Source organism: Kitasatospora sp. NPDC093102 (genome assembly GCF_040683915.1).
Taxonomy (GTDB): domain Bacteria; phylum Actinomycetota; class Actinomycetes; order Streptomycetales; family Streptomycetaceae; genus Kitasatospora.
Genome location: NZ_JBFBFA010000051.1, coordinates 1 through 43,899, shown reverse-complemented (window position 1 = coordinate 43,899; position 43,899 = coordinate 1). Strand labels below are relative to the sequence as shown.

The following is a 43,899-nucleotide window of genomic DNA, read 5'->3' as shown; positions in this document are numbered from 1 at the left end:
CCTTCGGACCGCCTTCCAGCGGACCCTCCGGGCTTCGTTCTTTCGTGTTTCCAGCTTATCAGATGTTTTCCGCTCCGTTTTCCGGAGTTTCATTCGTCCGATTCCCGCTGGTGGGATTTCCTGCGAACTTCGTCCCGAAGCCTATCAAAGGCTTCAGAGTGTTCAGTCCGCGGGATTTGCTTCGTCGGAGGGTGCACATTTCGTGAAATGCGCTCGCCTCGATTCGGCGGTGTCGTAGACACTAACGCCCGGGTCCGACCGTTGTCCAGTCAGTCCTAACCGTTCAAACCTACTAGCCCACCCTCACCACGTCAATGGTTTGGCCGGGACGAGTAGAAGAGTAGCAGGTCAGAAGCCTGTTGATCACGCCGGCTCAGGCTGCGACGGGCTGGAGGTCCGCCCGGTCGGCCGCGTCCAGATCGCCGAACTCTCCGGCCTCGGCGGCCCTTCGGCCCAGCACCAGGGCGTAGAGGAGGAAGGCCACCTCGGCCAGCACTCCGATGGAGATGCGGGCCCAGGTCGGCAGGCCGGACGGGGTCACGAAGGCTTCGAGCACACCGGAGACCGCCAGTACCGTCGCCAGGCCGATCGACATCCCGATGATCGCGCGGCCCTGTTCCGCCAGTGCCACCGAGCGGGTGCGCGGGCCGGGGTCGATGACGGTCCAGCCGAGGCGCAGGCCGAGACCGCCTGCCACGAAGACCGCGGTCAGCTCCAGCAGGCCATGCGGAATGAGCAGGCCGAGGAAGACGTCGAGGCGCCCGGCGGAGGCCATCAGTCCGACGCCGATGCCGAGGTTGACCACGTTGGTCCACATCACGTAGAGCACCGGAATACCCAGCGCGATCCCGAACAGCAGGCACTGCACGGCGATCCAGGCGTTGTTCGTCCAGACCTGGGCCGCGAAGGAGCTGGCCGGCCTGTCCGAGTAGTAGGTCTCGTACTGGCCGCCGGGGCGGGTCAGCTCCTGGAGGTGCTCGGGCGCGACCAGGCTGTTGCGGACCTCGGGGTGGGTGGCCATCCACCACGCGAGCAGTGCGGTGGCGGCCATCGAGACGATCGCCACCGGCACCCACCAGCGGCGGGCGCGGTAGAGCGCGGCCGGGAAGCTCACCGTGTAGTAGCGGGCGACGTCCTGCCAGCCGTTGGTCCGGGCGCCGGTCACCGCGCTGCGGGCACGGGAGACCAGGCCGGTCAGCCGGCTCACCAGAGCCGGGTCCGGCGCGGCGGCCTGGACCTTGGAGAGGTGGCCGGTGGCGCGCTGGTAGAGCGTCACCAGCTCGTCGGCCTCCTCTCCGCTGAGCCGGCGCCGGCGGGCGAGGGCGTCCAGCCGGGCCCACTCCCCCTGGTGGGTGGCGACGAAGACGTCCAGGTCCATTTCGGCGGCTCCATGATCGGCGGCGGGCGCGGACGTGCATGCGCGGGCGGGCGGGTCCGGGCGGACACGTGCGGCCCAGCATGCCAGCAGCGGCCGCCACCGCGGCCGTCGGGATCTCACTTCCCGTGCGCCCGCCGGGCCCCGTATGTTTGCGGCTGCGGATCAGACTGCGGAGAGCGGGTCACGGGGAGCCGATCCGGGGTGATTCCCTCCCCCGGCACTGTCGCGCTCCCAGGAGCGAATCTTCATGGGCGAGCCGTACGGGCTCCAAGAGCGTGAACGGACAGGTGTCTTGAGCGACCTGGTGACGGGTGAGGCGGTCGTACTCGGCCTCCAGACGGCGAAGCTTCCGAGCAGGGCACTGGCGATCGTGATCGACCTGCTGGTGGAGTTCGCCGCCTTTCTGGTGTTCACGCTGCTGCTGGGCCTCGCCCTGATCGGCCTCGACGGCGCGGCGCTGGCCGCCACGATGATCGGCCTGATGGTGTTCTTCCTGGTGGCCGTGCCCGTGATGGTCGAGACCCTCACCCGCGGCCGCTCGCTCGGCAAGGCCGCACTCGGCCTGCGGGTGGTGCGCACCGACGGCGGGCCGGTGCGGTTCCGGCACTCGCTGGTACGCGGGCTGGTCGGCTTCTTCGAGATGATCGCGCTGACCGGTGCCCCGGCCGTGATCACCTCGGCGGTGCACTCGGAGGGCAAGCGGCTCGGCGACATCTTCGCCGGGACGGTGGTCGTCCGCGAGCGCACCCCGGGGGCGGGCGGCTCCGCCTCCCCGCTGCCGCCGGTGCACCCGCACCTGTTGCAGGCGATGGGCCACGAGCTGGTCGCGATGGACCTGTCCGCCGTGCCGGAGCCGCTCTGGCTGGCCATCCGCCAGCTTCTGGGCCGGATCGGCCAGTTGGACCCGGCAGTGATGCAGCAGATGTCCTCCCGGCTGGCCGAGGACCTGTCCGCCCTGATCGGCCACCCGATCGCACCGGGACTGCACCCGGCGGCGTACCTGGGCGCGGTGCTCACCGAGCGCCAGCGGCGGGAGTGGATGCGGGCCCAGGAACAGCTGCGGACGGCCGGGCCGGTACCTGCCCAGCCGGCCCCCGCCCAGGTGCCCGCTCCCCGTCGGGCCTCCGGTCCGCTCCCTGCGGCTCCGGCGGGCCCGGCCGACGGACGGCCCGTCCGGGTCCTCGGTCTGCCGGCACAGCCCGCGCCCGCGGCGCCGGCCGGCGCACCCGCCGCACCGCCGGTGCCCGTGCCGCCCGCCGCACCGGCCGCACCGGCCGCACCCACTGCACCCGCCGCCCCTGCGGCTCTTTCCCTCGACAAGTCCCCCCTCGACAAGCCCGCGGCCGACACCGGCTTCGCCCCGCCCGCCTGAGGCGGGCCGCCACGGCCGTACGGGCCCGCTACTCCTCCTCGGTCCCCACCCGCCAGGCGTTCGGCGGCGACTCCAGCTCCTCCAGCTCGATCCCCTCCGCCGCCAGCACCACGTCCCCGGCCAGGTGCACGACCTGCTGCTCCCCCGTCTCCAGGTCCGCCACCTGGTAGCGCTCGACCAGCAGCGGCCCGGAATCCGTCGGGTGCGTGTCGACGCCCTCCAGCAGCCACCCCTGGTCGAGGGTGCGCGGCGCCAGCACCGGCTCGGTGAAGGCCACCAGCCGCACCCGCGCGCTCGCCCCCTCCCGCAGCCGCAGCAGCCGGGCGGTGGCGACCAGGAAGCCGGGCGAGCGGCCGGTGAAGGCGTGCGCCCGGTCGTGGCCCTCGGTCGCGTGCTCGCCGCCCGGGTCGGCCGCGTCGGTACGGACCCAGGCCACCCCGTCCACCGCCCCGCCGCGCACCTGCCAGCCGCCGGCCCGCAGCTCCATCCGCAGCGGCCGGGCGCGCGAGTCCAGTGTGAGGTCGGTGCTGCCGAGCACCCGGCCGTCCGGTGCGTAGGTCTTGGAGACGTACCGCCACCCGGCCGCCCCGGGGGCGCAGCTGAAGCGCTCCTCACCGAGCAGGACGTGGTCGTGGCCAAAGGGAGTCGTGGCTGTGTGGAGCGAGTACCGGCCGTTGGGCATGCCGGAAAGCCTACGTGCGCACTCCGCATGCAACCTTCCGACCGGGTGCCCGCATTAGAGCGGCGGACGGCGCGGCAAGGCGCCGCCGCCACGACGAGAGGGGGTGCGGATGGCGAAGCAGACGCGCGACGTGGAGTTCACGGAGTACGTGGCCTCCCGGAGCGGCTGGCTGCGCAAGGTCGCCTATCTGCTGTGCGGGGACTGGCACCGGGCCGACGACCTGGTGCAGGAGTGCGCGACCAAGCTGTACGTGAACTGGTCACGGGCCGGCCGGGTCGAGAACCTGGACGGCTACGCCCGCAGGGTGCTGGTCAACACCTTCCTCGCCGAGCAGCGCTCGTCCTGGTGGCGGCGGACCTCGCGGACGACGGCGCCGCTGGACGTCGCGGCGGTGGCAGCCGACCTCGACGCCCAGCTCGACCTGCGCGAGGCACTGGCCGCGCTGCCGCCCAAGCAGCGGGCCACCGTGGTGCTCCGGTACTACTGCGACCTCACGGTCGATCAGACCGCTGACGCGATGAGCTGCTCTTCGGGCAATGTGAAGAGCCAGACCTCACGGGCTCTCGCCACCCTCCGGACGACGCTCACCACCCGCCCCGCCACCGCCGAGAGGACGTCATGAGGTCGCACGAGCAGCGTGATCTGACCGCCCGGCTGAGCGCCCTCGCCGAGGCCCCGGCGCCGCCCGCCGCACTCGACGCCTCGGCCGTGATCGCCCGCGGGCGGGGCCGGCTGCGCCGCCGCCGGCAGGCCCTGATCGGCGTGGTGGCCGGGTCGACCGCTGCCGTCCTGGCGGGCGTACTGCTGCTGCGCCCGTCCGGCGGACCGCCCGTACCGGCCGGCCCCGCGCCCACCGCCCCGTCCTCGCTCGCGCCGTCCCCGACCGCCGCGCCGACGCCGACGGCCGCCACCGGTCCGCTGAGCACGGAGGTCCGCTTCGGCTGGCTGCCGCCGTGGCTGGCCCGTCCGGCCGTCGGCTACGCGAACAGCGACGACCGGTCCGTCGTCACCGCGGCCACCACCACGGCCGTCCTCAACGCGGTCCCCGACCTGAAGCTCGAACTGCTGCACGGCCCCGGCGGGTCCCCCGCCCCCGGTACGCACACCGTCACCGCGCCCGCGGTCGCCGGCCGGGAGGCCCACTGGCTGGTCACCGATGAGTCGGGGACCACCACCGGCCTGCGCTGGATGACCGCCTCCGGCCGCTGGGCCGAACTGCGCGCCACCGTCTGGTACGGGGCGAAGATCCAGGACGACCTGCTCCGGGTCGCGGCCGGCGTCGAGTTCGGCAGCCGGGACGTCCCGTTCCCGGTGCGGCCGGCCGGCGTGCCCGCCGATCTCAAGCTGCGGAACGCCGAGATCCACCGGCCCACCAAGGACTCCGAGCCACCGTGGAGCGCCATCCTGTCGTACACCGTCGACGGCAAGTGGCTGAGCGTCACGGTCCAGCCGGAAGGCTTCGGGGTGTTCGCGGACGGCCGGCCGAACGGCGGCACCCCGGTGTGCCGGGTCGAGAAGGGCGTCCGGCTCTGCGCCAACGGCACCGCGGCAGGGATCCCGTCGGTCCAGGCGGTGGGCGGGCTCGCCGGTCTGCTCAAGCAGTTCGGCGTGCTCGGCGCGGACGAGGGGGCCTGGACCCGCTGACGCGCCCCGCGAACGCCGACGGCCGGCGCCCCCGGAGGGGAGGGCGCCGGCCGTCGGATCGTCAACCGATCAGTAGCGGTACTGCTCGGCCTTGTACGGGCCCTCGACCGGAACGCCGATGTAGTCGGCCTGCTCCTGGGTCAGGGTGGTCAGCTTCACGCCCAGCGCGTCGAGGTGCAGGCGGGCGACCTTCTCGTCCAGGTGCTTCGGCAGCACGTAGACGCCGATCGGGTACTGCTCGGTCTTCGTGAACAGCTCGATCTGGGCGATCGTCTGGTTGGCGAAGGAGTTGGACATCACGAAGGACGGGTGGCCGGTCGCGTTGCCCAGGTTCAGCAGGCGGCCCTCGGACAGCATGATGATGGTGTGGCCGTCGGCGAAGCGCCACTCGTGGACCTGCGGCTTGACCTCGGTCTTCACGATGCCGGGCAGCTTCGCCAGGCCCGCGATGTCGATCTCGTTGTCGAAGTGGCCGATGTTGCCGACGATCGCCTGGTGCTTCATCTTCTCCATGTGCGAGGCAAGGATGATGTCCTTGTTGCCCGTGGTGGTGATGAAGATGTCGGCGATCGAGACGACCTCCTCCAGGGTGGTGACCTGGTAGCCGTCCATCGCGGCCTGGAGCGCGCAGATCGGGTCGATCTCGGTGATGATCACGCGGGCGCCCTGGCCGCGCAGCGACTCGGCGCAGCCCTTGCCCACGTCGCCGTAGCCGGCGACGACCGCGACCTTGCCGCCGATCAGGACGTCGGTGGCGCGGTTGATGCCGTCGATCAGCGAGTGGCGGCAGCCGTACTTGTTGTCGAACTTCGACTTGGTGACGGCGTCGTTGACGTTGATGGCCGGGAACAGCAGCTTGCCGTCACGGTGCATCTCGTACAGGCGGTGGACACCGGTGGTGGTCTCCTCGGTCACGCCCTTGATGGTGGAGGCGACCTCGGTCCACTTGTTCGGGGTGTCCTTGAGGGTGCGGTTGAGCAGCTCCAGGATGATCCGGAACTCGTCGTTGTCCGCGGTGGCCGGGTCCGGCGCGGCACCGGCCTTCTCGAACTCGACGCCCTTGTGGATCAGCAGGGTGGCGTCGCCGCCGTCGTCCAGGATCATGTTCGGGGTCTTGCCGTCAGGCCAGGTCAGGGCCTGCTCGGTGCACCACCAGTACTCCTCCAGGGTCTCGCCCTTCCAGGCGAAGACCGGCACGCCCTGCGGGTTCTCCGGGGTGCCCTCCGGGCCGACGGCGATGGCGGCGGCCGCGTGGTCCTGGGTGGAGAAGATGTTGCAGGAGCACCAGCGGACCTCGGCACCGAGCGCCGTCAGGGTCTCGATCAGGACGGCGGTCTGCACGGTCATGTGCAGCGAGCCGGTGATGCGGGCGCCGGCCAGCGGCTGCGACTCGGCGTACTCGGCGCGGATCGCCATCAGACCGGGCATCTCGTGCTCGGCCAGCTGGATCTCCTTGCGGCCGAACGGCGCCAGGGAAAGGTCGGCGACCTTGAAGTCACCGGTGATGTCGGTCGACATGCGTCTGCTCCTCGCTGATGGGGTGGGGCCGAAGGTCCGGGCGTGCGTCGCGTGCGTCTGGCCGTACGGGTGCACGGCCACGCCGGGACGGCCGGGTCCGTGGTGGTGGACCGGCTTCCCGTTGCGCAGCACAAACCGTCGGAGGACCTCTCTCCCTCGACCGGCGCACACCCTACGGGCGCGGACCGCCGATCGACCGCCATCAGCAGCGACGTTCTGGCTCTGGTGACGAATCTACACTGACGGCCCCGTCGGCCGTCCGCCGATGACCGATTTCGGCCCCCGGTCCGAGCCGCTCTCAAGCCGGGCCCCAGGCTGGGGTCAGTGCTCTGCGCCGGGGCCGGGACCGCCGGGCGTGGCAGCCGGGTCGTCGCCCGCCGCGGCCTTCTCGGCGCTGTAGACGTCGGGCTCCAGGTAGATCGCCCGGGCGATCGGGACGGCCGCGCGGACCCGCTCCTCGGCGGCGTCGATCGCCTCCGCCACCCGGGCTGCGCTGTCCTCCGCATTGACGGCGATCTTGGCCGCGACCAGCAGCTCCTCCGGCCCGAGGTGCAGGGTCCGCATGTGGATCACGCGAATGACGGCCTCGCCGTCCACCAGCGCCTCCCGGATCCGGCGCACCGACTCCTTGGAGGCCGACTCGCCGAGCAGCAGCGACTTGGTCTCCAGGGCGAGCACCACGGCGATCACCACCAGCAGGACGCCGATGCACAGGGTGCCGACGCCGTCCCAGACGCCGTCGCCGGTGATCACGGTGAGCCCGACGCCGAACAGCGCGAGCACCAGGCCGATCAGCGCGCCGGTGTCCTCCAGCAGCACCACCGGCAGCTCCGGCGCCTTGGCGGTGCGGATGAACTGCACCCAGCTCTGCTTGCCCTTGGCCTTGTCCGACTCCCGCATCGCGGTCAGGAAGGACCAGCCCTCCATGACGATGGCGAAGAGCAGCACACCGACCGCCCAGCCCCAGGAGTCCAGCGCCTCCGGGTGGCTGATCTTGTGCCAGCCCTCGTAGATCGCGAACAGGCCACCGACGCTGAACAGCACGATGGCCACCAGGAAGCCGTACACGTAGCGCTCGCGGCCGTACCCGAAGGGGTGCTCCTCGTCGGCCGCCCGGCGCGCCCGCTTGCCGCCGATCAGCAGCAGCACCTGGTTGCCGGAGTCGGCCACCGAGTGCACGCCCTCGGCGAGCATCGAGGAGGAACCGGTGAAGCCGAAGGCGGTGAACTTGCCCGCCGCGATCGCCAGGTTCGCGGACAGTGCCGCGATCAGTGCCTTGGTGCCGCCTTCGGTACTCATGCGGCTACCGTACCCGGCCGGGAGGTTCCGCCCGGGCGGCCGTCTCAGGAATGCGCGGCGGCGAGGCCCAGGTAGACGGCGGCGAAGTCGGTCAGCGCGACCAGGTCGGCCAGTGCGTGCAGCGCGTCCGGCCGGGCGCTCGCGTACTCGGTCAGCCGGACGTCGTGCGCGGCGGCCAGCCGGTGCGCCCGGGTCACGCCGAAGCTGCGCGGCCCGGCGTCCTCCTCCGGGACCTCGGCCGGGCCGTCCTGCCCGTCCTCCGCCGCCGCGCCGGCCGCTCCCGGGGCGTGCCGCAGCAGCAGGACCTGCAAGTGCAGCGGATCCGGCTCCTCGACCCGGTCGCGGAAGAAGTCGTCCGGGTCGACGCCCGCGCCCAACTGCCCGGTGAACATGCCGCGGTGGGCGGTGAGCACCTGCGGCAGCGGCCCGGCCAGCGCCGGGCGCCCGGCCCGGTCGGCCAGCTGGGCGGCGAACCGGGTGGCGGCCGCCCCGGCGATCGGGCCCTCGGCCCACAGCAGCGGGACCGTCCCGGCCAGCCGGGCGGCCAGGCCCTTCGCCGGGTTGGTGTACGCGGCGGCGTCCGGGCGGCAGCGCACAGCGGTGGCGTCCAGCAGGTCGGCGACGGCCGGCAGCGCGTCGTACGGGAGCTGGGTGAGGCCGATCTTCTGGGCGAGCGCCAGCAGCGGGGTGAGGTGGGACCAGAGCGCCGCCGGGTCCTCGGCCGGCAGGTCCGGCTCGGCGGCCGGAACGGGTGTGAGGTCCTCGGCCGGCACCGAGGCCACGAACGGCAGCGGCAGCGCGCGCACCTGTAGCGCGGCCTCGGCCAGCGCGCTGCCGGCCGGGGCGGTGACGACGATCGCGCAGCCGCGCGCGTACGCCTGCTCGGCGAGGCCGACCAGGCCCTGCTCGCCGCCGTCGGCGGAGCTGATCACCAGCAGGTCCAGCGGGCCCGCCCAGCCGGGCAGCTGCCAGCCGAGGCCGGCGGTGAAGGCGGGCCGGGCGCCGGCCCGGTCGGTGCGCGGCGCGGCCGCCTCGGCCGGCGGCAGCGACGTGATCAGGGAGGCCGTGCCGGCCAGCGCGGACAGCATCTCTGCGGCGGTCAGCGCGCTGCCGTGTCCGGCGACCAGGACGGCGCGCGGGCGGCCGTCCGGACGCAGCCGGTCGAGGCCGGCCGCCTCGGCCTGCCGCAGCGCGGTGCGGACCCGCGCGCCGGCGCCGGCCAGGGCCAGCAGGGCGCGGTCCCGGTCGGCGCGCTGGAGGGCGGCCGGGTCGTCGAGCAGGGCGTCGTCGAGCATGCGGCGAACCTCCGGCTGCGGTCCTGGGCGCGCGCTCCGTTGCGCGCCGGGCGGTCGGGGTGGGGCTTCCTCCCCAGGATTAGGCCGGGCGGCGGGCCTCGTCCACCAGGAGGACCGGAATGCCCTCCCGGACCGGGTACGCGAGACCACAGTCCGCACCGGTGCAGACCAGCTCGGGCTGCTCCTCGGTGCCGCCCTCGGCGAGCGCGGCCCGGCACTGCGGGCAGACCAGGATCTCCAGCAGGAAGGATTCGAGCTTCATGGGGCTCTCCAAAGTTCGGTGGTGGCACGGAGGTGCCCCGGCCGATAGGAAACCCTACCGGCCGGGGCACCGGCGCCCGTGGTCAGGCGCTCTGCTCGGGCCCCCGGCGGCGTTCGCCGGGCCGGGCGCCGCTCAGCCGCGGACGACGGCGAGCACGCCGTCGCGCAGCTCGGCCATCTTCGCCGGGTCCTTGGCCTCGACGTTCAGGCGCAGCAGCGGCTCGGTGTTGGAGGCGCGCAGGTTGAACCACCAGTCCGGGCCGGCCACGGTCAGGCCGTCCAGCTCGTCCACCGTGGTGCCCTCCCCGCCGGCGTAGGCGGCGCGGACGGCGGCGGTGCTGGCGGCCTGGTCGGCCACGGTGCTGTTGATCTCGCCGGAGGCGGCGTAGCGGTCGTACTCGGCGGTGAGCTCGGACAGCGTGCCCGGCTGCCCGCCGAGCGCGGCCAGCACGTGCAGCGCGGCCAGCATGCCGGTGTCGGCCCGCCAGAAGTCGCGGAAGTAGTAGTGCGCGGAGTGCTCGCCGCCGAAGACGGCGTCGGTCTCGGCCATCTCCTGCTTGATGAAGGAGTGGCCGACCCGGGTGCGCACCGGCTTGGCGCCGAGCTCGCGGACCACCTCGGGGACGGTCCAGGAGGTGATCAGGTTGTGGATGATCGTCGGCTCGGTCTCGCCGGCCGCCCGGGCGCGGGCGATCTCGCGGGCGGCGACCAGGGCGGTGATCGCCGACGGGGAGACCGGCTCGCCGCGCTCGTCCACGACGAAGCAGCGGTCGGCGTCGCCGTCGAAGGCCAGGCCCAGGTCGGCGCCGACCTCGCGGACCTTGGCCTGGAGGTCGACCAGGTTCTTCGGGTCAAGCGGGTTGGCCTCGTGGTTCGGGAAGGTGCCGTCCAGCTCGAAGTACATCGGGACGAGCTCGATCGGCAGGCCGTCGAAGACGGTCGGCACGGTGTGGCCGCCCATGCCGTTGCCGGCGTCCACCGCGACCTTGAGCGGGCGGATCGCGGTGAGGTCGACCAGGCCCAGCAGGTGGTCGGCGTAGCCGCGCAGGGTGTCCTGGGCGGACAGCTCGCCCTGCTTCACGTCCTTGGCCGGGACGGTGACGGTGTCGTCCTCCGCGGTCCAGGACTCGACCAGCTCACGGATCTCGGCCAGGCCGGTGTCCTGGCCGACCGGGGCGGCGCCGGCCCGGCACAGCTTGATGCCGTTGTACTGGGCCGGGTTGTGGCTGGCGGTGAACATCGCGCCGGGCAGGTCGAGCTTGCCGCTGGCGTAGTACAGCTGGTCGGTGGAGCACAGCCCGATCTGCACCACGTCGGCGCCGTAGGCCGCGGCGCCCTCGGCGAAGGCGAGGCTCAGCGACGGGGAGGAGGGCCGCATGTCGTGCCCGACCACGATCGCGGACGCGCCGGTGACCTGCACGAACGCGGCGCCGAAGGCCCGGGAGAGGCTCTCGTCCCACTGGTCCGGGACGACGCCCCGGACGTCGTACGCCTTCACGAGCTGCTTGAGGTCGCGCACTGCGGCTCCACCCTGGTCTTAGGACTGATCACTGCATGTCGGGGCCACCGCGTGTCCGGTCGACGGGCGCGGTGACGGTAGACGGGCAGCGTACCCGGGCCGGGCGAACGTCCCGTGCCGGGTGAGGACTCAGTTGTCGGGCGAGCGCAGGACCCGGAGGTGGCCGCGGCGGCCGCTCTCGGTGGACTCGCCCTCGGGACCGCGGCCCTGACGGGTGGTCGGCGGGCGCGCGGCCTCGCGCACGGCGTTGGCCAGCGCCTCCAGGTCGTCGCTGCTGCGGCGCAGCGGACCGGCCTCGGCGGCGAGCCGGACGACCTCCCAGCCGCGCGGGGCGGTGAGGCGCTCGGCGTGCTCGGCGCACAGGTCGTAGCAGTGCGGCTCGGCGTAGGTGGCGAGCGGGCCGAGGACGGCGGTGGAGTCCGCGTAGACGTACGTCAGCGTTGCGACGGCCGGCCGGCCGCACGCGGTCCGCGAACAACGACGTACAGAGCTCACGAAGGTGGACGGTACCGCACTCCCCGCCGGGGAGCGAAGACCGCCTGCCCGGAGGGGGTGCCGTGTCGCCGTCCGGGCGCCGGGGCCGCGTATCCAACGCCCCGTGCGATTCCCGGTCGGAGTGGTCCACTTCCGACCCTCCAAGGACTACCCTCGGCAGTGATATGGACAGCTCCGCACCGCAGTCATCGACAGGCCCAGCGCGCCGCCCCCGGCACCGCGACCGGCACGGCAGGGGCCTGCGCGGCCCGCTGGCTCCACCCCAGGTGCCGATCTCGCTCACCCGCTCCGAACTGTTCGACGACTACGTGCGCGAGTCGGTGGAACGCCTCGAACGGCGTTGGCCACAGTTGATCGAGGTGGAGTTCGCCGTCCAGGAGGTCCCGCTGCACGAGCCGGACGGCGCCGACGCCGAGGACGGCGTGCCGCTGGGGCGGGTGTCGCCGGGCAAGCAGGGACGCAAGAGCCAGATCGTGGTGTACCGGCGGCCGGTGGAGATCCGGGCGAAGACCCGGGAGGACCGCGCGGCGCTGGTGCACGAGATCCTGATCGAGCAGGTCGCCGAGCTGCTGGGGCTGTCGCCGGACGCCATCGACCCGCGCTACGACGAGGACTGAGCACCCGGGAGCCGAGGGGCGCGCCCGGAGGCGGTGAGGGGTCACGGCCCGCGCCGGGGGCGGCCCCGGCGCGGGCTCCGGCTCAGCGCAGGACGACGCCCGGATCCTGGCCGGCCTGCGGGACCTTGACGGTGCTGCGGTCGTCGCGCAGCGCCTGGACGGTGAACATCGGCACGTCCTTGGCCGGCAGGGACAGCATCCGGGCGGCCACCACCGGGCCGCCGGAGACGGTCTCCACGGTGAGCGCGAAGACGCCGTTCAGCCCGGCGGGCTCGGGCGCCGGGAGGGCGACCGTGCCGCCGGCCGGGATCTGGACCTCCTTGGTGGCCGGGGTGCCGCCGCCGCTGCCGGCCGAGGCGGTGACCCGGACGGTGGCGGCCTCGCCGCTGGAGGTCAGGTAGAGGGTGGAGGCGCCGGCCCGGTTGTCGGCGACGGTGGCGCGGGCGCCGACCGGGTTGCTGCCGGCCAGCCAGGCCGCGTCGGTCTTGCCGTTGGCCGCCGCCCGGTCGATCCGCAGCCCGGCCACGACCGGGGTGCGGTGCTTGTCGTCGCTGGGCGACAGCCGCAGCCCGGCGACCTCGTCCCGGGTGACCTTGCCGAGGTCGACGGCGGCCACCATGCCCGCCTTGACGTGGATCGACTCGTTGCCGGCCGGGCTGAACCAGCCGTTCTTGCCGGACAGCTGGATCTTCAGGTCGGCGTCGTCCTCCGGCGGTGCCCAGACCACCAGGCGGGCGGAGGCGGTGTCGGCGGGCAGGCCGGGCAGCACCTGGGTGGGGGCCGGGTCGGCCGAGGCCGGGACCCAGTCGGCGCCCTTGGCGCCGTCGGCGGCGTGCAGCGCGGCGCCGACCCGCCCGGAGCGCACCACCACGTGCACCGCGAGGTCGGTGACCGCGCCCTTGCTGATGGTCGGCAGCAGGATGGCCTGGGAGCTGCCGGGCGAGACGGTGATCCCGTTGGCGGCGTCGTTGTCGATCAGGCCCTTGTCGCCGTACAGCTTGATGTCCACCACCGCGGCGGTGGACTCGGTGTTGACCAGGCTGAGGTAGTCGACCCGGTCGCCGGCGGTGCTGGCCCCGGCGAACCAGAAGCTGGTCCCGGCCGGGGTGCAGGTGAGGCCGGACAGGCCGAGGCCGCGCTGCTCGGTGACCACCGTGGTCTGGGTGACGGTGAAGCCGGGGGCGAGGGCGCCGGTGGCGACGGCCCCGGCGCCCGGTGCGGCGTCGCCGTTGGCGGCCGGGCCGGTGGCCGGGGTGCCGGGCTTGGACAGGGTCAGCCGGGCGTCGGCGGGCGCCGCGTTCTTGTCCTGGGCCGGGGCGCTCGGGGCACCCGAACCGGTCGGGGCCGGGGTGGCGGGTGCCGTCGGGGTGGCCGGGGCAGCGGTCGGCTGGGCGGCGGGCACGGCGGGTGCGGCCGCGTCGGAGAGCCAGCCGGCCCCGCCGGTGGCGGAGCCCGTCCCGGGCGGGGTGTAGGCGGTGAGCGTGGTCGAGCCGGTCAGACCCTGGATCGGCTGCGGGCAGACCGCCGCCGTCCGCTCGACCTGCGCGGTGGTCGGGGCGGCTCCGGCGGCCGCCTTGGCCGGGACGGCCGGCGGGCGCAGCTCGGCGATCCCGAACACCGCCGCGAGCACCACGGCCGCGGCGAGCAGGGACTGGGTGGTCCTGGCCGCACCGCCGGCGGCTCCGGCCCCCCCGGCGAACCGGCTGCGGCCGGGGCGGGCGGCCGGGGCCGGCCCGGACGGCTCCGCCGCGAAGGCGGGCCCGGCCGGCTCGGCAGCCTCGCCGGCGCCGGACTTCTTCCTGAATGCGGGCTTCTTCATCGCGGGTCAGCTCCCCGATCCGTGCTGGTGCGGGTACCGGCCGGGGCCGTTGGGGTCGTTCGGGTCGTAGTAGGGCTCGCCCTGCTGCTGGCCGGGCAGCCAGGGCTGCTGGTCCGGCTGCTGCTGACGGCCGTCGTACCCGTGGGCGTCGTAGCCGTACGGCTGCTGCTCGGGCTGGTACGGCTGCTCGTAGCCCTGCTGCTGGCCGTCGTACCCGTGGGCGTCGTAGCCGTGGGCGTCGTACCCCTGGCCGCCGTACGGCGCGGCGACCGGCTGCTGGGCCGCGTACTGGTCGTAGCTGTACGGGTCGGCCTGCTGGTACGCCTGGTACGGGTCGGCGTACTGCTCGGTGTCCTGGACGGCGGCGGCCGCCTGGACGGCTCCGGTCACCGGCTCGCCGGTCGGCTGCGCCGGGATCGCGCCCGGCTTGTCGTACACCCCGGACTCCTCGGCACCGCCCTCGGCGCCCTCGCCGCCCTCGCCGCGCTCGGCCATCCGGCGGGCCCGGCGGCTGCCGGGGGCCGGGGCCTGCGCCTGGGCGGCGGCGGCCAGCGCGGCGGCGGCCACCACCTCCTCGGGCAGGTCGTCGTCCTTGTGGCTGCGGCGGCCGGGCAGGGCCAGCACCAGGATGGTGAGGCCGAGCAGCACCTGGGCCCAGATCCAGCCGGTGTGGGCGGCGCCGCCCTCCCGGGTGACGGTCAGCTTGCCGCCGGCGGCCGGGAGCTTGAAGCCCTGGGCCCAGCCGTCGACCTTGGTGGACTCCAGCGCGGTGCCGTCCACGGTGGCCTTCCACTCCGGGGCGGCGGACTCGGCGAGCCGCAGCACCCGGCCGTCCGGGCCGGCCGGGACGGTGGCGGACAGGTCCCGGGTCCCGGACGGGACGACCACCGGGTTCGCGCCCGGGGTGGTGATCACCGCGCGGACCGCGGGGGTGCCGTTGACCTGCCAGAGCGCGGCGGCGCCGTCCTGGTTGGCCTTGACCAGACCGGGGGTGGTGTCCAGGACGTCCTTGAAGACGTCGATCACCGGCTGCTGGACCAGCACGTAGGCGATGCCGTAGCCGGCCAGGGCACTCGCCTGGTCGGCGCCGGAGCCGGCCAGCAGGCTGCCGACCACCTTGTTCAGGCCGTCCTGGGTGCCGGTCGCCGGGTCGACGGTGGACTCGGCCTGGCCGAGCGTCAGACCCGCGCCGCGCAGCATGGTGTAGCGGACCGCGCCGCCGTTCTTCTCCCCGGTGACAACCAGGGTGCGGGCCCGGTCGGTGGTGCCGGCCTCCTCCGCGATGAACGCGGGGACCTGGTCGGCCTGGCCGCGGTGCAGCGGACCGCCGGCGCCGGTCAGCGCCCACCACAGTCCGGTGCCCAGCGGAGCCAGCACGGCCGCGGCCACCACCAGGGCGGCCACCGGCTGGCGCCAGCCGAAGGCGATCCCGGCCACGCGGGCGTTGGCGCCGTCGGCGCCGATCGCGGCGGCGGCCAGCAGGGCGATTCCGGCGATCAGGGTGGCCGGGCCGGCCCAGGCGGGCACCGCCGGGCCTCCGGAGGCCGGGGTGACGGAGGTGCCCGCCACCGCGACCGCGAAGACCAGGCCGGCGCCGGCCGCGCCCCAGGCGGCGAGCACCGCGCGCCGGCGGTCGGCCCGCAGCAGCGCGGCCAGCGCGGCCAGCACGACACCCGCCGAGAGCCAGATCGGCGGCACCCCGGCGCCGCCCGGATTGACCAGCAGCAGGCCGGCCGCGCTCGCACCGGTGCCGTGCAGGCCGGGCAGCCCGGCCTCCAGCAGCAGCCACTGCGGGTGCGACAGCACCTCGAGCGACCACGGGGCCAGCACCGCGACCGGCACGGCCAGGATCACCAGGACGCGCAGGCCGAGCAGCCGCAGCGCCGCGCCGCCGGAGCCGAAGGCGCCGCCGCGCAGCACCGCGACGACCAGCATCGCCAGGCAGAGCGGCACCGCGAGCGCCCACGTTATCGGGACGAAGGCGGTGGCCAGGGTGAGCAGCAGGACGGTCATCCAGACCGGGCGCCAGCCCGGGCGGGCGCCCTTGGCGGCGCTCTCCTCGCGGATGCCGAGGCCGGCCGCGACGGCGGCCGCGCGGGCCAGCGGCGGCAGCAGCACGGCGAGCACGGCGGTGCCGATCCGGCCCTGGGCGAGCGCGCCGGTCGCGGCGGGCAGCAGCGCGTAGGTGGCGCTGGCCCAGGCGCGGACCAGCTTGGAGTCCAGCAGCGGCCGGGACACCAGGTAGGCGCTGACCGCGGACAGCGGGACGGCGAGCACCACGATCAGGGTGAGCGCGAGGTCGGCGTGGTCGAACAGCAGCCAGGAAAGCACCGCGAGCACACCGAGGTACGGCGGTGCGGCGGCGGTGGAGCCGGTGCCGACCGGGTGCCAGGCGTCCGCGTACATCGACCAGAGTCCGCCGGCGCCGTCGGCCGCGGGCAGCAGGGCGCCGCCGAACAGCTCCCCGCTGCCGAGCAGGCTGCGACAGGCGACCAGGGCGAACACCAGCAGGGCCGCGAACAGCACCGGTGCCGGGCGCCGGGCGAGCTTCTTGACGAGCGCGAACTGCTCGACGACCAGGTCCTCGGCGTCCTCGTCGCCGCCGGCCTCGGCCGAGCCGTGCCGGCCGCCGGTGTCGTCGCCGCCCCCTATCCCGAGCGAGCCGATGACGCCCTCGACCGCCAGCCGGGTGGTGGCGCCGGGGGCCGGGAAGAGCGTGCGGTCGTCCAGGGCGTCCGCCGCCCTGGACCGGGCGCGGCGTTTGCGCGAGGCCAGCAGCCTCGGGAAGCGGACGAGTTCGTGGCCGAGGCCGGCGAGTTCGTCGAACGCCTGGCGCGGGTCCTTGCCGAGCAGGTTGGTCACGGCCCGCACCAGGGTGCCGAGCACCAGCCGCAGCAGGACGTAGGGGAAGAGCGCGCCCTTGCAGTTGGCGAGCAGGGTGTAGACCGCACCGGCCTTGTCCACCCGGTGCGGGTGGGAGGGACCGCAGTCGATCGCGCGGCGCTCGCGGCTGGCCGCCTCGGCGTGCCGCAGCACGGCGTCGGGGGCGACCACCACCCGGTGGCCGGCGGCGTTGACCCGCCAGCAGAAGTCCGTGTCGTCCCGCATCAGCGGGAGGGCCTTGTCGAAGCCGCCGAGCTCCTCGAAGACGTCCCGGCGCACCAGCATGCCGGCGCTGGAGACGGCGAGCACCGGGCGGACCTGGTCGTGCTGGCCCTGGTCCTGCTCACGGCGGTCGAGGCCGGTCCAGCGGCGGCCGGAGCGGGCGATGGTGACGCCGACCTCCAGCAGCTGGCGGCGGTCGTACCAGCTGCGCAGCTTGGGGCCGACCACGGCGGCGCTGGGGGTGGAGTCGGCGACCTGGAGCAGTCGGCGCAGCGCGTCGGTCTGCGGCTCGCAGTCGTCGTGCAGCAGCCAGAGCCACTCGACCGGCCGGGTCTCGCGCGGGCCGCCGCGGCCGAGGTCGTCCTCCTGGGCGAGCGGGTCGCCGAAGTCGTCCCAGCCGCCGGTGACCGGGTCGTAGCCGGAGGGGTCGAGCCGGTACGGCAGGTCCTCGGGGCGCAGCGGCGGGCTGTTGAACACTGCCTCGGCGACGGCGGTGCCGAAGCCGGCCCGGCGGCCGAGGACCAGCGGGCCGCTGTCGGGCAGCCAGTCGGCGAGAGTGTCCGTGAGCAGTTGCGGAGAGTTGTCGGTGGATCCGGTGTCGACCGCGAGGATCCGCTGGACCTGGCGGTCCTGACCCAGCAGGCCGGCCAGGGCCTGCGGGAGCCAGCGGGCGCCGTCGTGCGAGACGATCACGGCGGTGACCAGGTGGCGCGGGTAGGCGGGCGGCCGGGAAGCGGTGAAGCCGCTCTGGTGGCTGTAGACGGTCATCGAGTGCGCGGGCCCCAGTTCTCGGTGGACACAGCCGGTGAACGGCAACCGGATGGCGCACCACACTAACGGCTCCGGGTGACCGCCTCGTCCGGGGTGTGCGTGCGGAGACGGTGAAGGGGGCTCCGGGAACACGAAAGCGCCCCACCATCGCGGTGAGGCGCCCGTACGGCTGTGCGGCTGTCCGTCGCTGTCGAAGGGTCAGCGGGGCCGGGGGCCGTCCCGGTCAGACCGCGCTCTTCTTGAGCCGGCGGCGCTCGCGCTCGGAGAGGCCGCCCCAGATGCCGAAGCGCTCGTCATTGGCGAGGGCGTACTCCAGGCACTCCGAGCGGACCTCGCAGGCGAGGCAGACCTTCTTGGCCTCGCGGGTCGAGCCGCCCTTCTCGGGGAAGAAGGACTCGGGGTCGGTCTGGGCGCACAACGCGCGCTCCTGCCAACCGAGTTCCTCCTCGTCCTCCGCGATGCCGTCCCCGATCAACAGCTCAAAGAGCTCGCTCATGTGGCGCGCCTCCTCTGCCCCTACTTGGCGTCCCCGTGGTTGCCGTTGCCTCCTGCGGCTGACGACACGAGTGAAATTACAGTTGCGTCACTCTGGCCCAGTCAAGCCGAGCTCTGGTATTGGGGCCGGGATTCACTCCCTGGCACCAAGCCGTTACAAATAGTGTACATATCCGGACACACCGGACCTTCTGCCCCAAGGTCCCGAACAGTGCCGAATCATCCGCAGCCATTCACCAAGTGACGCCCGGTCACCGCCACAGGCCGGTCATCGGCCTGCCTTCCCGACGATCTTCCCATCGAAACATAGAGAGTGATGAATCACCCCATCAGGGAAAGATCCGGACCTAACCCACTCGAATGCCGCACCCTTCGGTTTGACACCCGCCCTGCGAATGCGGTGTCCTTACGTCCATGTCAGAGTTCGCCAGCCCCCGGAGCGGTTCCACCCTCCGCCGTGCCGTGAACTCTTGTTGTCGCCTCTGTTCCTGCTGTATCTAGGCGCCCGCGTCCCACCGCGCGCCGCCCCCAGGAAGCACAGAGGCCGCCCGCGATTCCCGCCCCAGGACATCCCGGATCCGGCTGATCCCGACGAACCAGCCGACACTTCCGAGGACGACTCCCGTGCGCATGATCCGCATCCGCAAGCGGAACCGCGATCGCAACAAGCTCGCCCGCCGCAGCCCCGCCACCGCCCGTACCGGCGGCCCCACCGACGCCCGGACCCTCCGGTGGGCCGACGGCCTCAGCGACGTCTCCATCGCGGGCGACCCGCTCGCCTTCCCGCACCTGGCCCGCACCGACCTGCCGGCCCACCCCACCACCGTCGCCGAGTACGCCCGGCTGGTGCGCGAGATCGCCGCCGACCGCGCCCGCTGGGAGCCGCTGGTCCGCTACGACGCACTGACCCGCTGGTACGCCCGGCTGGAGACCGGCCCCGGCTACGAGGTCTGGCTGCTCAGCTGGCTGCCCGGCCAGTCCAGCGGCTTCCACGACCACGGCGAGTCCTCCGGCGTGATGAGCGTCGTCAAGGGCGAGCTGATCGAGCGCTCCCTCACCCACACGGGCGAGTCCTCTCGTATCCTGCGGCCCGGCGGAATGGGGGTCCCCCCGGCCGGAGGCTGGGGGAGGGTGTTCTCCTCCGGCTATCTGCACGAGGTCGTCAACGGCGCGCTCGAACCCGCCGTCTCCATCCACCTCTACACCCCGGGCCTGACCGAGATGAACCAGTACGGCGCCACCGCCGTCCCCGAGCGGCACCCGGAGCAGCAGACGCAGGCCGAGTCGCACTGATCACGGGCTGACGGAAAGTCGGACCGTGGCAGGATGAACCCATGCGCATCGTGGCACTGGCAGGCGGAATCGGCGGAGCGCGCTTCCTGCGCGGACTCCGCGCAGCGGTCGGACCGCAGGACGAGATCACCGTCATCGGCAACACCGGCGACGACATCCACCTCTACGGCCTCAAGGTCTGCCCCGACCTCGACACCGTGATGTACACCCTCGGCGGCGGCATCAACGAGGAGCAGGGCTGGGGCCGGACCGACGAGACCTGGTCCATCAAGGCCGAGATGAAGGAGTACGGCGTCGGCCCCGAGTGGTTCGGGCTCGGCGACCGGGACTTCGCCACCCACCTCGTGCGCAGCCAGATGCTCACCGCCGGGTACAGCCTCAGCCAGGTCACCGAAGCGCTGTGCGTGCGCTGGAAGCCGGGCGTGCGGCTGCTGCCGATGAGCGACGACCGGGTCGAGACCCACGTGCGGATCACCGACGAGCAGGGCACCCGGGCGATCCACTTCCAGGAGTACTGGGTCAAGCTGCACGCCGCGGTGGACGCCGAGGCGATCGTCCCGGTCGGCGCGGACACCGCCAAGCCCGCGCCCGGCGTGCTGGAGGCGATCGCCGAAGCGGACGTCATCCTCTTCCCGCCGTCCAACCCGGTGGTCTCGATCGGCACCATCCTCGCCGTCCCCGGCATCCGGGAGGCGGTCGCCGCCGCACCCGCGCCGGTGGTCGGGCTCTCCCCGATCATCGGCGGGGCGCCGGTGCGCGGCATGGCCGACAAGGTGCTCGCCGCCGTCGGCGTCGAGGCCACGGCCGAGGCGGTCGCGCTGAACTACGGCAGCCGGGCAGCGCTGCGGAGCAGCTCGGGCGAGGGTGGCGACGGGCGACCGGCAGGCCTGCTCGACGGGTGGCTGGTGGACACCGCCGACGAGGCCTCGGTGGCCGCCGTCGAGGCCGCCGGGATCGCCTGCCGGGCCGTCCCGCTGCTGATGACCGACGTCGAGGCCACCGCCGAGATGGCGCGCACGGCGCTGGCTCTGGCGGAGCAGGTGCGGAAGTGACCCTGGAAATCCTCGGCGTCGAGGGACTGCCCGAGATCGAGGCCGGGGCGGACCTGGGCGAACTCATCGCCAAGGCGGGAACGTACCAGGACGGCGACATCCTGCTGGTCACCTCGAAGATCGTCAGCAAGGCCGAGGGCCGGCTGCTGCACGCCGCCGACCGCGAGGCCGCGATCGACGCAGAGTCCGTCCGGGTGGTCGCCCGGCGCGGGCCGGCCCGGATCGTGGAGAACCGCAACGGCTTCGTCATGGCCGCCGCCGGCGTCGACGCCTCCAACACCGCCCCCGGCACCGTGCTGCTGCTGCCCGAGGACCCGGACGCCTCCGCCCGGGCGCTGCGGGCCCGGCTCCAGCAGCTCACCGGCCGCCGGCTCGCCGTCGTCGTCACCGACACCTTCGGACGGCCCTGGCGCAACGGGCTGACCGACGTCGCGATCGGCGCCGCCGGGATCGCCGTCCTGGAGGACCACCGGGGGCGAACCGACAATCACGGCAACCAGCTGGAGCTGACCGTCACCGCGACCGCCGACGAGCTCGCCGCCGCCGCCGACCTGGTGAAGGGCAAGGCCACCGGCGTTCCGGTGGCGGTCGTGCGCGGACTCGGGCACCTGGTCACCGCCGAGGACGGCGCCGGCACCCGGCCGCTGGTACGGCCCGCCGTGGACGACATGTTCCGGCTCGGCACCTCCGAGGCACTGCGGCAGGCCGTCACCCTGCGGCGCACCGTCCGCTCCTTCACCGCCGAGCCGGTCGACCCGGCCGCCGTCCGCCGAGCCGTCGCCGCCGCCGTCACCGCACCCGCCCCGCACCACACCACGCCGTGGCGGTTCGTGCTGCTGGAGTCGCCCGACACCCGGGTACGGCTGCTCGACGCGATGCTCGCCGCCTGGCAGCGCGACCTGCGCGAACTCGACGGCTGGGACGAGGCGAAGATCGCCCGGCGCACCGCCCGCGGCAACGTCCTGCGCGACGCGCCGTACCTGGTGGTGCCCTGCCTGGTGATGGACGGCTCCCACGACTACCCCGACCCGCGCCGGGCCACCGCCGAACGGGAGATGTTCACCGTCGCCGCCGGCGCCGCCGTGCAGAACCTGCTGGTCGCCCTCACCGGCGAGGGCTACGGCTCCGCATGGGTCTCGTCCACCATGTTCTGCCGCGACACCGTACGGGCCGCGCTGGACCTCCCGGACAGCTGGGACCCGATGGGCGCCGTCGCCGTCGGCCGCCCGGCGGAGCCGCCGAAGGCCCGCCCCGAACGCGGGGCCGACGCCTTCATCGAGGTGCGGTAGGAATCAGAGGCTTCGGCAGATCTCGCGGCGGTTGCCCACCTTCACGACGAGGATCACCAACACGTCGTCGTGGATCTCGTACGCCACGCGGTAGATGCCGACGCGGAGACGGTAGAGGCCCGCATGGCCCGTCAGCTTCTTGACATCCGGTCCGTCAGCATACGGATCGTCGCCGAGCAGGGTGAGCGCGGCGAGAATCTGCATGGCATCAGCCTGGCCGATGCCGCGTAGATTCCGCCGGGCGTGCGAGGTGAATCGGAACGCGTACTTCACGCAGCGCTCCCGGCGGCGCCCGGAGGCTCTTCGAAGAGGTCCGCCAGGAGTTCGGCCATGCTCACCGTGGGTTCGTTCCGGTGCTTCTCCGCCTCACGGGCAAGGAGCTCGTCTTCCGCGTCCTCTATGGCGTCGAGAATCTCGATCGGCACGACCGCGCCGACGCGCTCTCCCTTGCGCGTGATCACGGTGATCTCTCCGGCCTCGGCCTGGGTGACCACCTCGGCGAGGCGTGCGCGCAGTTCCCGGATGTTCAGTGCGTCGGTCATGACTCAAGCGTACACATCCGGGTGTACACCAGGCGGTGCTTTCCGCTCAGCGGTGGCGGTGGTCGTTGGGGGTCAGGCGGGGGCCGTAGCGGGGGGCGCGGGCGCCGGTGGACAGCAGGAGGCGGCAGACCCGGTGGCGCTGGGGGCGGTAGGGCTCCAGCAGGGCGAGCATCTGGGCGTCGTCGCTGCGGGGGCGGCCGGCCAGCGCCCAGCCGACCAGGTTGGGCAGGTGGAAGTCCCCGACCGAGACCGCGTCCGCATCACCGTTGCTCCGCTGCAGGGTCTCGGCGGCCGTCCAGACTCCGATGCCCGGAACCGTGGTGAGGCGGGCGAAGGCCTCCTCGTGGCCCATCGCCGAGGCCGCCTCCAGTCGCGGCGCCAGCCGGACCGCGCGCATGATCGTCGCGGAGCGCTTGGGGTCCACGCCCGCCCGGTGCCACTCCCAGCTCGGCACCATGGCCCACTCGCGGGCCGACGGCGCCACCCGCATGCCCTCGGCCGGGCCCGGCGCCGGGGTGCCGAAGTCCCGCAGCAGGGTGCGCCACGCGCGGTAGGCCTCGTCGGTGGTGACCTTCTGCTCCAGGATCGCCGGGACCAGCGACTCCAGCACCAGGCCGGTCCTGGTCAGCCGGACTCCGGCGGTACGGCGCTGGGCGTCCCGCAGCGGGCCGGGCGGCAGGACCAGGGCCTCCGGGACGTCCTCGGCGCCGAGCAGGGCGGGGAGCCGGTCGAGGAGCCAGTCCGCGCCCGGACCCCAGGCGCTCGCCTCCACCTCGCCGGCGGCCGGACGCGGCAGCACGCGCAGGGTGCCGATGCCGGCCGGGGTGCGGGAGGCGCGCCAGACGGCGCCGTCGCCGGTGCTGCGGTACGCCGGGTCCGCGGGGCCGCGGCGCAGCGGGAGCAGGGTGCGGGCGACGTCCAGCGGGAAGGCCGGGCGCCAGCGCCGTACTGCTTCCACTGTGCTGTCGCCTCCCGTGTTGCCTCCGGATATGAACGATACGCGGGGGGTCGGACGGACCAGGAGGGGCGGCGGCCGGGCACCGGGATCGGGCGGCCCGAGTCGCCTTCCGCCACGCGCAGTTCCCCGCGGCCCTGTCGGGACGCGGGGAAGGAGGGAGGTGGGGAGGAAGGAGCGGACGCGTCGGGGTCAGGAGGCCTGGAGGCCGGCCGCCGTGGCGCGCAGGTCGGGGAGTCGGGCGTAGAGGGCACTGCCCGGGCATTCGGTGGCGACGGCGTCGCGGTGGCCGGAGATGGCGTCGAAGTCGACGACGGTGCCCTTGGGGTAGCGGCTGGAGGAGGAGCCGGAGGTGAGCTTGGTGCGGCCGTCGGCGGGTTGGGCGGTGAGGCCGAGCTTCCAGGCGGCGATGGCGGCGAGGCCGTCGAGGAGGGGCTGGGCCGGCTGGTCGTCGACGTAGGTGCCGATCGCGGCGATGCCGGCGGAGTCGGTGTTGAAGCCGAGGGTGTGGGCCCCGTGGACGGACCGCTCGACGCCGCCGGCCCGGCCCTCGTAGACGGAGCCACAGCGGTCGATCAGGAAGTTGTAGCCGATGTCCCGCCAGCCGTTGGTCTCCACGTGGTACTGGTAGATCGCCCGGATCATCCGGGGTGCGTCGGTGCAGGCGTACTCGGTGGCGGTGTCGGTGTGGTGGACGAAGACCTCGCGGACCGGGCCGGTGTACACGAAGTCCGGGTCGCGCAGCGACTCGTCGGCGCCCCAGCCGGCCCGGGTGACGATCGCCGGGCGCGGAGCCTGGCCGTTGGCCTCGGCGTGCGACCCCGTCGGCGGCTCGGACAACGCCCTCGGCGGCTCCGCGGGCAGGATCTTCGCGGCGGTCGAGGCGGCGCCGTTCCCCGGGTCGACCAGGTCGAGCCGCAGCCCGGGCGGCACTCCGGCGGGCCCGGGCCGGACCTCGACCGCGACGCCGTTGCTGCGGCCGGTCCACAGCGGGGCGGTGGCGCCGCGCGCCGCGAGGTCGGGGCCGTCCGTGGAATCGGCCTCCAGCCGGTGCCAGTCCGTCCAGCGGCCGGTGGCCGCGTCCCGGGTGCGGACCCGGACCACCGCGCCGGCGAGTGCGTCCGCCGGGCCGTCCCAGCCGAGGCCGAGGAGTTCGAACGGTTCGGTGCCGCGCGGGGCGAGGCCGAACCCGGCGGGCAGCGGGAGGGAGGTGGTCGAGCCGCCGCCGGCGAAGTCACGGCGCTGCGGTATCGGTGAGGGGGTCGCAGCGGCGGCGGGCTGGAGGAGGAGGGCAGTGGTGCAGCCGGCAAGCAGGGCGGCTGGTAGTGAGAAGCGCATAAAACGGATCGTCGCCGCAAACCGGACCGCCCGCACGCCGCTCCGCACCCGTTCGGCCGCCCCTCCCGGCCTCCCACCCGAAGGCCGTAGGCTGGGGCGCACCATGACTGCGCCTTTCGCTGCCGATGCCCGCACCCCCGTCGAGCTGCTGCACGCATTCCTGCGCGGCGGCACCCCTTCGGTCGATCCCGCGGCCCCGCTGGTCACCTTCTACGACGACGCCACCGGCGAACGGGTGGAGCTGTCCGCCCGCACCTTCGACAACTGGGTGGCCAAGACCGCCAACCTCCTCCAGGACGAGCTGAACGCCGGCCCCGGCGACCGGGCGGCGCTGCTGCTGCCCGCCCACTGGCAGAGCGCCGTCTGGCTGCTGGCCTGCTGGTCGGTCGGGGTGACGGCGGTGCCGAGCGGCGACCCGGCCGCCGCCGACCTGGTGGTCAGTGGCCCGGACGGACTGGAGGCCGCCCAGGCCTGCGAGGGCGAGCGGGTCGCGCTCGCGCTGCGCCCGCTCGGCGGCCGCTTCCCGCAGCGCCCGGACGGCTTCCTCGACTACGCCGCCGAGGTGCCCGGCCAGGGCGACCGCTTCGCGCCGTACTCCCCCGTCGCCCCGGACGGGCAGGCGCTGGAGACCGCGGTGGACGGGCTGCCGCTGAAGCTGACGGGGGAGCAGACCGTGGCACTGGCCCGGGAGGGCGCGGTGCGGCTCGGCCTGAAGCCCGGCGACCGGGTTCTGTCCACCCTCGCGTACGACGACTGGACGGGTCTGGAGGCCGGTCTGCTGGCGCCGCTGGCGGCCGGCGCCTCGGTGGTGCTGTGCCGCAACTCGCAGGCGCTGGACGCCGGGCAGTGGGAGAAGCGAACGGAATCCGAACGGGTGACGCTGCGCCTCGGCTAACCCCCGACCCGGCCCTGGCGGGTAGGAATCGCTGCCATGGCCGAGGACGACACCGAGCACCCCCCGACCGCCCCTCCCCCGAAGAACGGTCCCGCGCAGGACGGCCCGTCGACGGACACCCCTCCGGGCGGGACCGGACGCCGGCGCCGGCGCCGGCGGTGGCTGATCGCCACCGCCGGCGTCGGCGCGTTCCTGCTGGTCGCCGCCGGGGTGCTGTTCTGGATCGCCTACCGCAAGCTGGACGGCAACATCCGCACCGACTCGGCCACCGACCGGCTGCTCGCCGAGCTGGAGGCCGAGCGGCCGAACCGCACCGCCGGAGCACAGGGCGCCGAGAACCTCCTGCTGATCGGCAGCGACGACCGCTCCGGCCCGAACGGCGCGTACGGCGGTGAGGCGGGCGGCCAGCGCTCGGACACCACGATCCTGCTGCACCTGGCCGCCGACCGGAAGCGCGCGACCGCGGTCTCCGTCCCGCGCGACGTCATGGTCGCCGTCCCCGCCTGCGAGCAGCCGGGCGGCGCCCGCAGCACGCCCGCGCTGATGCAGTTCAACCAGGCCTTCCAGACGGGCGGCCCGGCCTGCTCGATCCGGACCGTCGAGCAGCTGAGCGGCATCAGGATCGACCACTACGTGATCCTCGACTTCAGCGGTTTCAAGACGATGGTGGACGCGATCGGCGGGGTCGAGGTGTGCGTGCCGCAGCCGATCCACGACAAGGACGCCAAGCTCGATCTGCCGGCCGGCCGGCGGAGCCTGCACGGCGAGCAGGCGCTCGGCTACGTCCGGGCCCGGGAGAGCCTGGGCGACGGCAGCGACACCCAGCGCATGGGCCGCCAGCAGCAGTTCCTGGCCTCGCTGGTCCGCAAGGTGCAGTCGCAGGGCGTGCTGCTGAACCCGGCGAAGCTGTGGCCGGTGCTGGACGCCGCGACCTCCTCGGTCCGGGCGGACGGCGGGCTGTCCTCGCTCGGCGCGCTGTACGACCTCACCCGGGACCTGCGCGGCATCCCCTCGGTGGACGTGGCCCTCCTGACCGCGCCGCGCCGTCCGTACCGCTACGACTCGGACCGGGACGAGTTCGTGCAGCCGCAGACCGGTCAGCTGTTCGCGGCGCTGCGGGAGGACCAGCCGGTCGCCGTCCGGCCGCCCGCGCCCACGGTCTCGCCGGGCCCGGTCCAGGGGGCGGAACCCTCGCCGGGGACGGCGGCGGGCCCGGAGTCGGGCACCGGGACGGGCGCGACGGCCGAGGCGGCGGCGAACGCATCGCCCACGGCGGACGCCTCGCCCACCTTCGAGGGGCGCACCGCCGACGTGGACGCCTGCGCCCCGCACTGAGCCGACTGCCCTCCGGACGCCCCCGGGGCGCTCCGGCCGGTGCCGCCGACCACTCCGGATGCTTCCGCAATTGCTCGGCCACGAGCGGTATTTACCTCCGCGCTGCCAGAACATGGCGGAGATCACATCGGGAACGACTCCCCCGTTCGGCTCGTCTACTGTGTCCGGATCGGCCCGTCCGTACGGGCGGTCCGCCATGACCGGTCGAAGGTAGGGAGCCCCCGTGCACGAGGAGCAACCGGAAGCCGGCCGGTTCCGGGTGGACCCGGCCCCCGGCCTCCCCCGGCAGCGCCGCCGGGTCGCCGAAGCGCCCGAGGCGCCGGCCGCGGAGGGCCGCCGGGACAGCCGGCGACGGGCGGCCGCGCTCGCCAAGCGCAACCGGCGCCGCCGGGCGGTCAAGTGGACGGCCGGGGCGGGCGCCCTGGTGATGGTGGCGGGCTGCGGCGGGGCGTACTACCTGTACCGGCACTTCAACGACAACCTGACCTCGGTCAAGGTCCAGCTGGGCGACGAGTCCGAGCGCCCCCCGGCCGCCGGGGACGCACTGAACATCCTGGTGATCGGGACGGACAGCCGGGAGGGCCTCGGGCGGGAGTACGGCGACGAGGGCAGCACCGGGCACGCCGACACCACCCTGCTGTTCCACATCGCCAAGGACCGCTCCAACGCGACGGTGGTCAGTCTCCCGCGCGACCTGATGGTGCCGATCCCGGAGTGCCTGGACGCCCAGGGGAAGAAGATCCAGGGCTCGCCCCGGGACATGTTCAACAAGAGCCTCGGCCAGGAGGGACGCGACGCGGGCTGCACCTGGAAGACCATCGAGAAGACCACCGGCATCCGGGTCGACCACTTCGTGCAGGTCAACTTCGAGGCGGTGAAGACCCTGTCCACCGCGGTCGGCGGGGTCGAGGTCTGCGCGGCCAAGGACATCGACGACTCGGGCTCCCACCTCAAGATGACCAAGGGGCGGCACGTGATCGAGGGCGAGGAGGCGCTGGCCTTCGTCCGTACCCGGCACGCGGTCGGCCAGGGCGGCGACCTCACCCGGATCCCGCTCCAGCAGCAGTTCATCAGCTCGATGATCCGCAAGATCAAGAGCGACGACACCCTGACCAGCCCGGCCAAGCTCTACAAGCTCGCGGACGCCGCCACCAAGGCGCTCACCGTGGACTCCGGCATCGGCAGCGTGGACAAGCTCAAGGACCTCGCGCTGGACATCAGCAAGGTGGACACCAAGAACATCACCTTCGCCACCGTCCCCGTCCTGGACGACCCCAAGGACGAGAACCGGCTGGTGCTCAAGCAGCCGGACGCCCAGCAGCTGTTCGCGATGATCGCGGGCGACCGCTCGCTGACCGAGACCGCCGCACCGCCCGCCCCCGAGGCCCCGGCCACCGGCGCCGCGCCCGCGTCGCAGGCCCCGACCGCCACCGCCCCGGCCCCCGCCACCAAGGGCATCCAGCTGACGGTGCGCAACGGCAGCGGCAAGCGCGGACAGTCCGGGCCGACCGTGGAGAAGCTCCGGGCGAAGGGCTTCGACAAGGCCGCCGTGGGCAGCGACGCACCGCTCGCCGAGACCACCACGGTGTCCTACCCGACCGGCCAGGAGGCCCAGGCCTACGCCCTGGCCGCCGCCCTCGGCCTGCCCGGTGACGCCGTCCGGCCGGCCGCGAAGCCGGACCCGAAGGGCGGGCTGCTGCTGGTGCTCGGCAAGGACGTGCTGGCCGCCCCCGCCAACCCGACGGAGGCGCCCACCGAGGCCCCCGCGGACCTCCAGCGGGTGCAGGCGGACGACACCGACGTCTGCGCCAAGTAGCGACGACAGGCCCCTCCGGGCGCAGGGGGTTCCGTCTTCCTCGCGGTACCGCTCGGCGGTCCGGAGGCACCCCCGGCGGCCGTCCGCCGACCGAGCAGCTCCGACGGAGCGCCACCCCCTCGGCCGGGCCGCCGTCCCGGCGCCGGTCGCGGCCCGTTCGCCGGCGTCCGTGCCCGGCTCGGTCCGGGCCGCCCCCGACCCGTCCTCAACTGTCGCCGTGCGCACCGGCGACAGCGGTGCCGAAACGAATCAGCTGGTTTTCGAGAGCACGTCCTTGGAGGACGGGCCGACGCTGGCGATCACTCTTCGGGCCAGCGAGCGCGGTGAGGTCAGGAAGCCGAATCCCCAGCTGAGGTGCATGGTCGCGAAGGCCACCGGCAGCAGCGTCCTGGCCTTGAACGACAGTCCGCGGCCCTCGACCGCCGCGCCGCCGAGGATGCCCAGCAGGTACGCGCCGGGCACCGTGAGGAAGCCCGGATGGACGGCGACGCCGAGCACCAGGCCGAGGACGACCGCCGCCAGCGCGGTCGGCGGGGCGAGGTAGCGCAGGTTGACCGAGCCGCGGTGGTAGCGGGTGACCACCCGGCGCCAGCGGCCGTAGTCCTTGTACTGCTTGGCCAGCGCCCGCACCGAGGGGCGGGGCCGGTACGTCACCTTGAGCTGCGGGGTGAACCAGACCAGGCCGCCGTCCTGGCGGATCCGGTAGTTCAGCTCCCAGTCCTGGGCGCGGATGAACTCCTCGTTGTAGCCGCCGAGCTTCTCCAGCACCTCGCGCCGGAACACCCCGAGGTAGACGGTGTCCGCCGGGCCGGCCAGGCCGCCGGTGTGGAAGGCCGCGTTCCCGACGCCGATCTTGGAGGTCATCGCGGTGGCGACCGCGTTCTCCCACTCGGTCTCGCCCTCGGCGTGCATGATGCCGCCGACGTTGGCCGCGTCCATCTCGCCGAGCAGCCGGACCGCCGTGGTGATGTAGCCGGGGGTGAGCAGGCCGTGGCCGTCCACGCGCACGACTATCGGGTGCCGGGAGCCCCGGATCGCAGCGTTCAGCCCGGCCGGTGTCCGGCCGGTGGGGTTCTCCACCGTCCGCACCCGCCCGTCCTCGGCCACCAGCTCGGCCGCGATCTCCGCGGTGCGGTCGGTGGATGGACCGAGGGCGATCACCACCTCGATCGGCCCGGGGTACTCCTGGTCCAGGATGCGCCGGACCGCCGTGCGCAGGTGACGTTCCTCGTTGAGCACCGGCATGATCACGGAAACAGCCGGCAGCTCCTCAGCAGCCTTGGTGTTCATCGGGGCCAACCGTACCGGTGCGGACGCGTCCTCGTCTTGTCCCGGTCCGGGCGGCCGCGGGCGCCTCGCGGCGCGCCACCGGTACTGTGATCAAGAACACCGTACTCCTCCTTTACGCGCAGCCTGGAAGCGGTGTGGATCCGGTGCCCGTCCGGGGCGGGTTCAGAGGGCGTAGTGGGCGACGGTGAACACCGCGTAACCGGTCAGCGCGAGCCGGTTCACCAGGTGCTGGGGGCCGCCCAGCCGGTCCGGCAGGGCCTGCGCCGGGCGCAGGTCGGGGCGGTGGGCGGCGGTGGCGACGGTCCGGGCCAGCGCCACCGGGTCGTACCGGCCGCCGAAGAGGGCGGCCAGCCAGACCGTCGGGCGGCTGAAGAAGGAGAACTCCCGGCCGCTGCGCAGCCGGATGGTGAGCAGGTTCCGGTGCACCGCCGCCGCGGAGATCTCCGTCCACCGGTAGCTGCGGGTGCGCAGCGCGGTAGCCACCCGCAGGCCGTTGCGGTCGGCCACCAGCTGCCAGGACAGCGTCTGGGCGCAGGCGAGGATCGCCAGCGACCCGATCCACAGCGGGCGCAGCAGCCCCTCCCACCAGCCGTCGTCGTCGAGCAGCACGACGGCGGTGGCGACCAGCAGCGCCGCCAGCGGTCCGGCCGCCGCCCGCAGCGGCAGCGGCATCTCCCAGCGGCGGGCGGCCAGTGGCTCGGCGTCCGGGCCGGCCTCGGGGGCGGCGGCGACCGTGTCGGCGGTCAGCGCGGCGACGGCCAGCTCGCGTTCGCGGTAGCGCCCGGAGCGCCGGCCGAGGCGCGGGGCCCGGGCGGCGGGGGCGATCACGGCCGCCACCCAGTGCGGGTCGCCGTCCAGCAGGCCGGGGCGGACGAGCAGCTGGGGGTCGGGCCCGTCCGGACCGCCGTGGAGCACGGCCGGCACGGTGCGGCCGGCCCGGGCCAGCCAGGCGGCGGCCTGTTCCGGGGTGGCGCGGTCGAAGAGCTCGCCGTACTCCTCCTCGTCCGGGTCGTGCCGCAGTTCCGGCTCGGGGTAGTCCTCCTCGTGGCCCTCCAGGTCGGGGTGCTCGGGCAGCCAGCCCGGGCCCGGGCGGTCCGGCATGTCCGGGTGGCCCTCCCGGGCCCAGTAGTAGCGCTCCCGCTCCTTCAGCCGCCACAGCGCGGGCCCGTCCGCCGGGCCGTCCACCGGGAGCACCAGCAGGTCGCCCTGGGCGTCGGCCCTGACCCGGACGGCCAGGGCGGGAGCGGCGCCCTCGAAGGCGGGCCGGGTGCGGCGCACGTCGTGGGCCAGGGCGGAGCCGAGCAGCAGCAGCCCGGGCAGGGCGAGCAGGCCGCCGAGGAGCGCCTCGCCGGACAGGTCGTAGTCGTCGCCCAGCGCGCGGACCCGGTCGCCGTCCAGCAGCAGCGGAATCGCCTGCCCCGGCTGCGGGCGCTCGGCCCACCACACGTCCAGCTTCGCGGTGGGCCCGGCGGCGCTGCCGGGCGGTGCGGCAACCAGCACGTCACCGCGCTGGGGGGCCTGGTAGTGGACGGTCAGCAGGCCGTCCTGGTCGAACTCCCCGGCGGTGCCGGTGACCCGCACGGCCGCGCCGTCCCGCTCCTCCTGCTGGTACTGCGCCCACAGGCCGTACAACGGCAGCGCGGCGGCGGCTACCAGGAACAGGCCGCCGAGCACCCGCCGCCCGACCGGCGGGTGCGGGGGGTGGACGGGCGAGGGCGCCCCGGCGGCCGTCCAGGGAAAGGAGACGGGCGGGGCCATCAGTTCGTCGAGCTGCTGGCGGGCCCGTCGGCGGCCGAGGTCGGCGACGATCAGGACGGCGGCCAGCAGCAGGTGCAGCAGCACGGCGGACCAGCGGGCGAGCGGGGTGACCAGGCCGTTCGGGAGGTACCAGAACAGGGCCAGGGCGGCGACCGGGACGAGCGGCCGGACGCGGGGTCTGCCGACCAGCACGATGGCCTCGGCCGGCAGCGTCCAGACGGCCAGGGTCTCGCCCCAGGTCTCCCGGCAGATGCCCTGGGCGTTGCAGACCCCTCCGCTGTCCGGCTCCACGGCGGCGGCCAGGGCCAGGAAGGCGATCGGCAGCAGCGCGAGCCACCGGCTGTCCAGCCGCCAGGCGGTCCGGGCGGCGCGCCAGCGGGCGGCGGCCGCGGTGGTGAGGGGCGCGGCGCTGGGCAGGGGCGGGGCGTCCGAGGGGAACATCGGACGATCATCCCAGCACGGGGGAAACGGAACGCACCCCAGCCGGAGCCGTCGGGCACGGGCGGGGAACGGCACCGGGGCCGGGTGCTGTGCGCGCCCGGCCCCGTTCCCCCGTTCCCCCGTGCCCTGGGGCCCGGCGCCCCCCGGCGCCGGGTCAGTCCGTCGCGATGGCCGCGAGGACGTTCATCCGTCCGGCCCGGAAGGCCGGGACGAGCGCGGCGAACAGGCCGATCAGCACCGAGGAGACCAGCGTGATCGCCACCATGGTGGTCGGGACGGAGAGCGTCCCGAGGCCCTGGTCCCGCAGCACCCCCTGGACGGTGACGCCCCAGGCGAGGCCCAGCCCGGTGCCGAGGACGGCGCCGAACACCGCGATCACCACGGACTCCAGCCGGATCATCCGGCGCAGCTGGCGGCGGGAGAGCCCGATCGCCCGCAGCAGGCCGATCTCGCGGGTCCGCTCGACCACCGACAGCGCCAGGGTGTTGACCACGCCGAGCACCGCGACCGTGATCGAGAGGGCGACCAGCCCGTAGATCAGGTAGAGCAGGGTGTTGACCTGGGACTGCACCAGCTCCTTGTAGCCGGCCTGGTCCTTGACGGTCAGCTGCGGGTACTCCTTGAGCCCGTCCTGCAGGGCGGCCAGCGTCCTGGCGACGTCGGTGCCCGGGGAGGCCTTGGCGAAGACGGTCTCCACCTGCGGCTGCTCGGCGGCGGGGACCGCCTTGGCCATGGTGTCCAGGTCCACGAAGGAGCCGTTGCCGAACAGCTCGCCCTTGGCGAAGACCACCCCGACCGGCAGCTCCTGGACGTGGCCCTTGCCGTAGTCGACGGTCACCCGGTCCCCGACCTTCAGGCCGAAGTCCTTCGCGAAGGCCTCGCCGATCCCCAGCGAGCCGCGCCCGATCGAGTCCACCGCACCGGACTTGACGGTCGGACGGAAGTCGGTGGCGAAGAAGGCGGGCGGCACGGCGTCCAGGCCGGTCTTCGCCTGCCGTCCGTCCGGCAGCTGGACCTTGGCGTGGAAGCCCTTCTGGACGGTGACGTGGTCGATGCCCGGGGTCCGGCGCACGATGTCCGTCATCTCGGTGGTGACCTCTGCGCGGCCGCCGCCGATGATGTAGTCCACACCCACCGACTTGTCGATCTGCGCGCCGGCCGAGGTGACCGCCGAGGAGCTGAAGACCGAGGAGGCGATCACCAGCGCCAGGCCGATCATCAGCGCGGCGGCGGTGGCGCCGGTCCGACGCGGGTTGCGCATCGCGTTGCGCTGGGCGAGCTTGCCGGACGGCCCGAACAGCGTCGGCAGCAGCGCACCGAGCACCCGGACGACGGCCGAGGCCAGCAGCGGGCCGAGCACCACGAACCCGATCAGGGTGAGCACCACGCCCAGGCCCAGGTACTGGCCTCCGGTGGCCGCCTTCTCCGCCCGCGCGCCGAGCACCAGCAGGGCGCCGCCGCCGGCCGTCAGCAGCAGGCCGAGGACCGTACGGACCAGGTTGGCGCGGCCCTCGGCCGGAGTGCCGTGGTCGCGCAGGGCGGCCATGGGCGAGATCCGGCTCGCCCGGCGGGCCGGGAACCAGGCCGCGACCAGGGTGACCACGATGCCGAGCGCGTAGCCGGCGGCGAAGACGTCCGGCCCGACCTGGAGGTCGGCCGTCTTGAGGTCCATGCCGAGCGCGTTCATCAGCTTGATCAGGCCGACCGCGACGCCCAGGCCGGCCGCCACCCCGAGGGTCGAGCCGAGCACGCCCAGGATCAGCGCCTCGACCAGCACCGAGCGGTTGACCTGCCGTCGGCTGCCGCCGATGGCGCGCAGCAGGCCGATCTCCCGGGTGCGCTGGGCGACCAGCATCGAGAAGGTGTTGACGATCAGGAACGCGCCGACGATCGCCGAGACGAGGGCGAAGCCGAGCATCGCGTACTTCATGAAGTCGAGGCTGCTGCCGACCTGCTTGGTGTTCTCGTCCTTCTGCTCGGCCGCGGTCTTGACCTGGTAGCCGCCGCCGATCCTGGCCGCCGTGTCGGCCTTGAGCCGGTCGTTGCCGAGGCTGCCGTCCCCGAAGGCCTCGATCGAGGTGTAGGCGGGCTCGCCGAGCAGCATCTGCTGAGCGGTCGGGGTGTCCAGGAAGCCGAGCGCCGCGCCCGGGTTGGTGGCGGTGAAGGTGGCGATGCCGACGATGGTGAGGTCGTGGCGGCCGCCGGAGTTCTCGACCCTGATCCGGTCGCCGAGGCCGAGCCTGGCCTTCTTCGCGGTGTCCGCGTCCAGCACCAGCTCGCCGGAGCCGCTCGGCGCGTGGCCGGAGGTGATGGTGACCGGGTTGCGCGGGGTGTCGGTCCAGTTGCCGAGCAGGGTGGGTGCGCCGGTGGTCGGGCCGACCAGCTTGTTGGTGGCCGGGTCGACCAGGACCGCGTTCCCGACCATGACCTGGCCGACGGCCTTCTTCACGCCCGGCACCGCGGCGACCTGGTCGGCGAGCGCGACCGGGACGGTCTGCGGCTTGACGGCGGCCTGCTGCTCCTCGTCCTCGGCCGGCTTGGGCGGCTGGACCGAGACGTCGGAGGCGGTCGCGGCGAAGAGCTTGTCGAAGGTGCCGGTGGCGGTGCCGGAGAACACCAGGGTGCCGGAGACGAAGGCCACCGACAGCACGACGGCGATGAGCGAGAGCGCCATCCGGCCCTTGTGGGCGAAGAAGCTCCGCAGTGAGGTCTTGAGCAGCATGATGGTGTCGTCCCGCCGCTCAGCTGGTGCGCTTGCCGTCGAAGCGGCGCATGCGTTCGAGGACGGAGTCGGCGGTGGGCGCGTGCATCTCGTCCACGATCACGCCGTCGGCGAGGAAGAGCACGCGGTCCGCGTAGCCGGCCGCGACCGGGTCGTGGGTGACCATCACGATGGTCTGGCCCAGCTCGTCGACCGAGCGGCGCAGGAAGGTCAGCACCTCGGCGCCGGAGCGGGAGTCGAGGTTCCCGGTGGGCTCGTCCCCGAAGATGATCTCGGGGCGGGCGGCCAGTGCCCGGGCCACCGCGACGCGCTGCTGCTGGCCGCCGGAGAGCTGGGTGGGGCGGTGCTTGAGCCGGCCGGACAGGCCGACCGTCTCCACCACCTGGTCCAGCCAGGCCTGGTCGGGCTTGCGCCCGGCGATGTCCATCGGGAGCGTGATGTTCTCCAGCGCGTTCAGGGTCGGGAGCAGGTTGAACGCCTGGAAGATGAAGCCGATCTTGTCGCGCCGGAGCCTGGTGAGCTGCTTGTCCTTGAGGCCGGTGACCTCGGTGTCGCCGATCCAGATCCGCCCGGAGGTGACCGTGTCGAGGCCCGCCAGGCAGTGCATCAGGGTGGACTTGCCGGAACCCGAGGGGCCCATGATCGCGGTGAACCGGCCGCGCTGAATGTCGACGTCGACCGCGTCGAGCGCGGTCACCCTGGTCTCGCCCGCGCCGTACGCCTTGGTGACCTGACGGGCCGACGCGGCGACGGCGGACGCTCCGCCGGGAAGCTGGGGGTCGTACACGGCTGCTGCTGCCGTCGTCACTGGACTCTCCTATGGAAGATGCGCTCACCCGTTGGCCCCCAGCCTCACGGGCCCGCCCGCCTCGCGACATGGCGCAGGCGGTAGTCCTCGACCGGGAGTTGTCTCCACCCTCCCGGTGGACCTGGCCACCGGACCCGACGTGATCGGGCCGCTTCCTGGCGGGTGGGGATGTGTGAACCACGTTAGGAGTCGTCGGCAAAGGGCTCGTCATCCGCCGGAATGAAGCCGCTCAACCAAGGTTCTACGGGGCGCGGCGCGGGTCCCCCTAGGGGTCGCCGCGGCCCGTCTCGGGGACGCCCCGTACGGGCCGCGGCGACGGTCCGTCAGCTCGTCAGCGCGGGTGCGGCCAGGCGTTCCAGGGCCGTGGCGAAGCCCTCCACGACCGGGGCCAGCAGCGTTTCGGTCCCGCGCTCCACCAGGGTCGTCCCGTCCTCCCGGGCGGTGATGTGGCGGTCGAGCACGAACCAGCCCTGGGTGATGTGGCCGGCGCCCATCGAGCTGAGCACCGGGCGCAGCGCGTAGTCCACCGCGAGGACGTGCGCGTGCGAGCCGCCGGTGGCGAGCGGCAGGACGGCCTTGCCGGTCAGCGCGTACTGCGGGAGCACGTCCAGCAGGGCCTTCAGCAGGCCCGAGTAGGCGGCCTTGTAGACGGGGGTGCCGATGACCACGCCGTCGGCGCGGGCGAACAGCTCGGTGACGGCGACGATCTCGGGGTGGTCGAAGTCGCCCGACAGCAGCGCCTGCGCGGGCAGGCTGCGGGCCTCGAAGGGGACGACGTGGTGGCCGCGCTCCGCCAGCCGCGCGTCGACGTGGCGCAGCAGTCGGGTGGTGCGGGAGGTGGCGGACGGGGAGCCGGAAACGGACAGGACGACGGCCATGGGTTCACCTCTGGCTGGAAGCGGGGCGGCACGGCACAGCGGGGGAAGGCGCTGCGGTGGGGGCCGGTACCGGGAACGGTGCGCGGGGCACCGGGGGGCGCTGCGTCGGGCGGACGTGCGCGGGGAGGACGGGATTCGACGGGCGAGTGTCAGCCGCGACAGAGCGAACAGGCCACACCACGCCGCAGGTCGACGTGCCGCCGACGCGTGAGTGCCCAACGCTGGTCCATGCCCGGAATGCAAACACGCTGTGTTCGCGCTGGTCAAGAAACGTTTCAGCAGCCGGAACGCCGGGTGTCCGGACGTTGCGGCGGAACGATCCGGCACATGCATCAAAACTGCTACAAGAGGCCTGGCGGACCCCCCGGGGGGAGTCAGCCCCACCGGGGTCGGGCATCCTCGTCGGCATGAACACGTGGCAGCAGGGCCGCCCGGGGGGCGGCGGGAACCCGTACGGCGGGAACGGCGGAGGCGGCTCGGCCGAGCCGCCGCTGCCGTCCTCGCTGAACCCGCGCGGGCCGGGGGCGCCCGCGCCACGGCAGCCGGGGCAGCCGGGGCCGTCCCGGCTCGGCGGTGTCCCGCCACAGGGGGCCGGCGCACCCGGTGCCCGTCCCGCCGGCCCGGGGCGGCCCGGTGGCCCGGGCGGGCCCGGTGGCCCGGGCGGGCCCGGCGGTCCCGGCGGTCCCGGTGGTCCCGGCGGTCATGGTCGCCCGGGTGGCCCGGGTGGGCCTGGCGGCACCCGCCCGGCCGGTGCCCAGGCCCGGCGCTGGCCGCGGCGGCGGATCGTGAAGTGGTCGGTCTTCGGCGTGCTGATCGCCGTCATGGTGACCGCCGTCTCCACCTGGTTCTGGGCGGACTCCAAGCTCAACCACGAGAACGTGCTCGCCGACTACCCCGGCCGCCCGGCCGCGGGCAAGGGCACCAACTGGCTGATCGTCGGCTCCGACAGCCGCCAGGGCCTCACCGACACCGAGCAGGACGACCTGCACACCGGGCACGACACCGAGGGCAAGCGCAGCGACTCGATGATGATCCTGCACGTCGGGGACAACGGGAACACCCTGATGAGCATCCCGCGCGACTCCTGGGTGCCGATCCCCGAGCACCCGGGCAGCAACGGCAAGCCGGTCAAGGGCACCACCGCGAAGATCAACTCGGCCTTCGGCAACGGCGGCGGCCGGCTGCTGGTCCAGACCGTCGAACAGAACACCGGCATCCGGATCGACCACTACGCCGAGATCGGCTTCGGCGGCTTCGTCGGCGTCGTCGACTCGATCGGCGGCGTCGAGATGCACATCGACCAGGACGTCAAGGACAAGGACTCCGGGCTCGACCTCAAGGCCGGCGACCAGACCCTCAGCGGCAAGCAGGCCCTGGCCTTCGTCCGCCAGCGCCACCAGATGGCCGACCAGGACCTCGGCCGGATGCGCAACCAGCAGAAGTTCCTCGGCGCCCTGGCCCACCAGGCCGCCTCCCCGGGCAACCTGCTGAACCCGTTCACCTTCTACCCGCTGGTCGACTCGGCGCTCGGCACCCTGATCGTCGACGAGGACTGCGGGCTGACCGACCTCGGCTCGCTCTTCCTCGCCATGAAGGACGTCAACGGCGGCAGCGGCAAGTCGCTGACCGTGCCGATCGGCAACCCGGACTACCGGACCAAGACAGGCGAGTCCGCCGTGCTGTGGGACACCAACAAGTCCAAGCAGGTCTTCGACGCCTTCAAGAACGACACCGCGGTACCGGAGTTCAAGTAGCCTTGTGACTTCTCGTGACGACGCCGCCACAATGGGTGGATGTCGCTCGTCACCGCGCTGATCCGCCACCGCCGCCACCGCCTCCTGGGCCGCCTGGTCCAGGAGGCGCTCGCGCTCTACGGGATGGAGGTGCCCGCCGCCTGCGAGATCGGGCCCGGACTGGTCGTCTTCCACCGCGGCTTCGGCACCGTGCTGCACCCGTACACCACCCTCGGCGCCGGCGTGACGCTCTACAACGGCGTGACCATCGGCCGGGCGGATCCGTGGGTGCCGCAGGAGGAGAGCGCGATGCGGCGGGTGGTGGTCGAGGACGGCGCGGTGCTGTGCGCGGGCGCCAAGGTGGTGTGCAAGGAGGGCGTGCTGACCGTCGGCGCGGGCACCGTCGTCGGGGCCAACGCGGTACTCACCCGCTCGACCGGGCCCGGAGAGATCTGGGCCGGCGCACCGGCGCGCAAGGTGGGGATGCGGACAGGTGGCCGGGGGCCCTCGCCGGTGCCGGCCCGGCCCGCTCCGAGCCCCTCCGGAACGTCCTAGACGTACGGCAGCAGGCCGGTGCCGCACTCCGGGAAGCGGACCAGCCACTCCCCCTCGCCGCCGGCCGACTCGGTGGCGCCCGAGAAGCCGTAGTGGATCGGCTGCCCGTCGCCGCTCAGCCACCTCGCGTGGGTCAGCTGCACCGACAGCGAGGCCGGGCGGTGCGGGGCGGCGGCCGGGGCGGGCTGCTCCAGCACCAGTTCGTGCTCGGTCTCGCCGGGCCGGAAGGTCACCACGGTCTCGGTGCCGGGGCGGCGCGGGAAGGCGCCCGCCGGGTCCGTCCAGTAGGCGGCGACCATCACCGCGAGGGTGCCGTCCAGGCTGCCGGTGTCCGGCCGCACGTACTCCTCGTCCGCGACCCAGCGGGCGTGGTGGCGGATCTCCTCCGCACCCCACCGCTCGTCCCAGTGCACCCAGTAGCCCGCCACCCGCTTCACGGTCATGCCCTCGCGGGCGACCCTGACGGCGAACCGCGCCGGGCCGACCGGCTCACAGCCGGCCAGGGAGACCACCGTCACCTGTTCGTAGGTCACCTCGCCGTCGTCGGCGCCCTGCTCCACCATCGGTCAACCACCTTGCCGCAGAGTCGAGTTCGGCCGCGGCTGGGGCCGCGTCCGAATCGAGCGTAGGGCCCCGGCGACGGAAGGCGGCAGGATTGCCCGGTTCCGGCCCGGACGGCCGCGCTCCGGGCTACCCTGCCCGCCGCACCGCGGCCGGCCGCGGAACAGGCATGGAGACGAGCGTGGAGACGGGCGTGGAGACGGGTACGGAACCGCCCCGGAGCGGGAGGCCGGAAGATCCGACGTCCCGCTCCGGGGCGGTGCGTGCCAGGGGGCGGCGGTGATTACTCGACCACGCCGGACTTGGCGATGGCGATCTTGGCCGAGGTGCGGCCGCTCTGCGAGCCGAGGCCCTCGATCTTCTTGACCAGGTCCATGCCCTCGACGACCTCGCCGAAGACGACGTGCTTGCCGTCCAGCCAGTCGGTGACGATGGTGGTGATGAAGAACTGCGAGCCGTTGGTGTTGCGGCCGGCGTTGGCCATCGACAGCAGGCCCGGGCGGTCGTGCTTGAGCTGGAAGTTCTCGTCCGCGAACTTCTCGCCGTAGATGCTCTTGCCACCGGTGCCGTTGTGGTTGGTGAAGTCACCACCCTGGAGCATGAAGGCCGGGATCACGCGGTGGAAGCCGGAGCCCTCGTAGCCGAAGCCGTTCTGGCCGGTGGCCAGCTCGCGGAAGTTCCGGGCGGTCTTGGGGACGACCTCGTCGAACAGCTTGAAGACGATCCGGCCGGCCGGCTCGTCGTTGATCGTGATGTCGAAGAAAACGTTGGAAGCCATGCAGGGATCATGGCACGATCGCCTGTTCGCCGCGCGCCACCCCCGGACGGGTGAGCTCGCACGCGACTGTGTTATCCCTGCCGCCCGGTCGCGCGCTCCGGTTCGCGCCTCCCCGGCCGGAGCCGGCGTGGCTACCATCGAGGTCGGCTTCAGACCTTGGTGCGGGACGGCGACCGGGACGACGGGGTGGACGGCATGCGGATCGGCGAACTGGCCCGGCGGACGGGCGTGAGCGAGCGCTCGCTGCGCTACTACGAGCAGCAGGGCCTGCTGGCCGCCCGCCGCACCGAGGGCGGCCACCGGGAGTACCCGGAGGCCGCCGTCGACCGGGTCGTGCACATCCAGGAGCTGTTCGCGGCCGGACTGCACAGCCGCACCATCTACAAGATCCTCCCCTGCATGCGGGACTCCGACGGCAGCCCGAGCGAGATCGCCACCCCGCTGCTGGTCGACGAGCTCACCGCGGAGCGCGAGCGGATCGACCGGACGATCAACGACCTGCTGCGCTCCCGCGAGGTGCTGGACGAGGTGATCGCGGCCGCCTCCGGGCAGCCGCCGTCCTCGTCCGAGGCCGCGTAGGAGCCCTCAGGCCTTCGGCTTGCGGGCCAGCAGGTAGGCCTGCGGGGTCTTCTCGTCCGCCTCCGGCTCGCGGACCGTACGGGAGGTGACCGGCAGGCCGGCCTCCCGGGCCAGTTCCTCGACGTGCTCCGGCCGCAGTCGGCGGAAGTCCAGCGACACCGGGTACCCGAGGGGCCGCTCCTGGCGCGAGGGCTGGTCGCCGACCTGGAAGGCGAGCATCAGGTGGCCGCCGGGGGCGAGCACCCGGGCGAACTCGGCGAACACCTCGGGCAGCCGCTCCGCCGGGGTGTGGATGATCGAGTACCAGGCCACCACGCCCGTCAACTCCCCATCCTGGAACGGGAGGTCGAACATCGAGCCGACGCTGAACGGCACCTCCGGGTGGGCCTGCCGGGCCAGCTCGACCATCCGCGGCGAGAGGTCGATCCCGTGCACGTCCAGGCCGAGCCGGTGCAGCGGTCCGGTCATCCGGCCCGGGCCGCAGCCGAGTTCGGCCGTCCTGGCGTCCGGCCGCTCTTCGCGGACCAGGTCCGCGAAGAGCGCCAGCATCGCCCGGTCCATCGGCGTGCGGCTCAGATGGTCCCGGAAGAGGTCGGTGTATTCGGTGGCGATGGCGTCGTAAAACGCCCTGGTCTCGGTGAGGAAGTCCGGCTCGGTCATGGTCCGCGACCCTACCCGGCAGCTGCCGGCCGTAGCATCGATCCCGCCAACCAGCCCGAGGGGGACGGAAGATGAGCACGATCGGGGTCTACCTGGCGCATCCGCGGCCGGGCAGCTTCAACCACGCGCTGTACGGGGCCGTGGTGGACGAACTGCGCGGGCGCGGCTGCGAGGTACGCGCCCACGACCTCTGCGCGGAGGGCTTCGCGCCCCTGCTCACCGCCGAGGAGACCGGCACGGTGGCCGCGGCGGAACGGTCCGAGGATCCGCACCTGACCCTGCACCGGGCCGAGGTGGCCACCCTGGACGCGCTGGTGCTGATCCACCCCAACTGGTGGGGCATGCCGCCCGCGGTGCTCACCGGCTGGGTGCAGCGGGTGCTGGCCCCCGGCGTCGCGTACAAGCTCGGGACGGCCGACGGCGAGCCGGCCGGGCTGCTGCGGGCCGGGCGGGCGCTGGTGCTGAACACCTCGGACACCCCGGAGGCCCGGGAGCGCGAGGAGTTCGGCGACCCGCTGGAGCGGATCTGGGTGGCCTGCGTGCTGCCGTACGTCGGGGTCACCGACGTACGGCGGACGGTGTTCCGCACGGTCACCGACTCCCCCGCCGCCGAACGCGCCGGATGGCTGCGGCAGGCACGGGAGCAGGCGGCGGCACTGCTCAGCTGAGCGGCGGGAGGTCCAGTTCGGCGACGGTCTGGTCGCCGCTGGTCTCGCCGGTCGGGCGGAAGCCGAGGCGGGCGTAGAACTCCGCCGGGCCGTCCGGGCCCGGGACGTAGGTGACCGTCGCGCGGGTGCCGCCACGGCGGCGGATCTCGGCGCAGACCTGCTCGACGGCGAAGCGGCCGTAGCCGCCGCGCTGCTGCCCGGCGTCGATCAGCAGCCGCCACAGACCCGAGCGGGGGCGGTCGTCGGGGCGGTCGGGGTGGAAGGCGATGTCGAAGAAGGCCATCACGAAGCCGACCGGCCGCTCGCCGTCCAGGACCAGCCGGGGCCAGGCGGTCTCCCCGTGCACATAGGCCTCGGCCAGCGACTTCACCACCGGCGCCACCAGGCCCTCCTGGCCGGGGCGGACCCGCAGGGCGAGCGCGGCGTCGAGGTTCTCGGGGGTGAGGGGGGCCAGGCGGAGCGTGGCAGGCGTGGTCGGCACGGCGGGCAGCCTACGGAGCGCGGCTGCCCGCCGTCGCACGGTTTTCCGTCGCGGCCTTCCGACCGCCCGGCGGGCTACGCGCCGGCCGGGAAGTCGGTGCCGCGCCCGACCGCCGCCCAGGCCTCGGTCTCCTGGCGCGCCTCGTCGAGGGTGCCGAGGACGGCGTCCACCGCGTCACTGCCGAGCGCGAGCCGCAGCGGGGTCCGCTCGGCGGCCAGCGCGGCCAGGATCGCCTCGGCGGCCTTCACCGGGTCGCCGGCCTGCTTGCCGTCGGTGTCCGGCAGCCCGGTGCGGACCGGGGCGACGATCGGCTCGTACGCCTCGATCGGGGTGGAGTAGGCGAGCGCGCCGCCACCCGCGAAGCCGGTCCGGAACGCGCCGGGCTCCACGATCAACACCTTGATCCCGAAGCCGGCCACCTCCTTGGCCAGCGCCTCGGACAGCCCCTCCAGGGCGAACTTGGTGGCCGAGTAGGCGCCCACCCCGGGGAAGCTGAAGCGGCCGCCCATGCTGCTCATCTGCACCACCGCGCCCGAGCCCTGGGCCCGCAGGTGCGGCAGCACGGCCCGGGTGAGCGCGGCCGGGCCGAAGAAGTGCAGCTCCATCAGGTCCCGCAGCTCGCGGTCGGTGGACTCCTCGACGGCCCCGACCAGCCCGCGCCCGGCGTTGTTCACCAGGACATCGATCCTGCCGTGCCGCTGGACGGTCTCCGCGACGACCGCCGCGATCCGCTCCTGGTCGGTGACGTCCAGGGCGACCGGGAAGAGCCGGTCCGGGTGCGCGGCGGCCGGTTCCGCCAGCGTCTCGGGGCGCCGGGCGGCGGCCACGACGGTGTCACCGGCCGCCAGTGCGGCCTCGGCGATCGCCCGGCCGAAGCCGGAGTTGGCGCCGGTGACCAGCCAGACCTTGCCGGCGGGGTGCTGCTCAGGGGTGCTGCTCATGATCGTCGATCTCCCGCAATCGTCGTGCCCCTGCAAAGAATTGACGATCATTTATGACATCGACGAGGGCGCCACGTCCAGGAAGGTTCGACGCCGGACGAAACACGGCCCCCGACCGCGGACCTGCGGTCGGGGGCCGTACGTGCCGAGCCCGGGGCTGCGGCTTCGGGTTACGGGAGGTTGCGGGCCATCACGATCCGCTGGACCTGGTTGGTCCCCTCGTAGATCTGCGTGATCTTCGCGTCCCGCATCATCCGCTCC

40 protein-coding genes are annotated in these 43,899 nt (G+C 73.7%); 14 read left to right on the top strand and 26 right to left on the bottom strand.

Annotation, left to right across the window (positions count from 1 at the left end):
- Positions 1-373: 373 nt before the first annotated feature.
- Positions 374-1,378, bottom strand: a complete 1,005-nt coding sequence (locus AB0O11_RS34760; protein ID WP_363395067.1) for a stage II sporulation protein M — start codon at positions 1,376-1,378, stop codon at positions 374-376.
- A gap of 292 nt (positions 1,379-1,670) precedes the next feature.
- On the opposite strand from AB0O11_RS34760, the gene AB0O11_RS34755 reads away from it, so the two are divergent.
- Complete coding sequence (locus AB0O11_RS34755; protein ID WP_363395063.1) at positions 1,671-2,750, top strand: RDD family protein; 1,080 nt, start codon at positions 1,671-1,673, stop codon at positions 2,748-2,750.
- Positions 2,751-2,778: 28 nt separating this feature from the next.
- On the opposite strand, the gene AB0O11_RS34750 is transcribed toward AB0O11_RS34755, so the two are convergent.
- Complete coding sequence (locus AB0O11_RS34750) at positions 2,779-3,432, bottom strand: hypothetical protein (protein WP_363395060.1); 654 nt, start codon at positions 3,430-3,432, stop codon at positions 2,779-2,781.
- A 109-nt stretch (positions 3,433-3,541) separates the two neighbouring features.
- Here AB0O11_RS34750 and AB0O11_RS34745 point away from each other — a divergent pair, with 109 nt between their 5' ends.
- Positions 3,542-4,054 carry a SigE family RNA polymerase sigma factor gene (locus AB0O11_RS34745; protein WP_363395057.1) on the top strand — a complete coding sequence of 171 codons (513 nt, stop codon included), beginning with the start codon at positions 3,542-3,544 and terminating at the stop codon, positions 4,052-4,054.
- A complete protein-coding gene (locus tag AB0O11_RS34740; RefSeq protein WP_363395054.1) occupies positions 4,051-5,076 on the top strand; it encodes a hypothetical protein in 1,026 nt (341 codons plus the stop codon). The genes AB0O11_RS34745 and AB0O11_RS34740 overlap by 4 nt, the downstream gene beginning before the upstream one ends.
- Before the next feature lie 69 nt (positions 5,077-5,145).
- Here AB0O11_RS34740 and ahcY read toward each other — a convergent pair whose 3' ends face one another.
- The 6 genes from ahcY to AB0O11_RS34710 all read right to left on the bottom strand — a co-directional run bounded on the left by ahcY (position 5,146) and on the right by AB0O11_RS34710 (position 11,463).
- On the bottom strand, positions 5,146-6,594 hold the full coding sequence (ahcY, locus tag AB0O11_RS34735; protein WP_224284670.1) for an adenosylhomocysteinase: 1,449 nt from the start codon (positions 6,592-6,594) through the stop codon (positions 5,146-5,148).
- A 321-nt stretch (positions 6,595-6,915) separates the two neighbouring features.
- A complete protein-coding gene (locus tag AB0O11_RS34730) occupies positions 6,916-7,893 on the bottom strand; it encodes a cation diffusion facilitator family transporter (protein WP_363395051.1) in 978 nt (325 codons plus the stop codon).
- Between the two features lie 44 nt (positions 7,894-7,937).
- Positions 7,938-9,188: an SIS domain-containing protein gene (locus tag AB0O11_RS34725; RefSeq protein ID WP_363395048.1), complete on the bottom strand. Its 1,251-nt coding sequence runs from the start codon at positions 9,186-9,188 to the stop codon at positions 7,938-7,940.
- Positions 9,189-9,267: 79 nt separating this feature from the next.
- Complete coding sequence (locus AB0O11_RS34720) at positions 9,268-9,450, bottom strand: Trm112 family protein (RefSeq protein WP_224284587.1); 183 nt, start codon at positions 9,448-9,450, stop codon at positions 9,268-9,270.
- A gap of 132 nt (positions 9,451-9,582) precedes the next feature.
- Positions 9,583-10,968 carry a phosphomannomutase/phosphoglucomutase gene (locus tag AB0O11_RS34715; protein ID WP_363395045.1) on the bottom strand — a complete coding sequence of 462 codons (1,386 nt, stop codon included), beginning with the start codon at positions 10,966-10,968 and terminating at the stop codon, positions 9,583-9,585.
- Between the two features lie 129 nt (positions 10,969-11,097).
- The gene (locus AB0O11_RS34710) at positions 11,098-11,463 is read right to left on the bottom strand and encodes a DUF3499 domain-containing protein (RefSeq protein ID WP_224284589.1); all 366 of its coding nucleotides are present in this window, start codon (positions 11,461-11,463) and stop codon (positions 11,098-11,100) included.
- Between the two features lie 164 nt (positions 11,464-11,627).
- Between AB0O11_RS34710 and AB0O11_RS34705 the strand changes: the two genes are divergently transcribed.
- A complete protein-coding gene (locus AB0O11_RS34705; protein ID WP_030245500.1) occupies positions 11,628-12,080 on the top strand; it encodes a metallopeptidase family protein in 453 nt (150 codons plus the stop codon).
- Between the two features lie 82 nt (positions 12,081-12,162).
- On the opposite strand, the gene AB0O11_RS34700 is transcribed toward AB0O11_RS34705, so the two are convergent.
- From AB0O11_RS34700 to AB0O11_RS34690, 3 genes are all read right to left on the bottom strand, one after another.
- Positions 12,163-13,899 (bottom strand): DUF5719 family protein, encoded by a 1,737-nt coding sequence (locus tag AB0O11_RS34700; RefSeq protein ID WP_363395041.1) that lies wholly within the window; start codon positions 13,897-13,899, stop codon positions 12,163-12,165.
- A gap of 6 nt (positions 13,900-13,905) precedes the next feature.
- Positions 13,906-17,772, bottom strand: coding sequence for a glycosyltransferase (locus tag AB0O11_RS34695; protein WP_363395038.1), 3,867 nt, complete (start codon positions 17,770-17,772; stop codon positions 13,906-13,908).
- A gap of 226 nt (positions 17,773-17,998) precedes the next feature.
- On the bottom strand, positions 17,999-18,271 hold the full coding sequence (locus AB0O11_RS34690) for a WhiB family transcriptional regulator (protein ID WP_030062195.1): 273 nt from the start codon (positions 18,269-18,271) through the stop codon (positions 17,999-18,001).
- A gap of 623 nt (positions 18,272-18,894) precedes the next feature.
- On the opposite strand from AB0O11_RS34690, the gene AB0O11_RS34685 reads away from it, so the two are divergent.
- From AB0O11_RS34685 to AB0O11_RS34675, 3 genes are read left to right on the top strand one after another with little or no spacing between them, the layout of a single operon-like run.
- Positions 18,895-19,563 (top strand): cysteine dioxygenase family protein, encoded by a 669-nt coding sequence (locus AB0O11_RS34685; protein ID WP_363395034.1) that lies wholly within the window; start codon positions 18,895-18,897, stop codon positions 19,561-19,563.
- A 41-nt stretch (positions 19,564-19,604) separates the two neighbouring features.
- Complete coding sequence (gene cofD / locus AB0O11_RS34680) at positions 19,605-20,615, top strand: 2-phospho-L-lactate transferase (protein ID WP_363395031.1); 1,011 nt, start codon at positions 19,605-19,607, stop codon at positions 20,613-20,615.
- Complete coding sequence (locus AB0O11_RS34675; protein WP_363395028.1) at positions 20,612-21,904, top strand: coenzyme F420-0:L-glutamate ligase; 1,293 nt, start codon at positions 20,612-20,614, stop codon at positions 21,902-21,904. Before cofD ends, AB0O11_RS34675 begins: the two co-directional genes overlap by 4 nt.
- Positions 21,905-21,907: 3 nt before the next feature.
- On the opposite strand, the gene AB0O11_RS34670 is transcribed toward AB0O11_RS34675, so the two are convergent.
- The 4 genes from AB0O11_RS34670 to AB0O11_RS34655 all read right to left on the bottom strand — a co-directional run bounded on the left by AB0O11_RS34670 (position 21,908) and on the right by AB0O11_RS34655 (position 24,739).
- Positions 21,908-22,177 (bottom strand): type II toxin-antitoxin system RelE/ParE family toxin, encoded by a 270-nt coding sequence (locus AB0O11_RS34670; RefSeq protein WP_363395025.1) that lies wholly within the window; start codon positions 22,175-22,177, stop codon positions 21,908-21,910.
- Entirely contained in the window at positions 22,174-22,446 is a 273-nt protein-coding gene (locus AB0O11_RS34665) for a type II toxin-antitoxin system Phd/YefM family antitoxin (protein WP_363395022.1), read from the bottom strand. The genes AB0O11_RS34670 and AB0O11_RS34665 overlap by 4 nt, the downstream gene beginning before the upstream one ends.
- A 46-nt stretch (positions 22,447-22,492) precedes the next feature.
- Complete coding sequence (locus AB0O11_RS34660; protein WP_363395019.1) at positions 22,493-23,404, bottom strand: DNA-3-methyladenine glycosylase 2 family protein; 912 nt, start codon at positions 23,402-23,404, stop codon at positions 22,493-22,495.
- Between the two features lie 189 nt (positions 23,405-23,593).
- Positions 23,594-24,739 carry an N-acetylmuramoyl-L-alanine amidase gene (locus tag AB0O11_RS34655; RefSeq protein WP_363395016.1) on the bottom strand — a complete coding sequence of 382 codons (1,146 nt, stop codon included), beginning with the start codon at positions 24,737-24,739 and terminating at the stop codon, positions 23,594-23,596.
- 103 nt (positions 24,740-24,842) lie between these two features.
- On the opposite strand from AB0O11_RS34655, the gene AB0O11_RS34650 reads away from it, so the two are divergent.
- From AB0O11_RS34650 to AB0O11_RS34640, 3 genes are all read left to right on the top strand, one after another.
- Complete coding sequence (locus AB0O11_RS34650; RefSeq protein ID WP_363395013.1) at positions 24,843-25,634, top strand: TIGR03089 family protein; 792 nt, start codon at positions 24,843-24,845, stop codon at positions 25,632-25,634.
- 36 nt (positions 25,635-25,670) lie between these two features.
- Positions 25,671-26,969 (top strand): LCP family protein, encoded by a 1,299-nt coding sequence (locus AB0O11_RS34645; RefSeq protein WP_363395010.1) that lies wholly within the window; start codon positions 25,671-25,673, stop codon positions 26,967-26,969.
- A 223-nt stretch (positions 26,970-27,192) separates the two neighbouring features.
- Entirely contained in the window at positions 27,193-28,785 is a 1,593-nt protein-coding gene (locus AB0O11_RS34640; protein ID WP_363395007.1) for an LCP family protein, read from the top strand.
- Positions 28,786-29,034: 249 nt separating this feature from the next.
- Here AB0O11_RS34640 and AB0O11_RS34635 read toward each other — a convergent pair whose 3' ends face one another.
- The 5 genes from AB0O11_RS34635 to ssuE form a co-directional block, all read right to left on the bottom strand.
- A complete protein-coding gene (locus AB0O11_RS34635; protein ID WP_363395003.1) occupies positions 29,035-30,075 on the bottom strand; it encodes a glycosyltransferase family 2 protein in 1,041 nt (346 codons plus the stop codon).
- A gap of 162 nt (positions 30,076-30,237) precedes the next feature.
- Entirely contained in the window at positions 30,238-32,274 is a 2,037-nt protein-coding gene (locus tag AB0O11_RS34630) for a hypothetical protein (protein WP_363395000.1), read from the bottom strand.
- A 154-nt stretch (positions 32,275-32,428) separates the two neighbouring features.
- Positions 32,429-34,996 (bottom strand): FtsX-like permease family protein, encoded by a 2,568-nt coding sequence (locus AB0O11_RS34625; protein WP_363394997.1) that lies wholly within the window; start codon positions 34,994-34,996, stop codon positions 32,429-32,431.
- A 19-nt stretch (positions 34,997-35,015) separates the two neighbouring features.
- The gene (locus AB0O11_RS34620) at positions 35,016-35,783 is read right to left on the bottom strand and encodes an ABC transporter ATP-binding protein (RefSeq protein ID WP_363395071.1); all 768 of its coding nucleotides are present in this window, start codon (positions 35,781-35,783) and stop codon (positions 35,016-35,018) included.
- A 344-nt stretch (positions 35,784-36,127) separates the two neighbouring features.
- Entirely contained in the window at positions 36,128-36,682 is a 555-nt protein-coding gene (ssuE, locus tag AB0O11_RS34615; protein WP_363394994.1) for an NADPH-dependent FMN reductase, read from the bottom strand.
- 785 nt (positions 36,683-37,467) lie between these two features.
- On the opposite strand from ssuE, the gene AB0O11_RS34610 reads away from it, so the two are divergent.
- Together AB0O11_RS34610 and AB0O11_RS34605 are read left to right on the top strand one after the other, a co-directional pair.
- Complete coding sequence (locus AB0O11_RS34610; protein WP_363394991.1) at positions 37,468-38,436, top strand: LCP family protein; 969 nt, start codon at positions 37,468-37,470, stop codon at positions 38,434-38,436.
- A 39-nt stretch (positions 38,437-38,475) separates the two neighbouring features.
- Positions 38,476-38,970 carry a hypothetical protein gene (locus AB0O11_RS34605; RefSeq protein ID WP_363394988.1) on the top strand — a complete coding sequence of 165 codons (495 nt, stop codon included), beginning with the start codon at positions 38,476-38,478 and terminating at the stop codon, positions 38,968-38,970.
- Here AB0O11_RS34605 and AB0O11_RS34600 read toward each other — a convergent pair.
- The gene (locus AB0O11_RS34600) at positions 38,967-39,533 is read right to left on the bottom strand and encodes a hypothetical protein (RefSeq protein ID WP_363394985.1); all 567 of its coding nucleotides are present in this window, start codon (positions 39,531-39,533) and stop codon (positions 38,967-38,969) included. The two genes, AB0O11_RS34605 and AB0O11_RS34600, sit on opposite strands and share 4 nt — an antisense overlap.
- A gap of 281 nt (positions 39,534-39,814) precedes the next feature.
- The gene (locus tag AB0O11_RS34595; RefSeq protein ID WP_363394982.1) at positions 39,815-40,309 is read right to left on the bottom strand and encodes a peptidylprolyl isomerase; all 495 of its coding nucleotides are present in this window, start codon (positions 40,307-40,309) and stop codon (positions 39,815-39,817) included.
- Positions 40,310-40,504: 195 nt separating this feature from the next.
- Here AB0O11_RS34595 and AB0O11_RS34590 point away from each other — a divergent pair, with 195 nt between their 5' ends.
- Positions 40,505-40,888 (top strand): MerR family transcriptional regulator, encoded by a 384-nt coding sequence (locus AB0O11_RS34590; RefSeq protein WP_224283741.1) that lies wholly within the window; start codon positions 40,505-40,507, stop codon positions 40,886-40,888.
- A gap of 6 nt (positions 40,889-40,894) precedes the next feature.
- Here AB0O11_RS34590 and AB0O11_RS34585 read toward each other — a convergent pair whose 3' ends face one another.
- A complete protein-coding gene (locus AB0O11_RS34585; RefSeq protein WP_363394979.1) occupies positions 40,895-41,548 on the bottom strand; it encodes a methyltransferase domain-containing protein in 654 nt (217 codons plus the stop codon).
- 71 nt (positions 41,549-41,619) lie between these two features.
- On the opposite strand from AB0O11_RS34585, the gene AB0O11_RS34580 reads away from it, so the two are divergent.
- A complete protein-coding gene (locus AB0O11_RS34580) occupies positions 41,620-42,216 on the top strand; it encodes an NAD(P)H-dependent oxidoreductase (RefSeq protein WP_363394976.1) in 597 nt (198 codons plus the stop codon).
- On the opposite strand, the gene AB0O11_RS34575 is transcribed toward AB0O11_RS34580, so the two are convergent.
- The 3 genes from AB0O11_RS34575 to AB0O11_RS34565 form a co-directional block, all read right to left on the bottom strand.
- Positions 42,209-42,697, bottom strand: a complete 489-nt coding sequence (locus tag AB0O11_RS34575; RefSeq protein WP_363394973.1) for a GNAT family N-acetyltransferase — start codon at positions 42,695-42,697, stop codon at positions 42,209-42,211. The two genes, AB0O11_RS34580 and AB0O11_RS34575, sit on opposite strands and share 8 nt — an antisense overlap.
- Positions 42,698-42,771: 74 nt before the next feature.
- Positions 42,772-43,638, bottom strand: coding sequence for an oxidoreductase (locus AB0O11_RS34570; protein ID WP_363394970.1), 867 nt, complete (start codon positions 43,636-43,638; stop codon positions 42,772-42,774).
- A 170-nt stretch (positions 43,639-43,808) separates the two neighbouring features.
- The coding region (locus AB0O11_RS34565) for an acyl-CoA dehydrogenase family protein (protein ID WP_144385854.1) at positions 43,809-43,899 on the bottom strand (91 nt) is incomplete at its 5' end.

Coding starts and splice junctions, on each gene's coding strand:
- AB0O11_RS34760 (WP_363395067.1), bottom strand. CDS start 1,378: ATGGACCTGGACGTCTTCGTCGCCACCCACCAGGGGGAGTGGGCCCGG.
- AB0O11_RS34750 (WP_363395060.1), bottom strand. CDS start 3,432: ATGCCCAACGGCCGGTACTCGCTCCACACAGCCACGACTCCCTTTGGC.
- AB0O11_RS34745 (WP_363395057.1), top strand. CDS start 3,542: ATGGCGAAGCAGACGCGCGACGTGGAGTTCACGGAGTACGTGGCCTCC.
- AB0O11_RS34740 (WP_363395054.1), top strand. CDS start 4,051: ATGAGGTCGCACGAGCAGCGTGATCTGACCGCCCGGCTGAGCGCCCTC.
- ahcY (WP_224284670.1), bottom strand. CDS start 6,594: ATGTCGACCGACATCACCGGTGACTTCAAGGTCGCCGACCTTTCCCTG.
- AB0O11_RS34730 (WP_363395051.1), bottom strand. CDS start 7,893: ATGAGTACCGAAGGCGGCACCAAGGCACTGATCGCGGCACTGTCCGCG.
- AB0O11_RS34725 (WP_363395048.1), bottom strand. CDS start 9,188: ATGCTCGACGACGCCCTGCTCGACGACCCGGCCGCCCTCCAGCGCGCC.
- AB0O11_RS34720 (WP_224284587.1), bottom strand. CDS start 9,450: ATGAAGCTCGAATCCTTCCTGCTGGAGATCCTGGTCTGCCCGCAGTGC.
- AB0O11_RS34705 (WP_030245500.1), top strand. CDS start 11,628: ATGGACAGCTCCGCACCGCAGTCATCGACAGGCCCAGCGCGCCGCCCC.
- AB0O11_RS34700 (WP_363395041.1), bottom strand. CDS start 13,899: ATGAAGAAGCCCGCATTCAGGAAGAAGTCCGGCGCCGGCGAGGCTGCC.
- AB0O11_RS34695 (WP_363395038.1), bottom strand. CDS start 17,772: ATGACCGTCTACAGCCACCAGAGCGGCTTCACCGCTTCCCGGCCGCCC.
- AB0O11_RS34690 (WP_030062195.1), bottom strand. CDS start 18,271: ATGAGCGAGCTCTTTGAGCTGTTGATCGGGGACGGCATCGCGGAGGAC.
- cofD (WP_363395031.1), top strand. CDS start 19,605: ATGCGCATCGTGGCACTGGCAGGCGGAATCGGCGGAGCGCGCTTCCTG.
- AB0O11_RS34665 (WP_363395022.1), bottom strand. CDS start 22,446: ATGACCGACGCACTGAACATCCGGGAACTGCGCGCACGCCTCGCCGAG.
- AB0O11_RS34655 (WP_363395016.1), bottom strand. CDS start 24,739: ATGCGCTTCTCACTACCAGCCGCCCTGCTTGCCGGCTGCACCACTGCC.
- AB0O11_RS34650 (WP_363395013.1), top strand. CDS start 24,843: ATGACTGCGCCTTTCGCTGCCGATGCCCGCACCCCCGTCGAGCTGCTG.
- AB0O11_RS34645 (WP_363395010.1), top strand. CDS start 25,671: ATGGCCGAGGACGACACCGAGCACCCCCCGACCGCCCCTCCCCCGAAG.
- AB0O11_RS34635 (WP_363395003.1), bottom strand. CDS start 30,075: ATGAACACCAAGGCTGCTGAGGAGCTGCCGGCTGTTTCCGTGATCATG.
- AB0O11_RS34630 (WP_363395000.1), bottom strand. CDS start 32,274: ATGTTCCCCTCGGACGCCCCGCCCCTGCCCAGCGCCGCGCCCCTCACC.
- AB0O11_RS34625 (WP_363394997.1), bottom strand. CDS start 34,996: ATGCTGCTCAAGACCTCACTGCGGAGCTTCTTCGCCCACAAGGGCCGG.
- ssuE (WP_363394994.1), bottom strand. CDS start 36,682: ATGGCCGTCGTCCTGTCCGTTTCCGGCTCCCCGTCCGCCACCTCCCGC.
- AB0O11_RS34605 (WP_363394988.1), top strand. CDS start 38,476: ATGTCGCTCGTCACCGCGCTGATCCGCCACCGCCGCCACCGCCTCCTG.
- AB0O11_RS34600 (WP_363394985.1), bottom strand. CDS start 39,533: ATGGTGGAGCAGGGCGCCGACGACGGCGAGGTGACCTACGAACAGGTG.
- AB0O11_RS34595 (WP_363394982.1), bottom strand. CDS start 40,309: ATGGCTTCCAACGTTTTCTTCGACATCACGATCAACGACGAGCCGGCC.
- AB0O11_RS34590 (WP_224283741.1), top strand. CDS start 40,505: ATGCGGATCGGCGAACTGGCCCGGCGGACGGGCGTGAGCGAGCGCTCG.
- AB0O11_RS34585 (WP_363394979.1), bottom strand. CDS start 41,548: ATGACCGAGCCGGACTTCCTCACCGAGACCAGGGCGTTTTACGACGCC.
- AB0O11_RS34580 (WP_363394976.1), top strand. CDS start 41,620: ATGAGCACGATCGGGGTCTACCTGGCGCATCCGCGGCCGGGCAGCTTC.
- AB0O11_RS34570 (WP_363394970.1), bottom strand. CDS start 43,638: ATGAGCAGCACCCCTGAGCAGCACCCCGCCGGCAAGGTCTGGCTGGTC.